This is a genomic window from Variovorax sp. J22G73 (assembly GCF_030317035.1).
Taxonomy (GTDB): Bacteria; Pseudomonadota; Gammaproteobacteria; order Burkholderiales; family Burkholderiaceae_C; genus Variovorax.
This window is the reverse complement of sequence record NZ_JASZYK010000005.1, coordinates 394,342-451,757: the sequence shown is the minus strand read 5'-3', so window position 1 is coordinate 451,757 and position 57,416 is coordinate 394,342. Positions and strand designations below refer to the sequence as shown.

General features: G+C 69.7%; 48 protein-coding genes (2 of these 48 only partly in view). 26 read left to right on the top strand and 22 right to left on the bottom strand.

Translation table 11 applies throughout. The features are described from left to right. The 17 genes from QTI51_RS21475 to QTI51_RS21395 form a co-directional block, all read right to left on the bottom strand. Positions 1-423 carry the start of a hydantoinase B/oxoprolinase family protein gene (locus tag QTI51_RS21475; protein ID WP_116913596.1) on the bottom strand. Its footprint begins 1,266 nt before the window's first position, so the window shows 423 of its 1,689 coding nt (coding positions 1-423); its start codon is at positions 421-423; its stop codon lies off the left edge, out of view. A 268-nt stretch (positions 424-691) separates the two neighbouring features. Then, positions 692-2,848, bottom strand: a complete 2,157-nt coding sequence (locus tag QTI51_RS21470; RefSeq protein ID WP_286515664.1) for a hydantoinase/oxoprolinase family protein — start codon at positions 2,846-2,848, stop codon at positions 692-694. Between the two features lie 29 nt (positions 2,849-2,877). Beyond that, on the bottom strand, positions 2,878-4,134 hold the full coding sequence (gene metC, locus QTI51_RS21465; protein WP_286515662.1) for a cystathionine beta-lyase: 1,257 nt from the start codon (positions 4,132-4,134) through the stop codon (positions 2,878-2,880). After that, the gene (locus QTI51_RS21460) at positions 4,131-4,781 is read right to left on the bottom strand and encodes a cysteine dioxygenase family protein (RefSeq protein WP_116913598.1); all 651 of its coding nucleotides are present in this window, start codon (positions 4,779-4,781) and stop codon (positions 4,131-4,133) included. Before QTI51_RS21460 ends, metC begins: the two co-directional genes overlap by 4 nt. 25 nt (positions 4,782-4,806) lie before the next feature. Continuing rightward, on the bottom strand, positions 4,807-5,676 hold the full coding sequence (locus tag QTI51_RS21455; protein WP_116913669.1) for an amino acid ABC transporter ATP-binding protein: 870 nt from the start codon (positions 5,674-5,676) through the stop codon (positions 4,807-4,809). Beyond that, the gene (locus QTI51_RS21450) at positions 5,663-6,481 is read right to left on the bottom strand and encodes an amino acid ABC transporter permease (RefSeq protein ID WP_286515658.1); all 819 of its coding nucleotides are present in this window, start codon (positions 6,479-6,481) and stop codon (positions 5,663-5,665) included. Before QTI51_RS21450 ends, QTI51_RS21455 begins: the two co-directional genes overlap by 14 nt. Beyond that, complete coding sequence (locus QTI51_RS21445) at positions 6,471-7,217, bottom strand: amino acid ABC transporter permease (RefSeq protein WP_116913600.1); 747 nt, start codon at positions 7,215-7,217, stop codon at positions 6,471-6,473. Before QTI51_RS21445 ends, QTI51_RS21450 begins: the two co-directional genes overlap by 11 nt. Beyond that, positions 7,214-8,464 carry an aminotransferase class I/II-fold pyridoxal phosphate-dependent enzyme gene (locus QTI51_RS21440; protein ID WP_286515656.1) on the bottom strand — a complete coding sequence of 417 codons (1,251 nt, stop codon included), beginning with the start codon at positions 8,462-8,464 and terminating at the stop codon, positions 7,214-7,216. Before QTI51_RS21440 ends, QTI51_RS21445 begins: the two co-directional genes overlap by 4 nt. A gap of 20 nt (positions 8,465-8,484) precedes the next feature. Further along, positions 8,485-9,318: a transporter substrate-binding domain-containing protein gene (locus tag QTI51_RS21435; protein ID WP_286515654.1), complete on the bottom strand. Its 834-nt coding sequence runs from the start codon at positions 9,316-9,318 to the stop codon at positions 8,485-8,487. Between the two features lie 296 nt (positions 9,319-9,614). Then, positions 9,615-10,475 (bottom strand): transporter substrate-binding domain-containing protein, encoded by an 861-nt coding sequence (locus QTI51_RS21430; protein WP_116913602.1) that lies wholly within the window; start codon positions 10,473-10,475, stop codon positions 9,615-9,617. Between the two features lie 78 nt (positions 10,476-10,553). Then, positions 10,554-12,245: a rhodanese-like domain-containing protein gene (locus QTI51_RS21425; protein ID WP_286515652.1), complete on the bottom strand. Its 1,692-nt coding sequence runs from the start codon at positions 12,243-12,245 to the stop codon at positions 10,554-10,556. 133 nt (positions 12,246-12,378) lie between these two features. After that, on the bottom strand, positions 12,379-13,275 hold the full coding sequence (locus QTI51_RS21420) for an NmrA family NAD(P)-binding protein (RefSeq protein ID WP_286515651.1): 897 nt from the start codon (positions 13,273-13,275) through the stop codon (positions 12,379-12,381). Next, positions 13,272-14,381, bottom strand: coding sequence for an ABC transporter substrate-binding protein (locus QTI51_RS21415; protein WP_286515650.1), 1,110 nt, complete (start codon positions 14,379-14,381; stop codon positions 13,272-13,274). The genes QTI51_RS21420 and QTI51_RS21415 overlap by 4 nt, the downstream gene beginning before the upstream one ends. 169 nt (positions 14,382-14,550) lie before the next feature. Continuing rightward, a complete protein-coding gene (locus tag QTI51_RS21410; protein ID WP_286515649.1) occupies positions 14,551-16,206 on the bottom strand; it encodes an ABC transporter substrate-binding protein in 1,656 nt (551 codons plus the stop codon). Beyond that, complete coding sequence (locus QTI51_RS21405) at positions 16,203-17,870, bottom strand: ABC transporter substrate-binding protein (protein WP_286515647.1); 1,668 nt, start codon at positions 17,868-17,870, stop codon at positions 16,203-16,205. The genes QTI51_RS21410 and QTI51_RS21405 overlap by 4 nt, the downstream gene beginning before the upstream one ends. After that, a complete protein-coding gene (locus tag QTI51_RS21400; protein WP_286515646.1) occupies positions 17,867-19,420 on the bottom strand; it encodes an amidase in 1,554 nt (517 codons plus the stop codon). Before QTI51_RS21400 ends, QTI51_RS21405 begins: the two co-directional genes overlap by 4 nt. Positions 19,421-19,490: 70 nt before the next feature. Further along, complete coding sequence (locus QTI51_RS21395; protein ID WP_286515645.1) at positions 19,491-21,110, bottom strand: ABC transporter substrate-binding protein; 1,620 nt, start codon at positions 21,108-21,110, stop codon at positions 19,491-19,493. Positions 21,111-21,350: 240 nt separating this feature from the next. Between QTI51_RS21395 and QTI51_RS21390 the strand changes: the two genes are divergently transcribed. The 12 genes from QTI51_RS21390 (at position 21,351) to QTI51_RS21335 (ending at position 35,354) form a co-directional block, all read left to right on the top strand. Continuing rightward, the gene (locus QTI51_RS21390) at positions 21,351-22,595 is read left to right on the top strand and encodes an acyl-CoA dehydrogenase family protein (protein WP_286515644.1); all 1,245 of its coding nucleotides are present in this window, start codon (positions 21,351-21,353) and stop codon (positions 22,593-22,595) included. 103 nt (positions 22,596-22,698) lie between these two features. Further along, positions 22,699-23,883 carry an LLM class flavin-dependent oxidoreductase gene (locus QTI51_RS21385; RefSeq protein WP_286515642.1) on the top strand — a complete coding sequence of 395 codons (1,185 nt, stop codon included), beginning with the start codon at positions 22,699-22,701 and terminating at the stop codon, positions 23,881-23,883. 80 nt (positions 23,884-23,963) lie between these two features. Beyond that, positions 23,964-24,989: an aldo/keto reductase gene (locus QTI51_RS21380; RefSeq protein WP_286515745.1), complete on the top strand. Its 1,026-nt coding sequence runs from the start codon at positions 23,964-23,966 to the stop codon at positions 24,987-24,989. Then, positions 24,986-26,251 (top strand): SfnB family sulfur acquisition oxidoreductase, encoded by a 1,266-nt coding sequence (locus QTI51_RS21375; RefSeq protein WP_286515640.1) that lies wholly within the window; start codon positions 24,986-24,988, stop codon positions 26,249-26,251. The genes QTI51_RS21380 and QTI51_RS21375 overlap by 4 nt, the downstream gene beginning before the upstream one ends. A 25-nt stretch (positions 26,252-26,276) precedes the next feature. After that, positions 26,277-27,242 carry an aliphatic sulfonate ABC transporter substrate-binding protein gene (locus QTI51_RS21370; protein WP_286515639.1) on the top strand — a complete coding sequence of 322 codons (966 nt, stop codon included), beginning with the start codon at positions 26,277-26,279 and terminating at the stop codon, positions 27,240-27,242. A gap of 20 nt (positions 27,243-27,262) precedes the next feature. Next, a complete protein-coding gene (locus QTI51_RS21365; protein WP_286547644.1) occupies positions 27,263-28,030 on the top strand; it encodes an ABC transporter permease in 768 nt (255 codons plus the stop codon). Continuing rightward, entirely contained in the window at positions 28,027-28,830 is an 804-nt protein-coding gene (locus QTI51_RS21360) for an ABC transporter ATP-binding protein (protein ID WP_286515637.1), read from the top strand. Before QTI51_RS21365 ends, QTI51_RS21360 begins: the two co-directional genes overlap by 4 nt. Continuing rightward, a complete protein-coding gene (locus tag QTI51_RS21355) occupies positions 28,827-29,864 on the top strand; it encodes an LLM class flavin-dependent oxidoreductase (RefSeq protein ID WP_286515635.1) in 1,038 nt (345 codons plus the stop codon). Before QTI51_RS21360 ends, QTI51_RS21355 begins: the two co-directional genes overlap by 4 nt. Before the next feature lie 36 nt (positions 29,865-29,900). Next, the gene (locus QTI51_RS21350) at positions 29,901-30,962 is read left to right on the top strand and encodes an ABC transporter substrate-binding protein (RefSeq protein WP_286515633.1); all 1,062 of its coding nucleotides are present in this window, start codon (positions 29,901-29,903) and stop codon (positions 30,960-30,962) included. A 140-nt stretch (positions 30,963-31,102) separates the two neighbouring features. Further along, positions 31,103-31,906 carry a MetQ/NlpA family ABC transporter substrate-binding protein gene (locus tag QTI51_RS21345; protein ID WP_286515631.1) on the top strand — a complete coding sequence of 268 codons (804 nt, stop codon included), beginning with the start codon at positions 31,103-31,105 and terminating at the stop codon, positions 31,904-31,906. Between the two features lie 64 nt (positions 31,907-31,970). After that, the gene (locus QTI51_RS21340; protein WP_286515629.1) at positions 31,971-33,566 is read left to right on the top strand and encodes an ABC transporter substrate-binding protein; all 1,596 of its coding nucleotides are present in this window, start codon (positions 31,971-31,973) and stop codon (positions 33,564-33,566) included. 159 nt (positions 33,567-33,725) lie between these two features. Further along, positions 33,726-35,354, top strand: a complete 1,629-nt coding sequence (locus QTI51_RS21335) for a thiamine pyrophosphate-binding protein (protein ID WP_286515627.1) — start codon at positions 33,726-33,728, stop codon at positions 35,352-35,354. A 38-nt stretch (positions 35,355-35,392) separates the two neighbouring features. On the opposite strand, the gene QTI51_RS21330 is transcribed toward QTI51_RS21335, so the two are convergent. From QTI51_RS21330 to QTI51_RS21315, 4 genes are all read right to left on the bottom strand, one after another. Next, on the bottom strand, positions 35,393-36,667 hold the full coding sequence (locus tag QTI51_RS21330) for an acyl-CoA dehydrogenase family protein (protein ID WP_286515625.1): 1,275 nt from the start codon (positions 36,665-36,667) through the stop codon (positions 35,393-35,395). A gap of 29 nt (positions 36,668-36,696) precedes the next feature. Beyond that, positions 36,697-37,041 carry a DUF3088 domain-containing protein gene (locus tag QTI51_RS21325; protein ID WP_286515624.1) on the bottom strand — a complete coding sequence of 115 codons (345 nt, stop codon included), beginning with the start codon at positions 37,039-37,041 and terminating at the stop codon, positions 36,697-36,699. Between the two features lie 33 nt (positions 37,042-37,074). After that, positions 37,075-38,277 (bottom strand): acyl-CoA dehydrogenase family protein, encoded by a 1,203-nt coding sequence (locus tag QTI51_RS21320; RefSeq protein WP_286515623.1) that lies wholly within the window; start codon positions 38,275-38,277, stop codon positions 37,075-37,077. A 125-nt stretch (positions 38,278-38,402) separates the two neighbouring features. After that, complete coding sequence (locus QTI51_RS21315) at positions 38,403-39,446, bottom strand: ABC transporter substrate-binding protein (RefSeq protein WP_286515622.1); 1,044 nt, start codon at positions 39,444-39,446, stop codon at positions 38,403-38,405. 242 nt (positions 39,447-39,688) lie between these two features. On the opposite strand from QTI51_RS21315, the gene QTI51_RS21310 reads away from it, so the two are divergent. The 12 genes from QTI51_RS21310 (at position 39,689) to QTI51_RS21255 (ending at position 53,806) form a co-directional block, all read left to right on the top strand. Then, positions 39,689-40,507, top strand: coding sequence for a MetQ/NlpA family ABC transporter substrate-binding protein (locus QTI51_RS21310; protein WP_503011531.1), 819 nt, complete (start codon positions 39,689-39,691; stop codon positions 40,505-40,507). Then, entirely contained in the window at positions 40,504-41,643 is a 1,140-nt protein-coding gene (locus QTI51_RS21305) for a methionine ABC transporter ATP-binding protein (RefSeq protein ID WP_286515743.1), read from the top strand. The genes QTI51_RS21310 and QTI51_RS21305 overlap by 4 nt, the downstream gene beginning before the upstream one ends. Continuing rightward, positions 41,624-42,280, top strand: a complete 657-nt coding sequence (locus QTI51_RS21300; RefSeq protein WP_286515620.1) for a methionine ABC transporter permease — start codon at positions 41,624-41,626, stop codon at positions 42,278-42,280. The genes QTI51_RS21305 and QTI51_RS21300 overlap by 20 nt, the downstream gene beginning before the upstream one ends. Positions 42,281-42,393: 113 nt before the next feature. Beyond that, on the top strand, positions 42,394-43,797 hold the full coding sequence (locus QTI51_RS21295) for an LLM class flavin-dependent oxidoreductase (protein ID WP_286515619.1): 1,404 nt from the start codon (positions 42,394-42,396) through the stop codon (positions 43,795-43,797). Further along, positions 43,794-45,239, top strand: a complete 1,446-nt coding sequence (locus tag QTI51_RS21290) for an LLM class flavin-dependent oxidoreductase (protein ID WP_286515617.1) — start codon at positions 43,794-43,796, stop codon at positions 45,237-45,239. The genes QTI51_RS21295 and QTI51_RS21290 overlap by 4 nt, the downstream gene beginning before the upstream one ends. Beyond that, on the top strand, positions 45,236-46,480 hold the full coding sequence (locus QTI51_RS21285) for an acyl-CoA dehydrogenase family protein (protein WP_286515615.1): 1,245 nt from the start codon (positions 45,236-45,238) through the stop codon (positions 46,478-46,480). The genes QTI51_RS21290 and QTI51_RS21285 overlap by 4 nt, the downstream gene beginning before the upstream one ends. Before the next feature lie 154 nt (positions 46,481-46,634). Then, complete coding sequence (locus tag QTI51_RS21280; protein ID WP_286515614.1) at positions 46,635-48,203, top strand: ABC transporter substrate-binding protein; 1,569 nt, start codon at positions 46,635-46,637, stop codon at positions 48,201-48,203. A gap of 7 nt (positions 48,204-48,210) precedes the next feature. Continuing rightward, positions 48,211-49,161, top strand: coding sequence for an ABC transporter permease (locus tag QTI51_RS21275; protein WP_286515612.1), 951 nt, complete (start codon positions 48,211-48,213; stop codon positions 49,159-49,161). Between the two features lie 19 nt (positions 49,162-49,180). After that, on the top strand, positions 49,181-50,098 hold the full coding sequence (locus QTI51_RS21270) for an ABC transporter permease (RefSeq protein ID WP_286515610.1): 918 nt from the start codon (positions 49,181-49,183) through the stop codon (positions 50,096-50,098). Between the two features lie 18 nt (positions 50,099-50,116). Continuing rightward, positions 50,117-51,868: a dipeptide ABC transporter ATP-binding protein gene (locus QTI51_RS21265; RefSeq protein WP_286515609.1), complete on the top strand. Its 1,752-nt coding sequence runs from the start codon at positions 50,117-50,119 to the stop codon at positions 51,866-51,868. Between the two features lie 31 nt (positions 51,869-51,899). Continuing rightward, on the top strand, positions 51,900-52,346 hold the full coding sequence (locus QTI51_RS21260; protein ID WP_286515608.1) for a GNAT family N-acetyltransferase: 447 nt from the start codon (positions 51,900-51,902) through the stop codon (positions 52,344-52,346). 113 nt (positions 52,347-52,459) lie between these two features. Further along, positions 52,460-53,806: an LLM class flavin-dependent oxidoreductase gene (locus tag QTI51_RS21255; RefSeq protein ID WP_286515606.1), complete on the top strand. Its 1,347-nt coding sequence runs from the start codon at positions 52,460-52,462 to the stop codon at positions 53,804-53,806. 16 nt (positions 53,807-53,822) lie between these two features. Here the strand turns inward: QTI51_RS21255 and QTI51_RS21250 are convergent, their stop codons facing one another. Next, complete coding sequence (locus tag QTI51_RS21250) at positions 53,823-54,839, bottom strand: DUF2891 domain-containing protein (RefSeq protein ID WP_286515605.1); 1,017 nt, start codon at positions 54,837-54,839, stop codon at positions 53,823-53,825. Positions 54,840-55,068: 229 nt separating this feature from the next. On the opposite strand from QTI51_RS21250, the gene QTI51_RS21245 reads away from it, so the two are divergent. Then, positions 55,069-56,874 (top strand): FAD-dependent oxidoreductase, encoded by a 1,806-nt coding sequence (locus QTI51_RS21245; protein ID WP_286515604.1) that lies wholly within the window; start codon positions 55,069-55,071, stop codon positions 56,872-56,874. A gap of 151 nt (positions 56,875-57,025) precedes the next feature. After that, positions 57,026-57,416 carry the 5' portion of a 2-oxoacid:acceptor oxidoreductase subunit alpha gene (locus QTI51_RS21240; RefSeq protein WP_286515602.1) on the top strand. Its footprint extends 1,457 nt past the window's final position, so only the first 391 of its 1,848 coding nucleotides appear in the window; the start codon lies at positions 57,026-57,028; the stop codon falls past the right edge of the window.

Here is a 57,416-nt window from a genome sequence, read left to right as displayed (position 1 = left end):
ATCGGGCCCGGCGTTGACGCCGCCGATGTCGACCACGTGCACGGTCGAGGCGAACAGCGCCACCGGCTGGCCGCCGTGGAACACGGGCGTGACCATGACCACGTCGAACAGGTGGCCCGTGCCCTTCCATGGGTCGTTGGTGACGAACACGTCGCCGTCGCGCATGGTGTCGATGGGAAAGGCGCGCAGAAAGTGCAGCACCGAATCGGCCATCGAGTTGACGTGGCCCGGCGTGCCGGTGACGGCCTGCGCGACCATGCGGCCGTCGGGCAGGAACACGCCGGCCGACAGGTCGCCGGCCTCGCGCGTGGGGGTGCCGAAGGCGGTGCGGATGAGCGCCTGCGCCTGCTCTTCGACGACGGCGAGCAGGCGGCTCCAGACGAGCTGCTGGCGCAGTTGCTGGCGTGCGGGTGCGGCGGTCATAGGTATTTCTCCCTTCCCCTCTGGGGGAGGGCAGGGGTGGGGGTAGGCGGCGATCGATGAGGCGCCGCGTGGGAGCCAGCGCCGTCGTGCCCCCATCCCAGCCTTCCCCCAAAGGGGGAAGGAGCAATGCGGAATTCCTCCCTCCCCTTCCGGGGGAGGGCAGGGGTGGGGGCAAGCGGCGGTCGATGAGGCGCCGCGTGGGGGCCAGCGCCGTCGTGCCCCCATCCCAGCCTTCCCCCAAAGGGGGAAGGGGCAAGACGGGTCTTGCTCATGCCGCGGCCTCTTCGGCGATTTCTGCATCGGCGTGCCGCACCGAAGCCTTGTCGTCCAGCACCAGCGCCCCGAGCCGCGTCGCACGCGCCTCGAAGCCCGCGATCACATGCGTGGTCGTCTCGTCTTCCACGATCAGCGCCGGCCCTGCGATCCACTTGCCCGCGGCCAGCGACTGGCGCTCGTACACCGGCACCTCGGCCCACTGGCCCGTGTCGGCGTCGTACAGGCGGCGCGTGCCCGAAGGCGCCGCGCGCCCGGTATCGGCCACCACCTCGTCGGGCTCTGGCGCATCGCGGCCGCCGGCTTCCACCGCCACTGACCAGCTCACCGCCTCCGCCGCGATGTGCGGCAGGCTGCGGCCGTACAGCGCGGCGTACCGCGCCTCGAAGCGCTCGTGCAACGCTTTGCTCGCCGCTGCATCGAACGGCCCTTCAGGCAGCTCGACCGGAATCTCATGCCCCTGCCCCGCATAGCGCATGAAGGCCTGGCGGTGGCGCACCAGCGCGGCACCGGGCGCGGCGCGCAGCACCACGTCGTCGGCGGTCGCCGTCAGCTCGGCCAGCAGCCTGTCGACGGCGGCATGGTCGATGCGGTCGAGCCGCTGCGCCAGGCTGCGCACGGTCTGGTACGCCACCGGCGCCCACAAAAAGCCGAGCGCCGAGCCGACACCGGCCGAATTCGGAATCACCAACCGCGCCACGCCCAGCTTGCGCGCGAGCAACGCGGCATGCAGCGGCGCCGCGCCGCCGAAGGCGATGAGCGTGCTTTCTTCCGCGACCTTGCCGAGCTCGGACGCGTGCACGCGCGCGGCGTTGGCCATGTTCTCGGTCACGATCTCGACCACGGCCTGCGCGGCCGATTCCACGTCCAGGCCGGTCTGCGCGGTAAGGCCCTGCAGCAGCGCATCTCGCGCACGCTGCGGGTCCAGCTGCACCTTGCCGACCGCGAAGCGCGCCGGGTCGATGGTGCCCAGCGCGGCATGCGCGTCGGTCACGGTGGGCAGCTCGCCGCCCAGGTCGTAGGCGGCCGGGCCGGGCGAGGAGCCCGCGCTGTCGGGGCCCACCTGCACCACGCCCAGGTGGTTCACGCGGGCGATGGAGCCGCCGCCCGCGCCGATTTCCACCATCTCGATGACCGGGATGCGAATCGGCAGGCCCGAGCCCTTCAGGTGCCGGTGCACCCGGCCAAACTCGAAGCTGCGGCTGATCTGCGGCTGGTAGTCGTCGATGAAGCAGATCTTGGCCGTGGTTCCGCCCATGTCGAACGAGAGCGCGCGCGACGCACCGATCTGCTCGGCCACCTGGCGCGCCAGCACGGCGCCGCCCGCGGGGCCCGACTCGACCAGCCGCACCGGCTCGTCGATGCCGGCCTGCAGCGTGGTGATGGCGCCGCCCGAGGTCATGAGGAAGGGCTCGGCGCGCAGGCCGCGCGCGGTGGCGCCTTGCTGCAGGCGGCGCAGGTAGCCCGCCACCTGCGGCTGCACATAGGCATTGGCGCTGATGGTCGACAGCCGCTCGTACTCGCGGATCTCGGGGCACACGTCGGAGGCCAGCGACACCCACAGGCCGGGCGCGTGCTCGCGCAGCAGCTCGCGCACGCGGCGCTCGTGCGCGGGGTTGGCATAGCCGTGCAGGAAGCACACGGCCACGCTCTCGATGCCGTCGGCCAGCAGCTGCCTGGCGAGCACGGCCACCTGCGCCTCGTCCAGCGGCGTGATCACGCGGCCGGCCGCGTCCACGCGCTCGACCACGCCGTGGCGCCAGTGGCGCGGCACCAGCGGTGCGGGCTTGTCGAGGAACACGTCGTACTGCGCGAAGCGGTCTTCCAGTCCGATTTCCACCAGGTCGCGAAAGCCGTGCGTGGTCAGCAGCGCGGTGGGCGCGCCCTTGCGCTCGATGAGCGCGTTGGTGGCCAGCGTGGTGCCGAGGATGAGCAGGTCGACATCGGCCCAGCCGGCGCCAGCCTTCTGCAGCACTTCTTCGACACCGCCAAGCACGGCCTGCTCGGGCGCGGTCGGCGTGGTGAGCACCTTGAGCGTGTGTTTCTCTGCGCCGCGCAACAGCACCACGTCGGTGAAGGTGCCGCCGACGTCGACGGCGACGCGCACGCGCGCATCGAGCGGCGCGGAAGATGAATGAGGGTTCGAGGACATGAGGTGAGGTGTTCTTGTGAGAAAGGAAATCAGCGCGGCGCGGTGGCTCCGCCCAGAGCCGTGGCCAGGGCCGTGTTCAGGGCCTTGTTCAGCGCCTGCGCCAGGTCGGCGATCAGGTCCGCCGGGTCTTCCAGGCCGATGTGCAGGCGCACCACCGGCGCATTGCCGGTCCATTGCCGGTGCTCGCGCAGCCGCTCGGGTTGCGCCACCAGCGCCAGGCTTTCGTAGCCGCCCCACGAGGCGCCGATGCTGAAGAGGGCGAGTGCATCGACGAAGGCGTTGGCCGCCGCCGGCGTGGCATGGCTGAACTCGAAGGACACCAGCCCGCTCGCGCCGCTGAAGTCGCGCTTCCACAGCGCATGGCCGGGGTCGCCCGGCAACGCGGGGTAGAACACGCGCGACACCTGCGGCTGCCGCTGCAGGAACTCCGCCACTTCGGTCGCGTGGCGCTGGTGCTGCGCCAGCCGCACGGGCAGCGTGCGCACGCCGCGCAGCGCTAGGTAGGCGTCGTCGGCGCCCACGGTCAGGCCCAGCGCCTCGTAGGCGGTCGAGATCTTCGCGGCCAGCGCCGGGCTGTCGACCACCACCACGCCCTGCATCAGGTCGGAATGGCCCGAGATGTACTTGGTCGCGGCCTGGATGGAAATGTTCGCGCCCAGTGCCAGCGGCTGGTAGAACCAGCCGCCGCTCCAGGTGTTGTCGGTGGCCACGGTCACGCCGCGGTCGCGCGCGACGGCGGTGAGCGCCGGCAGGTCGAGCACCTCGTACAGCAGCGAGCTCGGCGACTCCAGGTACAGCAGCCGTGTGTTCGGCCGGATGCGGCTGGCCAGGTCGTCGTGCGTGGGCGAGAAATATTCGACCTCCACGCCCAGCCGCTGGAGCAGCGTGCTGTCGACGCGGCGCAGCGGCGCGTACACGCCGTCGGCCACCAGCGCGTGGTCGCCGGGCGACAGCAGCGCCAGCAGCACCAGCGTGATCGCCGACAGGCCCGAGGGCGTGAGGAAGGCGCGGTGCCCGCCCTCCAGCCCCGTCACCGTGTCTTCGAGCGCGCGGTGCGTGTCCAGCCCGTGGCGGCCGTACGCGGCCACGCGCTCGCCGGCGGTGCGGCGGTGGTGGTAGTCCGCGTGCGCGGCGGTGTTCTCGAAGCGCACGGTGCTGGTTCGCACCACGGGCACGTTGACCGGGCCGCTGCCGTCGCGCAGCGCGGGTGCGCCGGCGTGCAGCAGCTTGGTGCGCGCGCGCAAGGTGTCGCCTTCGCTCACGTGCAAGGTGTCGCGTTCGCTCACGCGGCCACCTTGCTCGGCTTGAGCTGCGTGGCGTTGTAGTTGACGACCGCGCCGGTCTCCAGGTTCACGCCGATGCGCTGCGACAGCGTTTCCAGCGGCCGGCCGTACAGGTGGAAGTGCAGCGTGGGCTGCTCGCCGATCACGTGGATGCTGTGCAGGTCGTCGGCCAGGAAGCCGATGGACGTGCCGGGCTGCACCGTCACTTCGCGCTCCAGTTCGAGCCGGGCCACGGCGGGGTCGCTGCCGTCGTCGGTGCGGCGGTAGACGCGGTTTTCTTCCTGGCCCTCGACCGCCACGATGGTGGCCCAGGTCGTGTGGTTGTGCGGAATGGAGGTCTTGCCGGGGTTGATGGAGTTCAGGTACAGCGCCACGCCGTCGTCGCCGTCCGCGGGGTTGAGCCGGTAACGGGTGGAGGCGCCCACGCCCTCTGTCTCGGCAGGCGGGGGAAAGTCGGCGCGCGTGAACAGCGCGGTGTGGGAGGCCAGTTGCTCGAGCCGTGCCGTGACGCGCGCGAGCACGGCGCGGTCGAAGGGCTGCGTGGCGGCGATGGCGCGCACGTCGGCCAGGGCCTGGTCGACGGCGGCGCGGCGTTGCGTCGCAATGTCGGCGGAAGAGAGTGTGGAAGGGGTGGAGGTTTCTGTTGTCATGGTTCTTGGGGAAGCAAGGTGGGGTTCAGAGCGCGAAGCGCAGCCGCTCGAAGGGCAGCGTTTCGGGGAAGGGAGCGGGCAAGGCCGGCGGCAACGCGGAAGCGCGCGGCCCTTCGCCCAGCGCGCGGTGCAGGAAGGCGCGGGTGCGCTCGCTCTCGGGCGCGCCGAAGATGCGCGCCGCCGGCCCGTGCTCGACGATCACGCCGGCCTCGGTGAAGTACACCGTGTCGCTGATCTCCTCGGCAAAGCGCATCTCGTGCGTCACCAGCACGCAGGTCAGGCCGTCGCGCACCAGGTCGCGGATCACGGTGAGCACCTCGCCCACGGTCTCGGGGTCGAGCGCGGAGGTCACTTCGTCGAACAGCATCAGCTCGGGCCGCATCGCCAGCGCGCGCGCAATGGCCACCCGCTGCTGCTGCCCGCCCGACAGCTCGCCGGGGTAGGCCGCTTCCTTGTGCGACAGGCGCACCTTGTCGAGCAGCGCGCGCGCCTCGCGCTCGGCGGTGGCGCGGTCGCGTCCGGCCACGCGCGTGGGCGCGATCACCAGGTTCTGCAGCACCGTGAGGTGGGGGAACAGGTTGTACTGCTGGAACACGAAGCCCACGCGCTTGCGCAGCGCAATCAGCTCGCTCTCGGTGCGCAGCGTGTCCACGCGCGTGTCGCCCACGCGAATCTCGCCGTGCTGCGGGCGCAGCAGCCCGGTGATGCAGCGCAGGACGGTCGACTTGCCCGAGCCCGAGGGCCCGATGATCGACACCGCCTGGCCGCGCTGCACCTCCAGGTCGATGCCGCGCAGCACCGCGTTGTCCCCGAACGAAAGCTGCACGCCGCGCAGGGCGACGAGCGGGGAGGGTGCAGCAGAAGAGACGGGTGAAACAGGTTCAATGGCGGGCATGGCGGCGCTCCAGCGCGCGCGTGGCGCGGGCAATCGGGTAGCAGTAGGCGAAGAACACGCCGAGCAGCGTGAAATAGACGAGCACCGTGAAGTCGGTGCGCGCCACGGTGTTGCTGGCGATCTGCGCGGTGTCGACCACGTCGTGCGCGCCCACCAGCGAGGCAAGCGCGGTGCTCATGGTGATGCTGGCGTACAGGTTCATCCACGGTGGCAGCATGCGGCGCAGGCACTGCGGCAGCACGATGAGCCTGAAGATCTCGGTGCGGCGCAAGGCCAGCGACTGCGCCGCCTCCCACTGCGCGCTGGGAATCGACTGGATCGCGCCGCGAAAAATCTCCGCCACCACCGCGCTGGTGGGCAGCGCCAGCCCGATCACCACCTTGATCCAGTCGGGGAAAGGCACCGTCCACTTCACCAAATGCAGCTCGAACGGAAACACGTAGGTCGTGAAGTAGATGAGCACCAGCACCGGCGCATTGCGAAAGAACTGCACGTACCAGCGCGTGAGCACGCGCAACACGCGCAGTGGCGACAACGACAGCGCCCCCACCACCAGCCCGGCCAGCGTGCCCAGCGCCATGGCGAGCACGCTGATCTCGATGTTGGTGAGCAGCCCCCACAGCAGCGCGGGCGTCCATTGCCACAGGAACACCAGCGCGACCGGCGTGGTGCCCGTGGCCACCCAGGTGCCAATCACCGCGAGCACGGCCGCCAGCGCCGTCCACCACGGATGCCGGCGCGGGTCGAAGCGCGTGCCCGAGGCGGCGCGTGCCGGCAGGAGGTTCGCTACCGCTTCATTGGCCATAGCCGGGCATCCTCAAGCGGCCTTCGAGCCAGTGGCCGGCGCGGCTGACCAGCCAGGTCAGCGCGCCGAAGTACAGCAAGATCAACAGCAGCAGCTCCAGCACGTTGTCGCGCTGCGTCCAGATCATGATCGACTCGTAGGTCACGTCGCCCACCGCAATGGCCGAGGCCACCGCCGTCATCTTCACCAGATCGACCAGGTTGTTGACCAGCGACGGCAGCGCGAAGCGCACCGCCAGCGGAAGCTCCACGCGCCACAGCAGCTGCCGCTGCGAAAAGCCCAGCGAGCGCGCCGCCTCCAGCGTGACCTGCGGCACCGCCTCGATGCCCGCGCGCAGCGCCTCGGCATGGAAGGCGCCCTTGTGGATCGCCACCACGATCACCACCCACACGAAGGGCGTGAGCGGGTTGCCGCCCACGCCTTCGAGCTGACGCGTGATGAGCATGTTCAGCACCAGGAACGCGCAATACAGCTGCACCAGCGTCGGCGTGTTGCGCGTGACCTCGACGAAGGCGCGCGCCGGCAACGCCAGCCACTGGCGGCCCGAGGTGAGCGCGGCCGCCATCGCCACGCCCGCCACCAGGCTCGCCGGAATGGTCAGCAGGCAAAGCTCGAAGGTGACGACCAGCCCGCGCAAGAAGGCCTGCCGCTCGCCCAGGTCGAGCAGGAAGGCGTAGTTGAGCCCCAGCGGCTTGATGGCCGCCACCGCCTGGGCGAGCAGGCCGGGATCGCTCATTCGGGCGCCTTCAGTGCCGCGACCGCGCGCGCGATGCGCTGCACCGCCTGCGCAAGCACCGCGTCGCTGGCCGCGATCGACAGGCGGATGTAGGGCGAGAGCCCGTACGAGGGCCCATCGACCACGGCAACGCCTTCGGCTTCGAGCAGCCAGTCGACGAAGTCGGTGTCGCTGGCAATCGCGCGGCCGTCGGGCCGCACGCGCCCGATCAGCGCGGCGCAGTTCGCGTAGACGAAGAACGCGCCCTGCGGCGGCAGCACGGCCAGGCCCGGCACCGTGGCCAGCGCCTCGGTGACGAGTGCCGCACGGCGTGCGTAGGCCGCGCGCGCTTCACTGACGAAGCGCTGGTCGTCCGACTGCAGCGCGGCCGCCGCCGCGGCCTGCCCGATGGCATTGGCCCCGGACGTGGCCTGCGACTGGATGACCGTCATCGCGCGCGCCAGTGCCTCCGGCCCCGCGCCCCAGCCGATGCGCCAGCCCGTCATGGCATAGGTCTTCGACACGCCGTTGACCAGCAGCGTGCGCTCGCGCAGGTCGGGCGCGGCGTGCAGCAGATGCGGCGGCGGTGCGTCGCCGAACCAGATGTGCTCGTACACCTCGTCCCACAGCACCAGCACGCGCGGATGGCGGCGCAGCACCTCGGCCAGCGCCTGCAGCTCGTCATGGGTGTAGATGGCACCGGTCGGGTTGCCGGGCGAGTTCAGGACGAGCCAGCGCGTGTGCGGCGTGACGGCGCGTTCGAGCGCGCGCGCCGTGAGCTTGAAGCCGCTGGCCTCGTCGCACGGCACGATGACCGGCGTGCCGTCGTTCACGCGCACGATGTCCGGGAACGAGGGCCAGTAGGGCGCGGGAACGATCACCTCGTCGCCCGCGTCCAGCGTGGCGGCAAAGGCCTGGAACACGATCTGCTTCGCGCCGTTGGCCACCACGACCTGCGTGGGTGTGTAGCCAAGGTCGTTCTCGCGCCGGTACTTGGCCACGATGGCCTGCCGCAGCGCGGCGGTGCCCGGCGTGGCCGTGTACTTGGTCTGTCCGCGCGCGAGCGCGTCGGTGGCGGCCTGCTTGATGTGCGCGGGCGTATCGAAGTCGGGCTCGCCCGAGGTCAGCGTGAGCACGTCGCGCCCTTGCGCGACCAGCGCGGCGGCGCGGGCACTGGCGGCGGCGTTGGCGGAGAGCTTCACGCGGGAGGCGCGCTGCGAGAGTGCGAGCGCGGGCGTGGTGGTGTTCACGGTGCTTGCGTTGTCCACGGTGTTCGTTGGCGTATTGCTCACAGCGGCGCCTTCGCGAACTTCGCCTTCAGCTCGTGCAGCAGCGGCGTGGGCGTCATGCCGTTCTTCTTCTCCACCTCGATGAGCCAGCCCGTGCGGTGCCAGCCCTGCACGATGCGGTCGATGGCGGCCTGCGTGTCGGTCTCGCCTTTGCGCACCCAGATGACGGAGGGCGAGGGAATCAGGTCCGACGGGGACACGATGGCGTAGTCTTTCCAGTCGGCGTTGCCCGCGGCCAGCTCGCGCAGCGTGGGGCTCACGTGCACCGCGGCCACGCAGTTGCCGCCCTTGAGCGCCAGCAGCGATTCGGGTTGTCCGCGAAAAGCCTTGATCTGCGCGCCGTACTGTTCGGCCAGCGGCTTGGTGAAGTTGCTGCCTTGCGACACGCACACCGGCTTGCCCCGCAGGTCTTCCCACTTCGAAAGCCCGCTGTCCTTGCGGGCGATGGCCGCGCCACCCACCTCTTCGAACGGCGTGGGAACGAACGAAAGAATCTCGCTGCGTTCCTGCGTCCACTGCATGTTGGCGATGAGGATGTCCACCTTGCCCTGCTGCAGGAGCTGCACCCGGTTCGACGGCTGTACCTGCACCGTGTCCAGCCCCACGCCCAGGCCCTTGGCAACGCCTTCGGCCAGCTCGACGTTGTAGCCCACCGGTTTCTGCGTCGCCGGATCGATGGTGCCGAAGGGCGGCCCCGAGAGGATGACCCCCACGGTCAGCTTGCCGCGCTGCTTGATCTTGTCGAGCGTCGCATCGGCGTGGACGGCGCCTGCGGTTGCTGCCAGGTACAGGGCGGTCAGCAGGGGGAGTAGGCGGCGTAGCTTCGGCGTCATATCGGGTAAAGAAAGGGTGAGGGCGGGGGGTGCGATCGCGCCGACGGGGTATCCCTTTTCTCGAATGTCCCCCGGGGCTTCGCCCCTCCTCCTTTATTTCTCGAAAAGGGACACCCCGCCGTCGTGATCGCTGGGCAGTGCGGTCGTTGGTCAGCGCTTCACAAGCAGCGTGTCCAGGTGAACAGGGCGTCGGGTGCTTCCCGCAGCGAAATAAAGGAGGAGCCGAAGGCGGGGGACATTCGCGGAGGGAAGTACCCGATGGCCTGTTCACCTGCCCCGAACCAACGTAAAAAAACTCAGGAAGCAGCACCCCGGAACTTCGCCTGCAGCTCAGGCAACAGGGGCTGGGCAGGCTCGATGTGGTTGCGCTTCTCCGTCTCGATCAGCCAGCCGGTGCGGTGCCACTGCTTCACCACCTTGTCCACCGCCGCGATCGTGTCCGCCTCGCCCTTGCGGGCCCAGACGACCGAAGGCGCCGGCAGGATTTCTTCAGTGATGGGCGCCGCATAGCCGGCCCACTCCGCACTGCTGCGCAGCAACGGCTGGATCAAGGTCGAGTCGTGCACCGCGGCCACGCAGTTTCCGCCGCGCAACGCCAGCAGCGATTCCGAAGACGTCTTGAAACCCCGCACCTGCGCGCCGTATTGCTCCTGCAGCGGCTTCACGAAACTGCTGCCCTGGGAGGCGCAGACGATCTTGCCGCGCAGGTCTTCCCACTTCGCGATGCCGCTGGTCTTCAACACCGCCGCCGTGCCGCCCACGCGGTAGAACGGCGTCGGCGCGTAGCCCAGGATCTCGCCGCGGTCGGGGTTGTATTCCATCGACGCGATCAGCAGGTCGACCTTGCCCGACTGCAGGAACTGCACCCGGTTCGCCGGTTGCACCTGCACCAGCTCCACTTCCGCGCCCAACTGCTTGGCCAGGTCGCGCGCCAGGTCGGGGTTCCAGCCGATGAGCTGCTGCGTGGCCGGGTCGATGGAGCCGAAGGGCCCGCCATTGACCATCACGCCGATGGCGACCTTGCCGCGCTGCTTGATGCGGTCGAGGGTGGCGTCGGCATGGGCCGCGCCCGCGCCGATGCTCAGCAGCGTGGCCAGGGCCACGGCGGTGCGGGAAGAAGAGAAGAGGGAAAAGACGGAGTGCGAGCGGGAGTTCATCGTTGGGGCGCCCGAAAAAGGCGAAGCAAGGCAGGCGGCGATCTTCCGAGCCCGCGCCTGCCCCCGCAACGAACGCCTTCAACTATCGATATGCGTTTTTTCGTGCGAACCGGTGTTCGCATCCGCCGGAACGCGGAAGCTGGCCAGCTCCTCGGGCGCGCACTGCGCGATCAGGCCCAGCTCCCAGTCGAGGTAGCGCCGCGCCGCGTCCAGGTTGCCGTCGTGCCGGTCGTGCACGAACAGCAGGTAGTCGATGGCCTCTGCATCCGGCGGCGATGCCGGCGTGGCCTGCTGGGCCCAGCCTGCCGACGCAATCGCTTCCGCGCGCGCCCACCACAGGTGCTGCCAGCCGGCCTCGCGCAGGTCTTGCGCGGCCAGCCGCGCGGCGGTTTCGTCGGGCGCGACCAGCAGCACCGGGTGCTGCTGGTCGCCGCCGGTGGCCTCGCGCGCATCGGCCACCACGCGCGGGCGAATCGACCAGAGCGCGCCGTGTGCGTGCTGCGCCCGGTACGCCTGCGAAGGCCGCAGGTCGAGCACCGCGGGCGCGGTGTCCGCGTCGTCGCGCCAGGCGGAGAGCACCTCGGCGTCGGCGGCGGTCAATGCCGGGGGCAACTGCACAGGGGCGCGCACCGGCACGCGCAGGTCGCTGGCCAGGCCGTCTTCGACCAGCGCCGCGTCCAGGCCGAGCCGGCGCAGCCACAGGGCCACCACGGGCGCGCGCGTGCCGTCGTCGTCCAGCACCAGCACGCGGGCATGGCGCACGCCGATTTGCAGGTCGGTGGCTTGCAGCAGCTGGCCGCCGGGCGCATGGCGCGCGCCCTGCAGGCCGCCGGCCGCGAATTCTTCGGACGTGCGCACGTCGAACACGAAGGTGGTGCGCGTGCCGTCGTCGAGCCAGCCTTGCGCCTCGGCCGCGGTCAGCACGGGCACGTTGGCGCGGCGGGCCGCTGCGGCGGCGTCTTCGCGCGCGGCCTGGCGCTGCGCGGCGTCGGGCGGCGCCGGCAGCGTGCGGGCGCTGCCGCGCTCCAGCTGCAGGCCCGCCAGCGCCCAGCCCTGCGTGCCGTTTTCGAGCGCGAGCACGGGGTTGGGCACGCCCAGGTCGCGCAAGATCTGCGCGCCCACGATGCTGCGCGTGCGCCCCGCGCAGTGCACCACGATGGGCGTGGTCGCGTCGGGCACCAGCGCGCGCCAGCGCAGCGCCAGTTCGCCGTTGGGCACGGGAATGGCGCCGGGCAGCGTCATCTTGCGGTGCTCTTCGAGCGTGCGGCCGTCCAGCAGCACCAGCGGCTCGCCCTTGCGCTGGCGCTCGGCCAGTTCGAGCGCGCCGATGTGCGGCACGCCGAACGCGTGCTCGGCGATTTCGCCGAAGGTCTTCGACGGCAGGTTCACGCCCTTGAACAGCGTGTGGCCGGCACGCGCCCAGGCCGGCGCGCCACCGGCAAGCACCGACACGTCGTCGTAGCCCAGCGCGGCGAGGCGGCGCGCGGCCAGGTGGGCGAGGGCGTCGCCCTGCTCGCCGTCGTCGAACAGCACGGTGCGGGTGGCGCGGCGCGGCACCAGCCGCGCCACTTCGGTTTCGAGGCGGCTGTAGCCGGCATGCACCGCGAAGAAGGGGTGGCCTTCGCCGTACTGGCCGTGCTCGCGGATGTCGAGCAGCGCCAGCTCGCGGCCGTCCTGCAGCCATTGGTGCAGGCTGGCGGCCGAGAGGGTGGGCGTGGGGTTGGTGGAGGCCGTGGCGGCTGGCTTGGAGATTTCAGCAGTAAGGGACATGAGGTGCGCGGGGTGAGAGGTCGGCGGCACCATAGCCCCGGCAGCACGCGTGTGGCTACGAAGACTTCCGCATAAGCAAACTCAGCCTTTGTCGCACGCGCGCGGCCACGTCATGCCGCGGGCACGGCCTGCCTCACGCATCGGCGCGACGCGCCAGCACCTCGGCCAGAAAGGCTTCCACCGTGCGCGGCGCGCGCCCGAGCACCTCGGCGACCGTGCCCGTCACCGGCTGTGCCTCGCCCGCGGCGATCAGCTCGGCGAACTGCGCATGCACGCGCGCGATGAAGGGCGAAGGCGCGTTCGCCGCCTGGCGCTCGCGCAGCGCCTGCGCGGACAGCGGCGTGGCGACGATGTCGCGGCCCGTGAGGCGCGCCGCGATGCGAGCGATGTCGCCGTAGCCCACCGCCTCGCCGCCCGTGAGCACCCAGGGCGCTGTCGATGCGCCGGGCGCTGCGGGTTGCTCGAAGAGCGCCTCCACCGCCACGTCCGCGATGTCCCGCGCATCGATGAAGGCGACGCGCGCATCGCCCGGCGGCGCGTGCAGCACGTCGCCGGCGGCCAGGTCGGCGGCCACGCGCGTGAGCATCACCTGCAGCCATGCGTTCGGGCGCAGCACGCGGTGCGCGATGCCGGTGCGCACGAGCGCGGCCTCGATCTCGCCGTGAGCGTCGCCCGACAGTGAGCGGCCCGGCGGCACGATGGTCCAGTGCGAGCCCGACAGCTTCACGATGCGCCGCACGCCGGCCGCCGCAGCCGCGTCGATCACCGCGATCTGCTGCTGCGCGAGCGTGGGCGTGATCGGCGACAGCAGGAACAGGTGCGACACGCCCTGCAACGCGCGGCGCAAGGCATCGGCATCGTCGAAGTCGCCGATGGCTGTTTCGGCGCCTTGCGCGCGCAGGCCGCCGGCCCGCGCCGCATCGCGCGTCAGCGCACGCACCGTGGCGCCGCGCGCGAGCAGCCGCGGCACCAGCAGTTGGCCCAGGCGCCCGGTGGCGCCCGTCACCAGGATGCGGGACGGGGTGCTCATGCGGCGGCGTCCAATGCGATGGCCGCGGCGGGTTCGGCGGTGGCCTGGTTCGCCTTCGCATGCAGCGCGCGCAGCGGGGCCTGGTCGACCCAGGCATCGAGGTCGAAGTCGCCCGGCAGGAAGCCCCATTCGAGCAGGAAGTCCTTGAAGTGGCCGATGGCCGCGACCAGCGGCGCGTCGAGCCCGATGCCCAGGTGCTTGTGCACGTCGGGCCCGTTCGATGCCAGCACGGCCTCTTCGTTGGTGGCGATTTCGCGCGCGACGAAGCGCAGCGTTTCGTCGGGGTGCGCCTCGGCCCATCGGCCGGCGCGCGCCACCACGTCGAGCAGCCGCACCACCAGGTCGGGGCGCTGTTGCGACAGCGCTTCGTCCACCGTGAGCACGCGCGGCGTGCCGTTGTTGATGCGCACCTTCGGGTCGGGGTGGTTGCCGAACTCGGCCACCACCTGCGCGCCGATCAGGTTGGCCACCACGATGCCTTCCGCGCCCTTCAGGAAGATGGCGTCCACCTCGCCGCTGGCCAGCGCCTCGACCTCGCGGAAGTACGGGTGGCGGCGGCGCAGCCCGAACAGGCTGGCCTCGCCCTGCGCAATGATCACGGACTCCTCCATGGGCAGCTCCACTAGCGTGACGTCCTTGGTGGTGAGCCCGCCCAGCGACAGGCCCGACACCAGGCCCTTCAACGCCGTGGCGCGGTGAAAGTCGATCAGGTCGTTCACACGGCGCGGCACCGCGAAGCGCCGGCCGGCCAGCTGTTCGATGGACGCGATGCCGCGCCCCGGCAGCGTGACGATGGCCTGGAACTCGTCTGTCCAGGTGATGGCCACCAGCCGCGTGGCACGCCCGTTGGCACGCGCCCAGATCGGCGGAATGTTGCCGCCCTGGCGGAAGGACCACGCGAGGTGATGGTCGAAATGGCTCTCGCGGATGCTGCGGTCTTTCGAGTCGATGATCGATTCGATGGCGATGCCTTCCGCGGCGAAGGTCTCGGCGAGCCAGCCCTGGCGCGCGGCGATGCCGAGCGGGGAGGGGACGGGGCAGCGGGTGTACCAGAGGGTGTCTGGGGTGGTGGAGGTGGTGGGGGTGGTGGAGGTGGATGAAGTCATGGGTTGATCTCCTGTCTGAAAAAAGAGCACGGCTCGGCTGTTGCTCCCTCTCCCCTCGGGGAGAGGGCTGGGGTGAGGGCCGGCGGCGATGGCAAGGGCATTGCGCGTGCAAAGGCCGCACCCTCACCCCAACCCTCTCCCCAAGGGGAGAGGGAGTAAGAGGGCGCGTTCACGCAGCTATCCACGCACCCGCCAGATTCCCCGCAATCCCATCGGCGCTCACCGTATGCCCCCGCACGCGGCGGTCGGCAATCGTGTAGTTGTCCAGCGCCAGCAGCGTGATGTCCGGCAAGTCCCGCACGATGTGCCGCTGAAACTCCGCGAAGGCCGCGCTGCGCCGCCCCTCGTCGACCTCCACCGCGGCCGCTTCGAGCAGCCGGTCGACCTCGGGGTTGCTGTAGCCCGAGCCGTTCGAAAACGGCAGCCCCTTCTTGAAGTTCTTCGACCAGTACAGCCGCTGGATGCCCACCGTCGGGTCGAAGGTGTTGCTCATCACGCTCACGTGCAGGTCGAACGCGCGATCGGCGTACACGCGGCGCACGTAGGTCGCGAAGTCCTGCGCGCCGATGGTCACCTCGATGCCGATGCGCCCCAGGCTCTGCTTCAGGTACTCGGCCGTGCGCTGGCCGCCCTCGTTGGGGATGGGCACCAGCGCCAGCTTCAGCCGCAGGTTGCCGCCAGCCTTGCCGCGCGTGAAACCCGCCGCGTCGAGCAGCGCCTCGGCCTGCTTCACGTCGTGCGGCAGCACGGGCAGGCCGGGCACGTAGAACTTCTTCAGCGCCGGGTGCACCGGCCCCGGAATGAGCCTGCCCTGCCCGTACCACACCGTCTTCTGCACCACCTGCCGGTTGATGGCATGCGCAATGGCCTGGCGCACGCGCAGGTCCTGCAGCGCGGGGTTCTCCAGGTTGAACTCCACGCGCGAGACGTTGTTGATGTACTGGTAGCCGTTGGGCTCGAACACCAGGTTCGGCCTGGCGCGCAGCCGCTCCACATCGCCCAGCGGCACCGGCGTGCCGGGGCTCAGGTGCACCTCGCCTTTTTCGATGGCGGCGGCGCGCGCGGCCGCATCGGGAATGAAGCGCACGATGAGCCGGTCGACGTAGGGCTTGGGGTTGTCCCAGTATTCGGGGTTGCGCTCGTAGGTCACGTGGCTGCCGCGCACCCATTCCTTGAAGACGAAGGGGCCGGTGCCGATGGGCGCGTTGTTGTTCGGGTTGGCGTCGGCCTTGCCGCTTTCGTACAGGTGCTTGGGCACGATGGGCGACTCGGCCGCCGACAGCGCCGTGAGCAGGTAGGGCACCGGCTTGCTCAGCACCAGCACGGCGGTGTACGCGTCGGGCGTGCGCACCTCGGCCACGCTCGAAAAGGTGGCGCGCCCGCGCGGGTGGTACTGCTTGAGCAGGCCGATGGAATGCGCCACGTCGGCGGAAGTGAAGGGCTTGCCGTCGTGCCACTTCACACCGCGGCGCAATGCGAAGGTGTACTGCAGCCCGTCGCTGCTCACGCTCCACGCCGTGGCCAGTTGCGGCTGCGGCGACAGGTCGAAGTCGTAGGTCAGCAGGCCTTCGGTGGTCTTGGCCGAGATGAGCACCGACGCGCCCGCCGAATGCGCGATGGTGGTGAGCGTGGGCGGCTCGGGGTCGATCAGCACGGTGAGCGTACCGCCCCGCACCGGGGTGCCGAGGGTTGCACCAGCAGCTGGCGCCTGCGCCCACGAGGGCACGAGGCTTGTCAGGCCCGTCAGGCCCGTCAGGCCCGTCAGGCCGAGGCTGGCGCCGCCCTGCAGTAACAGGCGGCGGGGAAAGGCAGTGGGTGTCGTCATGCGCGGGCCTTGATGTGGATGTCGGCGAAGTTGCCCGAGAGCCCTTCGGCGCCGATCGTGTGGCCGCCGATGCGCCGGTTGGCGACCGTGACCTGCGCCACCGCCACCAGGCCGATGGTCGGCAGCTCGGTGGCGATCACGCGCTGGAACTCGCTGAACAGCGCGCGCCGCTTCGCGGGGTCGTTCTCCACCGCCGCGGCTTCCAGCAGGCGGTCGACCTCGGGGTTGTCGTAGTGCGCGCCGTTCGAAAAGGGCACGCCGGGGCGAAAGTTCTTCGACCAGTAGAAACGCTGGATGCCCACCGTGGGGTCGAACATCTGGCTCATGCCCTGGTTGTTGAAGTCGAAGTCGCGCTCGGTGTACACGCGCCTGATGTAGCTGCCGAACTCCTGCGTGCGCACCGTCACCTCGATGCCCACGCGCGCCAGCGCCTGGCGGATGTACTGGCCCACGCGGTTGCCGCCGCCGTCGAACACGTCGTGGCTCACGCGAAAGCGAATGCCGTCGGCGCCGCGGGCAAAGCCCGCCTCGTCGAGCAGCGCCTCGGCGCGCTTGCGGTCGAAGCGCGGCACCGCCACCTTCGGGTCGTGAAAGTTCTTCAGCACGGGCGAGATGGGCCCCGGCGCGGCCACGCCGTAGCCGTACCACACGGTCTTCAGGATCACGTCGCGGTCGATGGCGTGCGCCACGGCCTGGCGCACCTTCGCGTGCCTGAAGTAGCGGTTTTCCAGGTCGAACTCGATGCGCGTGGTCGAGTTGTTGAAGTACTCGTTGCCGCGCGTGTCCAGCGCCAGGTGCGGCAGGTCTTTCAGGCGGTCCAGGTCGGGAATGGGCACGGGCGTGGCGCCCGCGAGGTCGACCGTGCCGCTTTCCAGCGCGGCCGCGGCGGCGGCCTGGTCGGGAATAAAGCGCACCACCAGCCGGTCGATGTAGGGCTTGCCCGCGTCCCAGTAGGTCGGGTTGCGCTCGTAGATCACGTGGCTGCCGCGCACCCACTCCTTGAACACGAAGGGGCCGGTGCCGACGGGCGCGTTGTTGGCCGGGTGGCTGGCCAGGTCCTTCCCCTCGTACACGTGCCTGGGCACGATGGGCGACTCGGCCGCCGCCAGCGCGGTCAGCAGGAAGGGCGCGGGCTTGCTCAGCACCAGCACGGCGGTGTGCGCGTCGGGCGTGCGCACCTCGGCCACGCTGGCGAAGGTGGCGCGCCCGCGCGGGTGCGAGGCCTTCAGCGACAGGATGGAGAAGGCCACGTCGGCCGACGTGAAGTCGCGCCCGTCGTGCCACTTCACGCCCTGGCGCAGGCGGAAGGTGTATTGCAAGCCGTCAGGCTGCACGTCCCACGCCACCGCGAGCTGCGGGCGTGGGCGCAGGTCGAAGTCGTAGCTCAGCAGCCCTTCCACCGCCTTGGGCGACACCAGGAAGGTGCCCGCGGCGGAGTTGACCAGGCCGACCAGCGTGGGCGGCTCCAGCGCGGTGAGCAGGGTGACGACGCTGCCGGGGGTGTACCGGGCCGGCGCTGCGGACGCTGCGGACTCTGTGGGTGGGGCCGTCGCTGCAGTCGCCGCCATGGCGGATGTCGCCACAGGCGCAACCAGCGGCAGCCCGAGGCCGCCGAGCAGGCGCCGGTGAAAGCGCCTTCGGCTGATGGGGAGCGTGGGCTTCATGCGGCCGGGGCAGACGCGTTCGCGGCGCCTGAAGCATCCGCCGCATCCGCCGCGTAGCCCGGCGGCGCGATGAAGCCGCCGTACACCTGCTCCAGTAGGTGCGCGAACGCGATGGTCGTGCGGTCTTCCAGGTACGGCCCCACGGCCTGGGCGCTCACCGGCAGGCCTTGCGCGTCGAGGCCGAGCGGGAAGCTGGTGGCCGGCAGGCCCGGCAGCACCGGCAGCCCGGCCCAATGGAACAGGTCCAGAAAGCGCACCTCGCGCGTGCCGCCTTCGAACTCGACCGGGTACGTGCGCGCGTCCTTCGGCTCGCTGTGGTTGTGGCGAAAGGCGGGCAGCGGCGCGACCGGCGTCACCACCACGTCGTAGGCCTCGAAGAGCCGCTCCCACTGGTGGCGCAGCACATGGCGCGCCTCGTTGTCGCGCAGCCATTCGGCGTGGCGCAGCGTGGGCGCGCGCAGCCAGGCGGCGTCGGCGCTGTTGTCCTCGGGCGAGAGCGCGTCGAGCCGCTTCTGCGCGGCCTCGGTCAGCGCGGGCGGCGTGGCCAGCGACGAGCCCAGCAGGCTGCGGTACACGCGGTGCTGCAGCGCCAGGTCGGGCAGCAGGCCGGCCGGCACGTCGGCCACGCGGCTCACCTGCACGCCCTGCGTACGCAGCCGCTCCACCACGCGCTCGACCACCTGTTGCTCGTGCAGGCTGCGTTCGGTGCCGGGCCATTGGTCGATCACCAGCACCCGAAACGCCTGCAGCGTCGCGTGGCGCGCGGGCGGCAGCGTGGCCTTCCAGGCCTTGGCGGCCAGCGGCTCGCGGTTCAGCAGCAGGTCGAGCGCCAGTTCCAGGTCGGCCGCGGTGCGCGCCAGCGGGCCGGCCACCGTCAGGTCGCGGTCGGCCACGCGGCCCGAAGGCACGCCGGTGCCGCCGAGCGCGACCAGCCCGGCGGTCGGCTTGTGGCCGTACACGCCGTTGAAGTGCGCCGGAATGCGAATGGAGCCGCCGATGTCGCTGCCCAGCTCCAGCGCCACGTAGCCGGCCGCCAGCGCGGCGGCCGAGCCGCCCGACGAGCCGCCCGGCGTGCGCGCCAGGTCCCAGGGGTTGTTGCTCGTGCCGTAGATCGCGTTGTAGCTCTGCAGGTCGGCCAGCGCCAGCGGCACGTTGCTCTTGCCGACGATCACCGCGCCGGCCTCGCGCAGCGCGGCCACGGCGCGTGCGTCGGTGGCGGCCACGTTGTCGGCATAGGCGGGGTTGCCGCTGCTGGTGACGAAGCCCGCCACGTCGAACGATTCCTTCACCGTGATCGGCACACCCAGCAGCGGCCGGCGCTCACCGCGCGCCAGGGCGGCATCGACCTCGCGCGCCGCGGCGCGGGCGGCCTCGTCGTTGCGCACGACGACCGCGTTGAGTTCGTTGTCGAACCGGTCGATGCGCGCCAGCACGTGTTCGAGCAGGGCGACGGCCGACACGCGGCCATCGGCCAGCGCCTGGGCCTGCGCGCGGGCGCTGGCGAAGGTCAGCGAATCGAGATCGGAGTGTTGGATGTCTTGCGTGGTCATGTCGATGTCCTTCGGGTGTGTTCTTCTGGGTTGTTCTTCAAGCGTGTTCCGCCGGCCCTGGCCCTGGCCTTCACTTGCGCGGCTCGACCCATGTGTCGGCCAGGTCGCCGGCCATCAGGTCGATGCTGTTGTTCAGGTTGTGCACGCGCGCGCTGTACACCTGGATGAGCGGCACGCTCACCAGCGGCAGCACGGGAAGCTCGCGCCCGACGATCTGCTGCACCTGCTTGAACTGCGCGGCGCGCTTGCCGGCGTCGACCTCCACCGCGGCCTGGCGGAACAGCTCGTCGACCTGCGGGTTGTCGTAGTGCGCGCCGTTGATCCAGATGAGCGGGTTGCGCACGCCGTCGCCCCAGTAGATGCGCTGCACGCCCACCGTCGGGTCGAACAGGCGGCCCAGGCCGTTGATGTTGATGTCGAAGTCGCGCGTGGTGTACACGCGTTTCAGAAAAGTGGGCAGGTCGCCATCGACCACCTCGACCTTGATGCCCACGCGGCCCAGCGCCGAGCGCAGGTAGTCGGTGGTGCGCTTGAACTCCGCGCCGGGGATGTAGCTCACCCGCAGCGAAAAGCGCTGGCCGTTGGCCTGTTTGGGCTGGCCCGCCTCGTCGAGCAGGCGGTTGGCCGCGGCCACGTCGAAGGGGTAGCGGAAGGTGCTGTCGTCGTAGTAGTCGGCCAGCACGCGCGGCACCGGCGAGTTCACCACCTCCACGCGCTTGTAGTAGATGGTGTTGCGAATGAAGTTGCGGTCGATGGCCTGCGCAATGGCGTGGCGCACCTTCACGTTGGCCAGCACCGGGTTCTCCAGGTTGAACTCCAGGAACGAGGCGTTGTTCAGGAAGCCGTCGTAGGTATCGTCGATCTTCAGCTTGGGGTTGGCGCCCAGGCGGTCGAGGTCGGCCAGGCCCACGCCCTGCGCCACATCGACTTCGCCGGTTTCCACCGCGGTGGAAATGGCGGCCGGGTCGCGCACGAACTTGACGATCACGCGGTCGAGGTGCGGGTAGCCCTTGCGCCAGTAGTTCGGGTTCTTGCGCAGCACCAGGTGGCTGCCGCGCACCCATTGCTCGAACACGAAGGGGCCGGTGCCCACGGGCGCGGTGATGTTCGGGTTGCCCAGCGGCTCGCCGTCGCTGTAGCGGTGCGCCGGCACGATGGGCAGCTCCGCCGACGACAGCGACTTCAGCAGGAAGGGCGCCGGCTTCGACAGCACGATGACGGCGGTGAGCGGATCGGGCGTGTCCACGCGCTCCACGTTGGCCAGCGTGATGCGCCCGCGCGGGCCCTGCTTTTTCTGCGTGAGCACCGAGTAGCGCACGTCTTCCGACGTGAGGTCGTGGCCGTCGTGGAACTTGACGCCGGGGCGCAGCTTGAAGCTGTACTTCAGCCCGTCGGCGCTCACCTGCCATTCGGTGGCCAGCAGCGGCTGCGGCGTGAACTTGGCGTCGTAGCGCAGCAGGCCTTCGGTGACCTTGGCGCTCACGTTGCGGTTGTCGGTCTTGGTGTCGAGGAAGGACACGAGCGAGGTCGGCTCCTGCGACACCGCATAGGTCAGCGTGCCGCCTTCGACGGGTTTTTGCGAAGGGGCTTGTGCCGACGCGGTGAAGGGCAGCGCGGCCAGAGCCAGGTGAACCAGCCGCCGGTCGAAATGGAGTTTCTTGAGCAGTGAGGGCAGGAGAAGGGAGAGCATGAATTGAAGCGCCGTACCGGCAATGGAGTTCGATGAAAGTCCAGCCGATGGTCTTGGAAATTGGCGCGCGCACTTAGCATTTTTTCGATCTTCGAAATTCAGTCTGAAGGCAGCGCGAATACGTTGCGAAGACGGCGCGGCCGCAAATCGGCGAAACGAAAAATCCGAATTTGGTTATGCGAAAACCAAACCGCGCGCGAGCCTATATTCGCGGCCCTCTGCTTCGTTTCAGGAATCGCGATGAACGCCGTCCTCCAGCCCGCAGCGCATACCGCGCAGGCACCGGAACTCCACACGCTGCTGGCCCGCTTGCCCGCGCTGGCGGCATCGATGGCCGAAGGCGCCGCCCAGCGCGAGCGCGACCGCACGCTGCCCTTCGAGGCCTTCGCGCAGTTCAAGGCCTCGGGGCTCGGCACGCTGCGCGTGCCGCCGGCGCGTGGCGGCCCGGGCGGCACCATCGAAGACCTCGTGCAGGTGGTGGCCACACTGGCCGCGGCCGACTCCAACGTGGCGCATGCGCTGCGCACGCACTACAACGCCATCGAGCTCTGGACCACCGCGCCGCCCGATGCGAACAGCGACCGGCAGCTGGCCCGCGTGCTGCAAGGCGCGCTCTTCGGCGGCGCCTTCACCGAGCTGGGCACGCCGCGCTCAGGCACCGTCACCACCGCGCTCGAACGTCGGGGCGACCAGCGCGTGCTCAACGGCAGCAAGTACTACGCCACGGGCACGGCCTTCGCCGATTTCGCGAGCATCGCGGTGCACGACGAAGAAGGGCGCGATGCCACCGTCATCGTGCCCACCGACCGCGAGGGCCTGCACGTGAAAGACGACTGGGACGGTATGGGCCAGCGCCTGACGGCCAGCGGCAGCCTGGTGTTCGACAACCTGCAGGTGCACGACGACGAGGTGGTGCACCCCCGGCAACGCAGCCTGCAGCGCCGGCATGCGTCGTCGTTGCGCCAGCTCTACCTGGTGGCGGTGGCCGGCGGCATCGTGCGCAACGTGTTCAGCGATGCGCTGCACTACGTGCGCCACCACGCGCGCCCCGCGGCGCACAGCCCGGCGGCCTCGGCGCCGCAAGACCATTTCACGCAGTGGGTGGTGGGCGACCTGGCCACGCACACCCATGCGGTGGACGCGCTGATCGCGGACAACGCACGCCGGCTCGACCGCACGGCCGAGGCGCTGCGGCATGCCGGGGATGATGACGACGACGACAGCGCCGCGCAGCTCGTGCTCGACGGCGCGCTCGCCACCGCCAAGACGCAGCTCGCGGTGAGCCGCATCGCGCTGCAGGCGGCCGAGCGGCTGTTCGACGCGGGCGGTGCCTCGGCCACCTCGCGGCAGCACAACTTCGACCGGCACTGGCGCAACCTGCGCACCCTGTTCAACCACAACCCGCTGCAGCAGAAGGCGCGCGTGGTGGGCGACTACCACCTCAACGGCACGACCGCGCACCTGGAAGAAGGCAAGGTGTTCTGAACGGGCCTTGCATTGCACGCCGGTGAATTTCGATATGCGAATTCCGGGCGTGCCAATTGCGCGGCGCTTGTCCAGAATTGTTGAACCCCAGAGGTAATTCCCCATGTCCATTTCCAACCGGCCCGGCGCCATTGCCGGGTGGGAGCGCTTCGTCGCGCCTACCGAATTCAGCGAGAGCCCCATTTCGCAGGCCTTTCGCCAGCCCGTGCTGCTGGGCCTGTTTCTGCCGATACAGGCGGGCGGCTGGAGCGCATCGACCCTGCCGCGCACCACCGACTGGCGCTACGACTACAACAAGAACCTGGTGCTGAAGGCCGAGTCGCTGGGCTTCGACCTGGTGTTCGCGCTGTCGCAGTGGCTGCCCAAGGGCGGCTACGGCGGCGTGTTCGACGGCAACGCGCTCGACTCGTTCATGACCACGGCGGCGCTCACCGCGGTCACGAGCCGCATCATGCTCATCTCGACCATCCATGTGCTGTACGGGCCGCTGCACCCGCTGCACCTGGCCAAGTACGCAGCCACGCTCGACCACATCTCGGGCGGGCGCTGGGGCATCAACGTGGTGACCGGGCACCGTGCGGTGGAGCACGAGATGTTCGGCTCGCACCGCATCGAGCACGACCGGCGCTACGAGCTGGCGGCCGAGTTCCTGGAGGCCGTGCAGCGGCTGTGGGCCGACACCGAGAACTGGTCGTTCCAGGGCGAGTCGCCGTGGAAGCTCGACGGCGCCTTCGTCACGCCCAAGCCGAATTTCGGCCGGCCGGTGCTGGTGAACGCCACGGGCTCCGACGCCGGCATTGCCTTCGCGGGCCGCTACTCGGACATCGTCTTCATCACCAGCCCGAGCGGCTCGGCCTTCGCCAGCGCCATCGAGGCACTGCCGGCGCATACCGCGCGCGTGAAGCAGGCCGCGCGGGACGTGGGGCGCGAGGTGCGCACGCTGCTCAACCCGATGGTCATCAGCCGCGAGACCGAGCGCGAGACCTGGGACTATCACGACGCCATCGTCGCCCATGCCGACGCCGACCCCAAGACCAGCTTCAACCGCTTCGACAGCGACGCCCACGCCTGGCGCGGCCGCGTGGGCAACGACGCGGCCAAGCGACGCGCCATCGGCGGAAACATCGAGGTCATCGGCACGCCCGAGCAGGTGGTGGAGCAGTTCGTGCAGCTCAAGCGCGCGGGCGTCGACGGGCTGCAGCTGAGCTTCTACGACTTCAAGCCCGACCTCGAGTTCTTCGGCGACCGCATCCTGCCGCTCATGAAGCAGGCGGGGCTGCGGCTGTAGCCGCGCTTTCTTCCCTTTTGCGTTCTTCGCGCACACCCGACACCTCAAGCCTTACAGAGAGTTCCTTTTCCATGAGCACCATCGACTACCGTCCCCTCGGCCGCAGCGGCATCCTCGTGTCGCCGCTGACGCTGGGCACCATGATGTTCGGCAACCAGACCGACCGCGCCACCGCGCAGCGCATCACCGAGCGGGCCTTCGAGCAGGGCATCAACTTCATCGACACTGCCAACGCCTACAACAAGGGCGAGTCGGAAACCGTGGTGGGCCAGCTGGTGGCGGCGCAGCGCCACCGCTGGGTGGTGGCCACCAAGTTCGCCAACGCCGACCCCGACATCGCCGGCCCCAACAACAAGAGCACCGGCCGCCACGGCATCGTGCAGTCGGTGGAGGCCAGCCTGCGGCGCCTGGGCACCGACCACATCGACCTGCTGTACCTGCACCGCGAAGACCGCGCCACGCCAGTGGCCGAGACGGTGCGCGCGCTGGGCGACCTGATTCGCGCGGGCAAGCTGCGCAGCTACGGGCTGTCGAACCACACAGCCTGGAAGATCGCCGAGTTCTCCCGCACGGCCGATGCCCTGAACGTCGACCGCCCCGTGGCGAGCCAGCCGCTGTACAACCTGGCCAACCGCCAGATCGAGGCCGAGCACCTGCCCGCCGCCGAGTACTACGGCCTGGGCGTGGTGTCTTACAGCCCGCTGGCGCGCGGCGTGCTCACCGCCAAATACCCGCCCGGCGAGGCACCACCGCCCGGCACGCGCGCCGGCCGGGACGACAAGCGCATCCTGCAGACCGAGTGGCGCCCCGAGTCGCTGGAGATCGCGCAGCGCGTGAAGCAGCATGTGGAAGGCCGCGGCATTACGCCGGGGCAGTTCGCGCTGGCCTGGGTGCTGAACAACAAGCTGGTCACCTCGGCCATCGCCGGGCCGCGCACGCTGGAGCAGTGGGAAGACTACGTGCCCGCGCTGCAATACCGCTTCACCGAGGAAGACGAGGCGCTGGTCGATGGGCTGGTGACCACCGGGCATTCGTCGCGCCCGGGCTTCAACGACCCGAGCCATCCGTTCTTCGGGCGCGTGCCGCGGCATCGCCCGGCGGCATGAGCGCCGTGCTGGCCTCCGTGAGCAAGCGCCACGCGGAACACGGCACCGTGCCCGGTGAGCGCACGGCGCGTGCCGTTGCACCGACGCAGGTTCTGCGCGACGACGCCGAAGTGCTCAACGCAGCGCGACGCATCGCCGGCCTCATCGCCGAGGGCGCGGCGGCGCGCGACCGCGAGCGCATCCTGCCCGCGCGGGAGCTCGACCTGGTCTCCGGCGCCGGCCTCTGGGCCATGAACGTGCCGCGCGCGCACGGCGGCGCGGGCGTGTCGTACGCGACCGTGGCGCAGGTGTTCGCCTTGCTGTCGGCGGCGGATGCATCGATCGGGCAGATCCAGCAGAACCACAACAGCGCGGTGTTCTGGCTGTCGAGCATCGGCACGGCGGCGCAGAAAGACTTCTTCCTGGGCGAGATCCTGCGTGGATGCCGCTTCGGCAATGCCAATGTCGACGCGGCCACCGTGCCCGGGGTTCAAGGCGTGCAGCCCACCGTCATCGCGCGCACGGCCCATGGCTACGTGCTCAGCGGCGAAAAGGTCTACGCGACCGGCGCGCTGTTCGCGCACTACGTGACCGTCATCGGCCAGAACGAGGCGGGCGAGAAAACCGTCGCCATCATTCCCGCGGGCACGCCCGGCTTGACCATCGAGGACGACTGGCAGAGTTTCGGCCAGCGCACCACCGCCAGCGGCCGCGTGCGGCTCGATCGCGTCGAGCTGCCAGCGCTGTGCGTGCTGCCCATCCACCGCGCCTACAGCGAGCAGCCGATGGGCGCGGTGTCGCAGCTGAGCCATGTGGGCATCGACCTGGGCATCGCGCAGGCGGCCCTCGACGACACGGTGCGCTTCCTGCGCGGCCACGCGTCCATCAGCCAGCCCGAAGGCGCGCCGCGCGCGGTGACCGACCCGCTGGTCATCGCGCAGGTCGGCGAGATGCAGACGCGGCTGCACGCCGCCGAGGCCATGACGCTGCGCGCGGGCCTCGCGGTCGACGCGTCCATCGCCGTGCCCGACAAGGCCCGCCGCGCCGCCGCTTCGCTCGCGGTGGCCGAGGCCAAGTGGCTCACATCGGACATTGCGCTGCACGCGTCGAGCAAGCTCTTCGAGCTGTGCGGCACGCGCTCGGCGCAGCACCCGCACGCCTTCGACCGGCACTGGCGCAACGCCCGCGTGCACACGCTGCACGACCCGGTGCGCCACAAGCTCAGCGTGGTGGGCGAGCATTTGCTCAACGGCATCGGGCCCGAGAGCGCAGGCGCGCTCTGACCTTTTCAAAACCCATCGGTTCGCCATGATTTCCAGACGACATTTCGCCATCGCGGCCAGTGTGGCCGGTGCCGCCGCAGGCCTTTCCCCCCACGCGTGGAGCGCCAGCGGCCTGAAGGGCAACACCCTGACGCTGGGCTACCAGAAGACCGGCATCCCGCTGGTGGCGCGGCAGCTGAAGGTGTTCGAGAAGCGCTTCGAGCCGCTGGGCATCCGCATCGAATGGGCCGAGTTCACCTCGGGCCTGAACCTGCTGCAGGCGATGGACACGGGCGACGTGGCCTTCGGCAATGCCGGCAACGTGGGCTGCATTTTTCTGCAGGCTTCGGGCGGGCGCGTGGCCTATGTGGCGGCGCAGCCGTCGACGCCGCGCTCCGAAGGCATCCTGGTGAAAGAGGGCTCGCCCATTCGCACCATCGCCGACCTGCAGGGGCGGCGCGTCGGCTACGCCAAGGGATCGAGCTCGCACAACCTGGTGGCCGCCGCGCTGGAGAGCCAGGGCCTGGACATCAAGGCCGTGACCAGCATCGGGCTGGGCGCGGCCGACGCGGGCTTTGCCTTCGACGCCGGCGAGATCGACGCCTGGGCCATCTGGGACCCTTACTTCACCATGGCCCAGCGGCGCGGCAAGACGCGCGTGGTTGCGTACCAGGGCGATGTGCTGAAAGACAGCGCCAGCTTTCTGCTGGCCAACACCGAGTTCGCCAAGGCCTGGCCCGCGCATGTGCGGGCGCTGGTCGAAGGCTCGGCGGAGGCCGGCGCCTGGGCCCGGCGCAACCTGGGCGAGGTGTCGAAGTCGCTCTCCGCGGCCACCGGCATGCCGCTGGACGTGGTGAGCGAGGTGAACGCCAATGCCGGCTTCGACGTGGTGCCGCTCGCGCCGGCCATCCTCGATTCGCAGCAGCGCACGGCCGACCGGTTGTTCAGGCTGGGCGTGCTGCCCAAGGCGGTGGATGTGCGCGCTGCCGTGTGGTCGGGCGCGGCGGCGTGAACTTTGCCGTGAACCGCACCGTGACCCGCGCCGCAAGCATCGGCCGCCGCCTGCTGGTGCTGGCCCTGCTGGTGGTCGCGTGGCAGTGCGCCTCGTGGTGCGGCTGGGTCAACGTGCAGACGCTGGCGTCACCGCTGGAGGTGTGGAGCGCGGGCGCCAAGCTGTGGCATTCGGGCGAGCTGGTGCCCAGCATCTTCATTTCGCTGCGCCGCGTGAGCATCGGGCTGCTGATTGGCGTGAGCATCGGCGCGGCGCTGGGGCTTGTCGCCGGGCTGTCGCGCATCGGCGAGGAAATCGTGGACGCGCCGCTGCAGATGCTGCGCGCGCTGCCGTTCCTGGGCCTGCTGCCGCTGCTCATCGTGTGGCTGGGCATCGGCGAGGGCATCAAGGTGGGGCTGGTGGTGATCGGGGTGATCTTTCCGATCTACCTCAACCTGCACAAGGGCATTCGCGCGGTCGATCCGCGCTTTGCCGAGCTGACGCAGGCCTGCGGCGTGGGGCGCTGGGGGCTCATTCGCTGGGTGGTGCTGCCGGGCGCGTGGCCTTCGTTTTTGGTGGGCCTGCGCTTTGCGCTGGGCATCGCGTGGCTGTCGCTGGTGGTCACCGAGGCGGTGAACGCCGACGCGGGCATCGGCTACCTCATCCAGCAGGGCCAGCAGTTTCTGCAGACCGACGTGATCCTGCTCGGGCTGGTGATCTACGGCCTGCTCGGGCTGCTGCTCGAGGGACTGGTGCGGGCCATCGAGTGGCGCACGCTGGACTGGCGCAAGGACTTCGCTTCCGCATGAACGCACGCATTCCCTTCATTCACCCCGTGCCTGCCGGTGTCGGCGCGCCGGCGCCCGCCGTCGAGGTGCACGGCCTGGGCCGCGCCTTCGACGGCCGCGCGGTGCTGCGCGGCATCGACTTGGCCATCGCGCCCGGCGAGTTCCTGGCCATCGTGGGCAAGAGCGGCTGCGGCAAGAGCACGCTGCTGCGCGCCATCGGCGGGCTGGACCGCGGCTTCACCGGCACGCTGCGGGTCGACGGCGTGGTGGCCTTCGGCTTCCAGGATGCGCGGCTGCTGCCGTGGGCGCGCGTGTGGCAGAACGTGGTGTTCGGCCTGCGCGGCCCGCGCGACGTGCTGCGCGCCAAGGCGCTGGAGGCGCTGGCCGCGGTCGATCTCGCGGCGCGTGCCGACGCCTGGCCGCGCACGCTGTCGGGCGGCGAGGCGCAGCGCGCGGCGCTGGCGCGCTCGCTCATCCGCGCGCCTTCGGTGCTGCTGCTCGACGAACCCTTCGGCGCGCTCGACGCGCTCACCCGGCTTCGCATGCACGCGCTGGTCAACGGGCTGTGGCGCGACAAGGGCTTTGCGGTGGTGCTGGTCACGCACGACGTGGAAGAGGCCGTGCTGCTGGCCGACCGCGTCGCGGTGCTGGAAGACGGCCGGGTGGCCGACCTGTTTCGCGTCGAGCTGCCGCGCCCGCGCTCGCGCACCGACGAACGCTTCGAGGCCGCGCGGCTTCGCATCCTGGACGGCCTGGGCGTGCTCGCACTCGACGCGAGCCTCAGCGCCCACGAGGAACCCCATTCGGAACTCTATTCATGACCCACCCCCTTCGATTCGGTGTCTGGGCGCCCGTGTACGGCGCCTGGGGCAGCTTTCAGCACCCCGGCGATCCGCCCGATGCCGGCTACCGCCGCAGCCGAGACCTGGTGGTGCGCGCCGAGGCGCTGGGCTTCGACTCGGTGCTGCTGGCGCAGCACATCGTCAACCCCTCGTTCAAGGACGAGGCCGTGCTCGAGACGTGGACCGCTGCGGCCGGCATCGCGGAGGCCACCGAGCGCATCGAGATCATCGCGGCCATCAAGCCGCTGCTGTTCCACCCGGGCGTGCTGGCCAAGATGTCGCTGGGCATCGACGACATCAGCGGCGGCCGGCTGGCCATCAACCTGGTGAGCGCGTGGTTCCGCCCGGAGATGGGCCGGCTGGGCATCGACATGCCGGCACACGACGCGCGCTACGCCTATTCGGCCGAGTGGCTGGACGTGGTCACGCGGCTGTGGTCGGGCGAGGTGGTGAGCCACCGGGGCGCGCACTTCAGCATCGACGAACTGCGGCTGGCGCCGCGCCCGCGCAAGGGCACCCGCCCGACGGTGTACCTGGGCGGCGAGTCGGAGGCGGCGAGGCAGTTGGCGGCCGATGCGGCCGACGTGCTCTTCATCAACGGCCGGCCGCTGGCGGACACCGCCGCGTTCATCGACGACATGCGCGCGCGCCCGCGCCAGGGCGCCGCGCTGCGCTTCGGGCTTTCGGCCTTCGTGATCGCGCGAGACACCGAGGCGGAGGCGCTGGCAGCGTACGAGCGGCTGCAGGCGCTGTCCGACCTGGACGACCGCTCGGCCATCCTGCGCGGGGTCGATCCCGAGGTCGCGATGTTCAAGGTGGGCGCGGGCCAGAAGAAGGTCGGCACCAACGGCGGCACCCTGGCCGGGCTCATCGGCAGCTACGCGCAGGTGGCCCGAAAGATCGAGGCCTTTGCCGAGGCCGGGGTCGAGCTTTTCATGCTGCAGTTCCAGCCGCTCGAAGCGGAGCTGGAGCGCTTCGCGCGGCACGTGCGGCCACTGGTCGCGCGCCGCTGATTTCCCGATTTCTTTCAAACCGCTGGAGCCACCCTGATGACCTCGTTCGACACGCCGCTGCGCCGCGGCGCGTACCTGCTTCTTTCGCTCGTCTTCGCCTGCGGGCTTGCCGCCTGCGGCAAGGAGACTGCCGCGCCTGCTGCTGCTGCTGCTGCCGGTGCCGGTGCCGGTGCCGGTGCCCCGGCCGGCAAGCTCGATCCGGCCAACCCCGTCACGCTGGTGGTCGGCGTGCCGCGCAACTTCGGGTACCTCAGCACGCTGTGGGCGCGCGATGCGCAAACGCCGGGCGTGAAGATCGAATACAAGTACTTTCCCAACTTCGTCGACATGCTCACCGCCTTCAACGCCGGGCAGGTCGACATCACCGAGATCGGCGACGTGGGTGCGGCCCAGTCGTTCGCGGCCAGCAAGGGCAACGTGCGCGTCATCGCGGTCACGCAGCCCAACGCGGGCAACACCGGCCTGCTGGTCGCTAAAGACAGTCCGTACCAGAAGTTCGAAGACCTGAAGGGCAAGCAGCTGCTGTTCCTCAAGTCGACCAACACCTACCTGGGCGTGAAGCACAAGATCGCGGATGCGGGTCTGCAGGAGCCGGACTTCAAGTTCGTCGAGCTGGCCGGCCCCGCGGCCGTGAAGGCGTTCCAGACCGGCCAGGTCGAGGGCTACCTCACCATCGACCCCAACATGGCGGACGTGGTCGAGAAGACCGGCGCGCGACTGATTTCCGACGGGCGCGACCAGCGCATCCAGAACCTGTACCCCTACGTGACGCAGAAGAAGGTGGTCGAGCAGAAGAGCGCCGCGCTCGCCGCCTTCGTGCACGTGCTGGCCGACACCATCGCGTGGGCGCAGGCCAACCCCGACGAGCAGGCGCGCATCGTGGCGCCCAAGATCCAGTTCAGCGAGTCGGCCATCAAGACCACCTTCGGGCGTGGTGCCAAGGCGCTGCAGCCCATCGACGCGCGCTTTCTTGCCGAGCAGCAGGCCAACTTCGACGAGCTGCTGGCCGCGGGCGTGCTGAAGGAGGCGGTGCAGGCGAAGGATCTGTACCTGGCCGATTTCAACGGCAGCATCAAGCCGTCGACGGACCCGCGCTGAAGCCCTGAGGCGCGAGGGGCGTGCGGTAGCACACGCCCTTGCTCCGTAAACGAATAAGCAACCGCCGATTCATTGCTTGGGCGCGGCGCCCCGCGCCACTAACCTGCGCGGTGTCAAACAACACCGAGGGAACCCAAGCCATGTCGATCTCGTTTCAACGCGCACTGTCCGTGATGGTGCTCTCTGTTGCCGGCCTCGCCGCGTCTGCCCACGCACAGGAGGCCCTGCGCGTGGCCGCCTCGCCCGTGCCGCACGCGGAGATCCTGGAGTTCATTCGCCCGCAGCTCAAGGCGCAGGGCGTGGACCTGGAAGTGAAGGTCTTCAACGACTACGTGCAGCCCAACCTCGCCGTGAGCGACAAGCAGCTGGACGCCAACTTCTTCCAGAACCGCCCGTACCTCGACTCCTTCAACAAGGACCGCAAGACCGACATCGTCGAGGTGCCGCACAGCGACGTGCACATCGAGCCCTTCGGCGCCTACTCGCAGAAGATCAGGAAGACATCCGAGCTGCGCGACGGCGCCGTCATCGCGATTCCGAGCGACCCGTCGAACTCGGGCCGCGCGCTGTCGCTGCTGGCCAGGCAGGGGCTCATCAAGCTGAAGGACGCGTCGAACATCAAGTCGACCGCGCGCGACATCGTTTCCAACCCGAAGAAGCTGGTGATCCGCGAGCTTGAATCGGCCCAGCTGCCGCGCGCGCTGCCCGACGTGGACCTGGCGCTCATCAACACCAACTACGCGCTCGAAGCCAAGCTCGACCCGGCCAAGGACGCGCTGTTCATCGAAAGCGGCCAGAACTCGCCCTACGCCAACTTCATCGCCGCGCGCAAGGACAACGTGAACTCGCCGGCGGTGAAGAAGCTGGTGGCGGCCCTGCACACGCCGGAGGTGCGCAAGTTCATCGAGGGCAAATACAAGGGCGCGGTGATTCCGGCGTTCTGAGTGCACGGAATCGACTGACAGAAGACAACGGTCACAACGTCAACAACGACAGACAAGAACTGAAATGAAGCAATGGACAGCGGCGCGCACCTTCGCGCGCCAGGCGGCGATTGCCGCCATCGCGGTGTTCGCCGCATGGAGCGTGGCCGCGCAGCCGCGCGCGGGCGGCACGCTGACCTGGCTGGTCAACCCGGTGCCGGCGTCGATCGTGCCGCTGACCACCACGGCCGGCGGCAACGCCGAGATCGGCCCGAAGATCGTCGAGGGGCTGCTCACCTACGACTACGACCTGAAGCCCAGGCCGCTGCTGGCCACCGCGTGGTCGCAGAGCAAGGACGGCCTGCAATACACCTTCGAGTTGCGCAAGGGCGTGAAGTGGCACGACGGACGCGACTTCACCTCGGCCGACGTCGCCTTCTCCATCCTCACGCTCAAGCAGGTGCACCCGCGCGGGCGCGGCACCTTCGCCAACGTGGTGGACGTGAAGACGCCCGACGCGAACACGGCCGTCATCGTGCTGAGCAAGCCATCGCCCTTTCTTCTGACGGCGCTGGCTTCGACCGAATCGCCCATCGTGCCCAGGCACCTGTACGAGGGCACCGACATCGCGTCGAACAAGTACAACAGCGCGCCCGTGGGCACGGGCCCGTTCGTGTTCAAGGAGTGGGTGCAGGGCAGCCACATCATCCTGGAGCGCAACCCGAACTACTGGGACAAGCCCAAGCCCTACCTCGACCGGGTGGTGGTGCGCTTCGTGCTCGACTCGGCCGCGCGCGCCGCCGCACTGGAGTCGGGCGCGGCCGACCTGGCCAACGGCACGGGCGGCATTCCGCTGTCGGACGTGGAGCGCTTCGGCAAGCTGCCGGGCGTGCAGATCGACGCGCGCATCTCGCCGTACCTGGGCAGCCACCAGCAGATCTACTTCAACCTGGACACGCCGGCGCTGCAGAAGATCGAGGTGCGCCGCGCCATTGCGCAGGCCATCGACGTGAACGCCTTCGCCAAGACCGTGTGGTACGGCTACGGCACGCTGTCGGCGTCGCCCATCGGCAAGGGCATCAGTCGCTATCACGACGCGAGCATCCAGCCGTACCCGTTCAACCCGAAGGAGGCCGAGGCCGCGCTGGACGCCGCGGGCTTCAAGCGCCCCGCCGCGGGCGCCACGCGGCTGAAGCTGCGCGTGCTCTACAACCCGTTCCAGGAACGGCGCGCGGCCGACTTCGTGCGGCAGTCGCTCGGGCGCATCGGCATCGACGCGGTGGTGGAAAGCTACGACTTCGCCACCTACGTGACCAAGGCCTACACCGACCGCGCCTTCGACATCACGCTGGAGAGCCTGACCAACCTGTTCGACCCCACGGTGGGCGTGCAGCGGGTGTTCTGGTCGAAGAACTTCAAGGTGGGGCTGCCGTTTTCGAACGCGGCGCACTACGTGAACCCCGAGGTCGACCGCCTGCTGGAAGCCGCTGCGGTGGAGGTGGACGAGGGCAAGCGCAGGCAGCTGTTCGTCGACTTCCAGAACATCGTGCACCGCGACATTCCGTCCATCGAGCTGGGGGCCAACCCGGCGATCACGGTGGCGGCGAAGAAGGTGCGCGACTACGCGCCGACGGGCGAGCACATTCGCGGGAGTTTCGCGGACCTGTACTTCGCGCCTTGAAGGCGGCGTGCGGTCGAGGGGCCGCGCTGGTCGAACCGGGGGGCGAGAGTCGCGGGACCGCGGAGCGGTGTGACGCACGCACATGCCGAAGTGCTGCATGATCGCCGGCGAGCTTTTCTCCCTCCAGATTCTTCGTCCTGCGCCAGGACCCGCGAACCCATGACCCATCCTTCGAGCCAACGAGGCGCCGACGCGCTCATCCAGTCCCTGCAGGCGGCCGGCGTGCGGCGCATCTTCACGCTGTCGGGCAACCACATCATGCCGGTGTTCGATGCCGCTTACGGCAGCGGCATCGAGCTGGTCCACACCCGCCACGAGGCCAGCGCGGTGCACATGGCCGATGCGTGGTCGCGCATCACCGGGCAGGTCGGCATCGCGCTGGTGACCGGCGGGCCGGGCCATGCGAACGCGGTGGCGGCGCTGTACACCGCGCAGATGGCGGAGGCGCCCATCGTGCTGCTGTCGGGGCACGCGCCCAACGACCAGATCGGGCAGGGCGCTTTCCAGGAGATGCGCCAGGCTGAGATGGCCGCGCCGGTCTGCAAGGCCGCCTGGGTGTGTGCGCATGCGGACGACGTGGCCGCCGATGTGGCCAAGGCCATTCGCCTTGCCCTGTCCGGCCGGCCCGGGCCGGTGCACCTGAGCTTGCCGACCGATGTGCTCGAGGCCGCGACCTCGGCGGGCGTGCCGGAAGCCGGCGCATTTTCTGCGGAGCCCGTGCCGCTCGACGCGGCCGTTGCGGCAGAACTGGTGCAGTGCCTAATGCAAGCGAAGCACCCCATGGTGCTGGTCGGCCCGGCCTGCATGACCCGCGCCGCCCGCGCCCTGACCGACGCGCTCGAACAGGCGACCGGCGTGCCGGTGATCGGCATGGAAAGCCCGCGCGGCGTCGGCGATGCGAGCCTGGGCGCGTTCGCGCAGTTGCTCGCGCGCGTCGACTGTCTCGTGCTGGTGGGCAAGCGGCTGGACTTCACGCTGAAGTTCGGCACTGCCTTTCCCGCGGCAGTGCAGGTGCACCAGGTCGATGCGGAGGCCGCGGAAATCGAACGCAGCCGCCGCGCGCTTGGTGAGCTGCAGGTCACGGCGCAGGCCGATGCATGGTCGGCGCTGCGGGCGCTGACACAACAGGCGCAGGCAGCGCACGAACCTTCAACTTCCGCTTGGTTGACTGAAGCGCGCAGCGCCATCGACTACCGCCCCGCGGCATGGGACCACGCCACGTCCCGACTGCCAGGCCGCCTGCACCCCGTGCAGATGCTGCGCCCGCTGCAGGCCGTGCTCGACAGCCACCCCGAATCCGTGCTGGTCTGCGATGGCGGCGAGATCGGCCAGTGGGCCATGGCTTGCCTGCGCGCGCCGCACCGCGTGAACAACGGCGTGGCCGGCGCCATCGGCGCGGGCCTGCCCTATGCGCTGGCGGCGCGCTTCGCCCGGCCCGAGGCACCCGTGGTCGCGGTGATGGGCGACGGCACGGTGGGCTTTCACATCGCAGAGTTCGACACGGCCGTGCGCCACGGCCTGCACTTCGTGGTGGTGGTGGGCAACGACGCACGCTGGAATGCCGAGTACCAGATCCAGCTGCGCGACTACGGCGCCGAGCGCCTCGTCGGCTGCGAGCTGCGGCCCCTGCGCTACGACACCGTCGCGCAGGCCTTCGGCGCGCACGGCGAAGGCGTGACCGACGCCGCCGCGCTGCCGCAGGCGGTGCAGCGCGCACTGGCCAGCAGGCTGCCGGCCTGCGTGAACGTGATGATCGAAGGCGTGCCCGCGCCCCTGATCAAGCACTGATCAAGCACTGATCACGCGCTGATCGGCACCCCCGCTCGTCACTGGAAGGTGCCGGGCTCGGGCACGGTGTCGCTCACGAACCAGCGCCCGACGTTGCGCGTCTTGTACTCGGCCGGGTTGTGCAGCGTGTGGATGCGCGCGTTGCGCCAGAAGCGGTCGAGGCCTTCGGGCCGCACGGCAGAGCGGGCGCCCATCACCTCGAAGATTTCGCTGGTCACTTCGAGCGCGACCTGGCCGGCCAGCACGTTCGCCGCCGCGATGGCCACCGCGGCCTCGCCGCGCTGCGCGTGGGTCAGCGCCTCGCCCTGCGCCGCCACATGGTCGAGCGCCGCGAGCGCGCGGTCGGCCAGCGCGGTGGCGGCCCGGGTCTTCACGTAGAGCTCGCCGTACTGGCGCTGCACCCACGGGTCGTCGGTGTGGCGCGCCACGCCCGAATGCACCCAGGGGCGCGACTTGTGCAGCGTGTACGCGCGCGCGGCGCGCAGCGCGCCCTGCGCGGTGCCGACGAACACGTTGAGCAGCACGCTTTGCTGCTGCAGCGGCGTCACGGTGCGCCAGGCTTCCGCTGGCGCGCCGGTCGGGTTGAGCGGCGCGGGCGCGCCCAGCACTTCGCTTCGATGCACGCGCACGCCGTGGTAGCTGACGCGGCCGCTGCCGGTCTGGCGCTGGCCGATGCCGTTCCAGTCGTCTTCCACCACGATGCCTTCGCGGTCTGAAGGAAGAGCGGCGAAGCGGCGCTCGCCGGTCTGCGGGTCTTCCCACGCCACCGACAGGAAGTCGGCCACGTGCGAGCCCGAGGTGAAGGGCCGGTAGCCGTCGAGCACGAACCACTCGCCCTCCTGCCGGCCGAACAGGCTCCTGGAGAAGCTGTTGGCGGTATTGCCCCAGAACCAGTTGCCTTGCACCGAGCGGCGCCAGAGCTCGGCGGCTTTCTCGGGCTCCTTGCGCAGGCGCGGGCTCAGCAGGCTGCTGTGGTGGTAGCCGAACAGGTGGCCCAGCGAGCCGTCGACCTGCGAGAAGGTGCGCGTGATGCGCAGGGCCGTGGACCAGGGCTCGCCCTGGCCGCCGTGCTCGCGCGGCAGCAGCAGGTGGAGCAGGTCGTTTTCTTTCAGCAGCTGGATCTGCGCCAGCGGCTTGCCGCCCGCGCGGTCGCGCTCGACGGCGTCGCGCTCGAAGATGTCGCGCAGCGCCACCGCGCGGGCCAGGTAGGGGTTGGCGGTGTCGGGCTCGAACAGGGCGGGCGCGTCGGCGGCGGCAGGGTGCAGGTAAGCGACGGCGGTGTTCGAGGTGCTGGGGGCAAGGGATGCGGACATGGGCGGCAGGTGGGGTGTCCGTCGGGGCGTCAGTGGACCTTGGGGAAGCCGTGGCGCTCCGCCAGCAGTTCCAGGATGCGGCGCGTGTCGGTCACGAAGCGCTTGTCGCCCAGCACGAGCGCATCCGCAGGCGCGGGCTGCTCGTCGCCGAGGATCAGCGCGGGCAGGCCCTGGTGCGCCTCGTCGAGCGCGGCGATCACCTCGGCGCGCGGGCGCGTGAAGGGCTGGTGCGACACATCGAGCCGCGCGCGCAGTTCGGGTGCCGCGGCCAGCAGCCCTTCGATGGGCAGGCAGTGCGGGCAGACGAAGTGCTCGCCCGGCTGTTTCGGGTCTTCGAAACCGGGGGCAAGCAGAAGGAGGCGGTCGCGGCTCATGACAGGTCTTTCAGATGCAAAAAATGAGGAGGCTCAGCGGTAGATCGCCGGCTCGGGGTGCGCGCCTGTCAGCAGCCAGGTGCCGACCAGGCGCTTCTTGTATTCGGCGGGGTTGTGCAGCGTGTGCGTGCGCGTGTTGCGCCAGAAGCGGTCGAAGCCGTTGGCCGTGGTGGCCGATCGCGCGCCCATCACCTCGAAGATGTCGCTGGACACCGCCAGCCCGGTCTCGCCGGCATAGAGATTGGCCGTGGCGACGGCGATGGCGGCCTTGCCGCGCTCGGCCTCGCCCAGCGCGCGGCCGTGGGCATAGGCCGCATCCAGCGCCGTTGCCGCGTCTTCGGCCAACTCGGTGGCGGCCAGCGTCTTGATGGCGAGCTCGCCGTACTTGCGCTGCACCCACGGGTCGTCGGTGTGCTTGTCCACGCCCGAATGCACCCAGGGGCGCGACGTGGTGTTGGTGTAGTCGCGCGCCTCTTCGAGCGCGCCCTGGGCGCTGCCCAGGAACACGTTGAGCAGCACGCTCTGCTGCAGCAGGGTGGTGAGCGAGGCGAAGGGCGTCAGCGGCTCGCCGGGCTGGCCGAGCAACTCGTCGTCGCGCACGCGCACGCCCTGGAAGCGCACGGTGCCGCTGCCCGTCTGGCGCTGGCCGATGCCGTCCCAGTCGTCTTCGATCACGATGCCTTCGCGGTCTTGCGGCACCACGGCGGACAGGCGCTGGCCCAGCAGGTTTTCCCACGAGACCAGCAGCCGGTCGGCCACGTGCGAGCCCGAGGAGAAGGGGCGGAAGCCGTCGATGACCCAGGCTTCGCCACCAACTGCGCCGTCATCGCTCTCGCGTCGGGCACTGGAGGTCGGCGACATCGCATTGCCCGAGTTGCCCCACAGCCACTGGCCTTCGGCCGAGGCGCGCAGCAGGCTGTCGCGCTGGGCCGGCGTGGCTCGCGCGTTGACTGCGTGCAGCGGCAGGTGGTGGTAGCCGAACAGATGGGCCAGCGAGCCGTCGGTCTTCGCGAATTCACGCACCACGCGCAGCACCGTGCGCCACGACGCGCCTGCGCCGCCGAACTCGGTGGGGATGGCCGCCGCGAGCAGGCCGCTTTCGCGCAGCAGGCGCACCTGTTCCAGCGGACGGCCACCGGCCTCATCGCGCGCCACTGCATCGGTGTGGAAGAGCTTGCGCAGCGCCGCCGCGCGTTCGACCCAGGGGTCGGAGGAGTCGTGTTCGAAGACGGGCATCGGTGCTTTCCGGGTGCTTTCAGGAAGATGAATTCATCGTAGGCCGCGGCCGATGCACACGCCAACGCGAAATTCGCGCATCGATATTCGGCCGCGGCCTGCCGCGAGTTCGCTTCGCCGGTGCGTCAGGCCAGCACGTCGACCGTCAGGAATTTCGCGAAGCGCGCCGGGTCGGTGGTCTTCTTCAGCACGCCCACCTGCTTGAGGTCGACCGCGTAGCTTTCGATCTCTTTCGTGAGGTCGAAGCGCTTCGTGTGGTGCTGGTAGCCGATGGTCGCCAGGATGGCGCCCAGGTCGTCCTGCGCCACCTTGGGAAACAGCTTGCTCACCGCGCGGCCGGCCTCGTTCGGGTTGTCGGAGATGAAGAGCGCGGCCTGGTGCAGCGCACGCACCACGCCCGCCACCAGCTTCGGGTTGCGCTTCACCAGCTCGCCGCGGGCCGCGACGATGCAGCACAAGCGGTCCTTGAAGTCGCCCTTCAGGATGTTGGCGATCTCGGTGTACGCGCCGGGGCTGCGCTTTTCCACCAGGTAGAGGTTGGGGTCGGAGTCGGCGATGACATCGATCTCGCCCTTCTTCACCGCCACGTCGAGCTGGTCGGCGGGGTACACGCGCCATTGCACGTCCTGCTCAGGGTTGACGCCGCGCCGCGCCAGCGCGGTCGAGAAGAACTGGCGCCCGTAGCCCGCGGGGCTGGCCACGCCGATGGTCTTGCCCTTCACGGCCTCGATGCTCGCGATGCCCGAGCCCTTCGGCGCGAGCACGCGAATGCAGCCCGCGTGCGCCGTGCCGACCACCTTCACGTCGAAGCCGGCCTCCAGCGGCTTGAGCCATGCGTGGATCAGCCCCAGCGAGATGTCGGCCTTGCCGGTGGCGATCGATTCGAGCACCTGGTCGGTGGCGCCCGCGAAGTTGATGATGTTCACCTTCACGTTGTTCTTCTCGAAGTAGCCCAGCTCGTTGGCCACCACAATGGGGCTCAGGCACAGGCCGGTGCCGGTCCACGAGAGCGTGAGCGGCTTGTCGTCGCCGTCCGCGCTCCAGGCGCGCTGGCCGAGCAGGCCGAGGCCGGCGGCGCCCAGCGTGGCGGCGGCGCCGCGCACGAGGGTGCGGCGGGTCGGCAGACGTGAAGAGGGGGAGGGCAATGCGGGGTGCGGTGAACGGCTCATCGAAAAGGCTCCTTGTGAAGACGTGGACGAAACGGTGGGAACGGCGGGGACGGGTGGGAACGCGGGAGCTGCGAACGTATCGGCGCTCGCCTCGCGCGGTCAACGAATAAAAGCGCATGACCAAACGCGCCGTCGTGCTTCGTCGCCGAGCGAGATTGCTTGTGCGAAAAATTTCTTTCTCTCCCGCGCGCCGGCCTCTGAAGATCGGCCGCTCCATCCGGAGAGCAACGAAAGAAGAAGCAATGAAGAAACGCAATGTGTTCCGCGCGCTGGGCGCCGTGGTGCTGGCATCGATGACGCTGTGGGCGCAGACCGCCGCCATCGCGCAACCCTCCACGCTGCGCGTGGGTGTGCGCGGCGGGGTCGACGAGGAAATCTGGGAGGTGGTGACCAAGGTGGCCGCGCAGAACGGCCTCACCGTGAAGACGGTGGTGCTCACGGGCTCGGCCAGCCCGAACGAGGCGCTGAACAACGGCGACCTGGAGGCCAACTCGTTCCAGCACATTCCCTTCCTGAACGACCAGATCAAGCAGCGCGGCTACAAGCTGGCTAACGTGGGCACGACCTACATCTCCCCCATCGCCTTCTATTCGAAGAAGTTCAAGGCCTTCAAGGACCTGCCCGACAACGCGAAGCTGGGCATTCCCGACGACCCGAGCAACCAGACGCGCGCGCTCGTGGTGCTGCGCGACCAGGGCGTGCTCACGCTGCGCGACGGCTTCGACCCCGCGCTGGGCACGGCCACGCTGAAAGACGTGACCGGCTACAAGAAGAAGGTGCAGCTGGTGGAGGCCGCCTCGGTGGTGCTCGCGCGTTCGCTGGAAGACGTGGACGCGTCGGCCATCGTCAACACCTTCGCCTACCAGGCCGGCCTGATCGCCACGCGCGACGGCCTCGCGGTGGAGAAGAAGGAGAACAACCCCTACGTCAACATCATCGTCGTGCGCGAGAAGGACAGGGACGCCGCGTGGGTCAAGCCGCTGGTGAAGGCCTACCAGTCGGAAGAGGTGCGCAAGTTCATCCAGACCAAGTACCAGGGCTCCGTCCTGCCCGTGTTCTGAAAACCGAGGCGCAATCCGGAGAGCACGGCCTCCAGGCAGCGACAACGTCAGCGTCCGCGTCCGCGTCCGCGCACAGCCCTCACATCGTCTTCGACCAGGTCCGCAAGGACTACGAGGGCTCCGCCGGCCCGGTGCGGGCGCTGGAGGCGGTGTCGTTCTCGGTGGCGCGCGGCGAGGTGTTCGGCATCATCGGGCGCAGCGGCGCGGGCAAGTCGACCTTGCTGCGCACCATCAACGCGCTGGAACAAGCCAGCGGCGGCAGCGTGCACGTCGACGGCGTCGACGTGGGCAGCCTCGACGAAGACGCGCTGGTGCGGCTGCGCCGGCGCATCGGCATGATCTTTCAGCACTTCAACCTGCTGTCGGCCAAGACCGTGCGCGAGAACGTGGCGCTGCCGCTGAAGGTGGCGGGCGTGGCGCCGGCCGCCGTGCGCGAGCGCGTCGATGCGTTGCTGGAGCTGGTGGGCCTGCGCGACAAGGCCGAGGTGTACCCGGCGCAACTCTCGGGCGGCCAGAAGCAGCGCGTGGGCATCGCGCGTGCGCTGGTGCACCGGCCGCAAATTCTGCTGTGCGACGAGGCCACGTCGGCGCTGGACCCGGAAACGACGCAGTCGATCCTGGCGCTGCTGCGCGACATCAACCGCCGCTTCGGCCTCACGGTGGTGCTCATCACGCACGACATGGCGGTGATCCGTGAGGTGTGCGACCGCGTGCTGGTGCTCGACGGCGGGCGGCTGGTGGAGCTGGGCGAGGTGTGGCGCGTGTTCGGCAAGCCGCAGGCCGAGGCCACGCGCGCGCTGTTGCAGCCGCTGCTGCACGACCTGCCGGCCGACCTGGCCGCTTCGCTGCTGCCCGACATCGCGGCGTTGCAGGGCCGCCCGGGCAAGGCGGTGCTGAGCGTGGGCTTCGACGGCGCGTCGCGCCCGCAGGGCCTGAGCTTCGAGGCGCTGGCGGCGCTCGGGCCCGGCGCCACCTGGCTGCATGGCGGGCTGGACCGCATCCGGGGCCATGCGCAAGGCCGCCTGCTGGTGGCCGTGCCGGCAGGGGAGGGCAAGCCGTTCGACAACGAAGCCGCGCGGCTCGCGCTCGCGGCCGATCGCATCGAGGTACTGGGCTATGTCCACGCCGGAGATTGACAAGTACGTGCAGGCCTTCCTGCAGACGCTGGCCATGGTGAGCGTGTCGGCCGTGATCGCCATCGGCCTGGGCCTGCTGCTGGCCGTGGTGCTCACGGTGACGGCGCCGCGCAACCTGTACCCCAGGCCGCACCTGCACCGGGCGTTGTCCGTCGCGGTGAACGTGTGCCGGGCGATTCCTTTCATCATCCTGCTGATCGCGTTGCTGCCGGTTACGCGCTTCCTGGTCGGCACCACGCTGGGCACCTGGGCCGCGGTGGTGCCGCTGGCGGCCAACCTGATTCCGTTCTACGCGCGCATTGCGCAGGTGAGCCTGAACGACGTGGACGGCGGGCTGGTCGAGGCGGCGCGCGCCATGGGCTGCAAGCGCTGGCACATCGTGCGCCACGTGCTGCTGCCCGAGGCGCTGCCCGGCATCATCGGCGGCATGACGGTGAGCGTGATCGCCATGGTCAACGCCTCGGCCATGGCCGGCGCGGTGGGTGCGGGCGGGCTGGGCGACCTGGCGATCCGCTACGGCTACGAGCGCTACGAGACGCGTGTGATGTTCGAGGTGATCGTGATCCTGATCGCGCTGGTGTCGGTGATACAGCTCGCGGGGGAGTGGCTGGCGCGCAGGGTGGATCACCGGCGCTGAACCACGGGCAACGCGTGGCCGGCAATGAAGGGCGCGCGTTGCCCGCTTAGCGCATATGCATGTGCGTTTTCCTTCGCTGGGCGCGCCGGCGTCGAAACTAATAATTTCCGCTCATGTCCGAGCACCGCCCCCTGATCCTCAACGCGTTCGCCATGAGCGCGGTTTCCCACCTCAACTACGGCCTGTGGCGCCACCCGGACGACCAGAGCTGGCGCTACAACGAACTCGCGCACTGGACCGGGCTGGCCCGCACGCTGGAAGAAGGCGGCTTCGACAGCCTCTTCATTGCCGATGCGCTCGGCCAGCTCGACACGCACGGCGGCAGCGCCGATGCGTCGTTGCGCACCGGCACGCAGTCGCCGTTGTCCGACCCGCTGCTGCTGGTGTCGGCCATGGCGGCGGTCACGCAGCGGCTGGGCATCGGCGTGACGGTGTCGACGACCTACGAGCACCCGTACCTGCTGGCGCGCAAGTTCACCACGCTCGACCACCTGAGCAACGGCCGCATCGGCTGGAACATCGTGACCTCGCAGCTCGACAGCGCCGCGCGCAACCTCGGCCTGGCCGAGCAGCTGCCGCACGACGAGCGCTACGAGCGCGCGGACGAATTCCTCGACGTGGTCTACAAGTTGTGGGAGCGCTCGTGGGACGACGACGCCGTGCTGCGCGACCGCGAGCGCGGCGTGTACACCGAGCCTTCGCGCGTGCACCCCATCGGCCACGCCGGGCGCTGGTACACGGTGCCCGGCGCGCACCTGAGCGAGCCCAGCCCGCAGCGCACGCCGGTGCTGTTCCAGGCCGGCGGCTCGCCGCGCGGCCAGCGCTTTGCGGGGCAGCATGCGGAGCTGGTGTTCGTGGCCGGCGCCAACGCGGCGGGCATCCGCCGCAGCGTCGATGCCATCAAGGCCTTTGCGGCGCAGGCCGGGCGCGCGCCCGACGCCATTCGCTTCGTGGCCCCGGTCGCGGTGGTGACCGGGCCCGACGACGCGGCCGCGGCCCACAAGCTCGCCGAGTACCGGCGTTACTACGACGCCGAAGGCGCCATCGTGCATTACTCGGCCAGCACGGGCATCGACTTTTCCACGCACGACCTGGACGCGCCCATTCGCCACCAGGAAACCAATGCGAACCGCTCGCTGCTGAGCAACCTGACCCACGACCCGACGCGCGCCACGCCGTGGACCTTGCGCGAGGCACTGGCGCCGGCGCAGGGGTTCGGCCGCCACAAGACACTGGTCGGCGGGCCCGTCACCGTAGCCGATGCATTGCAGGCATGGCTGCGCGACACGGGCACCGACGGCATCAACCTGGCCGCCATCGTCAACCCCGGCAGCTTCAGCGACTTCTCGCAGTTCGTGGTGCCCGAGCTGCGCCGCCGCGGCTTGCTGGCACCGCCCGCAGCCAATCCGAAAATCCCACAAACACTGCGCGAGCGCCTGTTCGGCCACGCGGGCCTGCCGCCCGACCACCCCGGGCACCGCCGCGCGGCGGCCCGCTCCTTCGCACCGCAACCATGAGCCTCGCAGACAAACCCCGCGCCCCGCTGATCCTCAACGGCTTCGGCATGAACGTGGTCGGCCATGTGTCGGCCGGCCTGTGGCGCCACCCGCGCGACCAGGCGCACCGCTACACCACGCTGGCCTACTGGGTGAAGCTGGCGAAGCTGCTCGAACGCGGCGGCTTCGACGGCATGTTCCTGGCCGACGCGGTGGGCCACCTCGACGTGTACGGCGGCAATGCCGATGCCTCGCTGCGCACGGCGGCCCAGTCGCCGGTGAACGACCCGCTGCTACTGGTGTCGGCCATGGCCGCGGCCACCGAGCACCTGGGCTTCGGCATCACGGTGTCGACCACCTACGAGCAGCCCTACCTGCTGGCGCGCAAGTTCAGCACGCTCGACCACCTGACCCGGGGGCGCATCGCGTGGAACGTGGTCACCTCGATGCTGGAGAGCGCGGCGCGCAACCTAGGGCTGGGCCAGCAGATCGACCACGACGAGCGCTACGACCGCGCGCAGGAATTCCTCGAGGTCACGTACAAGCTGTGGGAAGGCTCGTGGGAAGAAGGCGCCGTGGTGCGCGACCGCGAACGCGGCGTGTACACCGACCCGTCGAAGGTGCACCCCATTCGCCACAAGGGCCGCTGGTACGACGTGCCCGGCGCGCACCTGAGCGAGCCCAGCCCGCAGCGCACCCCGGTGATCTACCAGGCCGGCACTTCGCCGCGCGGCAAGCTGTTCGCGGCGCTGAACGCCGAGGTGATCTTTCTGGGCGGCACCAACCCGGCCGCGATCCGGCGCTCGGTGGACGCCATTCGCGCGCAGGCCGTGGCGCTGGGCCGCGCGCCCGACGCCATCAAGTTCATCACCGCGGTGAGCGTGGTGGCCGCGGCCACCGACGCGCAGGCCGAGGAAAAGTACCGCGACTACCTGTCGTACACCAGCACCGAAGCCGCGCTGGCGCTGTTCTCGGCGTGGACCGGGGTGGACTGGTCGGCCTACCCGGCGGACCACCCGCTCGAATACATCGAGACGAACGCGAGCCGATCCATTCTGGCGGCGCTGTCGCAGGTCGATGCCGGTCGCCGCTGGACGGTGGGCGGCATCGCCGAATACATCGGCATCGGCGGCATCCATCCGACGCTGGTCGGCGGGCCGGCCAAGGTGGCCGACGAGCTGGAAGCGCTGGCCGAAGCCGCCGGTGTCGACGGCTTCAACCTGGCCTATGCCATCAGCCCCGGTTCGTTCGAGGAGTTCGTCGAGTTCGTGGTGCCCGAGCTGCGCGCGCGCGGCCGCATCAAGCCGCGTGCCGAACGGCCGTTGACGCTGCGCGAGCGGCTGCATGGCGAAGGGCACGCGCGGCTGCGCGACGACCACCCGGGGGCGGTGTTCAGGTCGCTCTCGCAACTTGCGCCAACACCTTCTTCAACATTTTTTTCCGAGCCGGCCTCCGCTTCATGACCCTCGCTTTCAACACGCACGCCGTCGTGCCTTACCGCGGCCTCGACGCCACGCAGCTCGCCCATTGGGAATCGGTGGCGCGCGACGTGGCGTCGCAGCTGGCCGCCACCGCGCTGGCACGCGACCGCGCCAACCTTGAACCCCGGGCCGAGATCGCCCTGCTGCGCGACAGCGGCCTGCTGCGCCTGGCCACACCCGTCGAATTCGGCGGCGCGGGCGCCAACCTGCTGCAGGCTTTGCGCATCGGGCAGCGCGTGTCGGCGGCCGACGGCTCCATCGGGCAACTGCTGCTGTACCACTACTCGAACGGCGTGTGGAGCCACATTCTCGGCACGCCCGCGCAGTGGGAGCAGGTGGCGCGCGGCGTGGGCGACCGGGGCTGGTTCCAGGGGGGAGTGAGCAACCCGCGAGACCCGAAGACCGACATCGCCGAGCGCGACGGCAAGCTCTACCTGAGCGGCACGCGCACCTTCGCTACGGGCGCGTCGATTGCCGATGTGCTCACCGTGTCGGTGTGGCGCGGCGAGCGGCTCGTGCACCTGCAGGTGCCTGCCCACCGCAAGGGCCTGCGCTACGAAGGCGACTGGGACAACCTGGGGCAGCGGCTCACGGCCAGCGGCAGCGTGGTGTTCAGCGAGGTCGAGGTCGACCCGTCGGAGCGGCTCGCGGGGCTGGACGAATGGCCCGGCGGCGCGGAAGGCGCCGCGCGGCGCGACGGCCTGCGCTCGCAGTTCAGCCAGCTCATCTTCGTGTACCTGTACCTGGGCATCGCCGAGGGCGCGTTGGAAGCGGCGGGCCGCTATGTGCGCACAGCCGGCCGGCCCTGGCCTGAGTCGGGCCTGGCCGATGCGGGGCAGGACCCGTATCACCTGCAGCTGCTGGGGCGGCTCTCGGCGGGCGTGGCGGCGGGGGTCGCACTGGCCGACTCGGCCGCCGTGCAATACCAGGCCGCGCTGGAAAAAGGCCCCGCGCTCACGGCGCAGGAATGGGGCGAGCTGGCGCTGCGCATCTCGCAGGCCAAGTCGGTCGCCAGCGAAATATCCGTGGAGACCACTTCGCAGATCTTCCAGGCCACGGGCGCACGGTCCACCGCCAACAGCCACGGCCTGGACATCTTCTGGCGCAACGTGCGCACCCACAGCGTGCACGACCCGTTGCCGTATCGGCAGCGCGAGGTCGGGCAGTTCGTGATCAACGGCGTGTTGCCCAAGCCGCGCGTGTTCGTGCCGCCCAAGGCGTGAACACATCGACGCACACCGCCTCGCACCGCATCGATTTCTTTCTTATCTGGAGTGGCCCTTTGCCTGGGCCTTAGCCGAAGCCATGTCTGATTCCAACCTTCCCCCCGTTCCCCCGGTTCAATCTCGTGCCGCACGGCAAGACCGCCGCCGCTTCATGGCCTCGATGGCCGCCATGGCCGGCGTGGTGTCGCTCAACCTGCAGGAGGCGTCCGCGCAGGAGGCCAAGGGCACGCCGCGCCGTGGCGGCACGCTCATCGTGGGCCTGAGCGGCGAGCCTTCGGTGTTCGACCCGAACCGCCAGTTCAGCTACGAAACCTACCGCATCGACCTGCACATCTACGAGTCGCTGGTGGCCGAGGACCTGAGCCGCCCCTTCAAGGAAGGCCCGCCCGACATCGTGCCCGCGCTGGCCGAGAGCTGGCAGGTGAGCCCCGACGCGAAGACCTTCACCTTCAAGCTGCGCAAGGGCGTGAAGTTTCACGACGGCACCGACTTCGACGCCGAGGCCGTGCGCTTCAACGTGCGCCGCTTCACCGACTCGGCCTTCGAGTTCTACGACGTGCGCTCCAACGCCAGCATGAAGCCGGTGTACGGCGGGCTGAAGGAAATCAAGGTGATCGACGCGTACACCGTGCAGTACGTGTTCGAGCATCCGTTCATCGACTTCCTGCGCCTGCTGCCGCAGGGCAACTTCGTCTCGGGCGTGTTCAGCCCCGCGGCGCTGAAGAAGCACGGGCAAGACGGCCTGGCCGAGCACCCCACGGGCACCGGCCCCTACCGCTTCGTTTCGCGCGTGCGCAACGAGAAGACCGAGCTGGTGCGTAACGACACCTACTGGGGCGCGCAGCCGCACCTGGACAAGCTCATTTTCCGCCCCATCAACGACGACGCCACGCGGCTGTCGGCGCTGCGCTCGGGGCAGCTCGACATCCTGAGCAAGATTCCGGCGGACGGCGTGGAGGGGCTGCGCAAGTCGGGCTTCACCATCCACGACAGCCCGGGCGCCAACCAGCTCTTCCTGAGCTGGTACTTCGGCAACAAGTTCGCCAAGGACAAGGCGGTGCGCCAGGCCTTCGTGAAGGCCATCGACCGCGAGGGCCTGGTGAAGTCGCTCTACAAGGGGCTGGCCTTTCCGTCGTACAGCATCTTCAACTGGGGCAGCACCGCCTACGACCCGAAGCAGAAAGACTTCGCCTACGACCCGCAGGGCGCGCGGAAGCTGCTGGCCGACGCGGGCTACAAGGAAGGGGAGATCGAGTTCTCGATCATCACGTACACCCTGCAGCAGCCCGTGATCGAGTGGATACAGCGCGACCTGGCCAAGGTGGGCATCAAGATCAACATCATCTCGCTCGAATGGCTCACCTACGCCAGCAAGCTGGCCACGCCGGCACCGGAAACGGCGCTGTTCACGATGGAGTGGGGCTTCATCACCCCGTACTGGCTCAAGCTGGCCTACCAGACCTACATCGTCGCGCGCGGCAACGGCGAGAAGGTGGTCGACCCGGCGCTGGGGCCGGCGGTGGCCGAGGCCGCCGCGCAGGTGAGCGAGGCGCGCGCCATCGAGGCCTGGAAAAAAGCAAATGCCATCGCGCAGCGCGACGCCGCCTTCGTGCCGCTGCTGTCGCCCACGGTGAACTTCGTCAGCGGCAAGAAGGTGAAGGGCTTCAACGTGCCGCTGCAGAACTTCTACGACCTGAGCAAGGTCTGGCTCGAGAAGTAGGCCCGCCATGATCCTGCGCGCCATCGCCAGCCGGCTGCTCCAGGCGATACCGGTCTTTCTCGCCATCTCGGTGCTGGTGTTCTTCATCTCGCACCTGGGCGGCGGTGACGCCGTCACCAACGCGCTGGCCGGCATTCTTCCGCAGGATGCGATCGACGCCATCCGGCGCGAGTACGGGCTCGACCGGCCGGTGCACGTGCAGTACCTGCTGTGGCTGCAGCACCTGTTCGCCGGCGACTGGGGCCTGTCGCTCACGCTGCGCGTGCCGGTGTTCGAGGTGCTGGGCAAGGCCTTCGTCAACACGCTGGTGCTGACGGCGGCGGCGGTGGCCATCTGCCTGGTCACGGGCGTGTCGGTCGGCGTGCTGGCCGGGCTGAAGCGCGGCTCGCTGGTCGACGGGCTCACCATGCTGGTCATTCAGCTGGGCCACAACCTGCCGGTGTTCTGGTCGGGGCTGGTGCTGATCTGGCTCTTCGCGGTCAAGCTCGAGTGGCTGCCCGCCTCGGGCATGTACGACATGCGCGGCGACCAGGAGTTCAGCGACCTGCTCGCGCACCTGGTGCTGCCGGCGTTCTCGGCGGCCATCGTTTCGATACTGATCCTGGCGCAGCTGGTGCGCGCGTCGGTCATCGAGATCGTGGGCTCGGACTACATCCGCACCTTTCGCTCGCAGGGCTTCTCGCGCGGCACGCTGCTGCGCCGGCACCTGGGGCGCAACCTGCTGAGCCCGGTGGTGAACATCACCGGGCTGCAGATCGGCTACTTGCTCAGCGGCGTGATCTTCGTGGAGAACGTGTTCGCGTGGCCGGGCATCGGCACCCACCTGTACAACGCGGCCGCGGGCAAGGACTACCCGATGACGCAGGCCGGCGTGATGCTCATCACAGGCTGCTACCTGGTGGTGAACCTGGCGACCGACGTGATCCTGGACCTGCTCAATCCGCGCCTGCGGGCGTGACTGTCTCCTTCATAGCCCTATGTCGCCTCCCACCCCTGTCATCGACGCGCTGCCGGTCGGGCTTCCTGCGGCGGAGCCCGTGCCCACCGCGCTTCAGCGCCATGGCAACACCCGCTGGCAACGCCTGAAGGCCAACAGGCTGGCGCTCGCGAGCCTGGGCTTCATCGCCTTCGCGCTGCTGGTGTCGCTGTTCGCGCCGTGGATCGCGCCCTACGACCCCAACGCCGCCACCGACCCCTCGCTGCGGCTCGCGCCGCCCGGCACGCCCGGCCATTGGCTGGGGCTGGACGGGCAGGGGCGCGACCTGCTGAGCCGGCTGGTCTGGGGCGGGCGCGAATCGCTGCTGTCCACCATTGCGCCGGTGTTCGTCGCGGTGCTGCTGAGCCTGGCGCTCGGGCTGTATGCGGGCTACACGCGGGGGCGCGGGTCGGCGCTGGTCATGCGGGTGGTCGACATCCTGTTCGCGTTCCCGATGGTGCTGCTGGCCATCGGGCTGGCCACGGCGCTGGGGCCGGGCTTCAAGACCGTTGCGCTCACCATCGTGTTCTCGGCCACGCCGTACCTCACGCGCGTGGTGTATGCCGGCGTGCGCGCCGAGCGCGACAAGGAGTACGTGGAGGCAGCGCGCGCGCTGGGTGCGCGAACGCCCACGGTGCTGTTCGCCGAGATACTGCCCAACGTGGCGACCGCCGCCGTGGTGTACGGCACCACGCTGGTGGGCAGCATGATCGTTTTTCTGTCGGGCCTGAGCTTTCTCGGGCTGGGCACGCAGCCGCCCACGGCCGACTGGGGCCGCATGGTGAGCGAGGGCGCGCAGGTGCTGGTGCTCGACGCGGCCCATGTGGCGACGGTGCCCGCGCTGGCCATCGTGAGCGTGGCGCTGGCTTTCAACTGGCTGGGCAACGGGTTGCGCGATGTGCTCGACCCCAGGGATTGACAGGAACATAGGCACCGCATGAGCTTGCTTTCCATCGAGAACCTCGACATCGAGTTCACCACCGGCGGGCGCACCGAGCCCGCCGTGAAGGGCGTGAGCCTGTCGATTGCGCCGGGCGACATCGTGGCGCTGGTCGGCGAGTCGGGCTCGGGCAAGAGCGTGACCGCCGCCGCGGTGCTGGGCCTGTTGCCGTCGCGCATCGCACGAGCCCGCGGACGCATCGTGTTCGACGGGCGCGACCTGCTCGGGCTGTCGGAGCCGCAGCTGAACGCGGTGCGCGGGCAGGGCATCGGCATCGTGTTCCAGAACTCGCTGACCTCGCTGGACCCGTCGTTCCGCGTGGGCGACCAGCTGCTGGAATGCGCGAGGCACCGCCGCAAGCTCAAGCCCGTGCAGGCGCGTGAACTGGTGGCGACCTGGCTGGAGCGCGTGGGCATTGGCGATGCGGCGCGCGTGATGCGCTCGTACCCGCACGAGCTCAGCGGTGGCATGCGCCAGCGCGTGATGATCGCCATCGCGGCCATGGCCAACCCCCGCCTGCTGATTGCCGACGAGCCCACCACCGCGCTGGACGCGACCATCCAGAAGCAGATACTTGCGCTGCTCAAGGACATCAACCAGCGCTACGGCACGGCCATTCTTCTCATCACGCACGACTTCGGCGTGGTGTCGTACCTGAGCCATCGCGTGGCCGTGATGCGCGCCGGCCAGATCGTGGAGCAGGGCGCCACGCAGCAGGTGTTGCGCGCGCCGGCGCATGCGTACACGCGGCAGCTGATTCACGCGGTGCCCGAAATCGGCGAGCGGCTGGCCAACCCGTCGCCTTCGCGTCGGCTGGGCGTGGAGGCGAAGGCGGGAACCACGGCAACGGGAGCCGTGCCGCCAGCAAACGACAAGGAGATTGCGCCGGTGCTGCTCGAAGTGAGCGACCTGTCGAAGACCTTCGTGATCGACCAGAGCCTGTTCGACCGGCGCGGCAAGGCCGTGCATGCGGTGCAGGACGTGAGCATGCAGGTGCGGCGCGGCGAAATCTTCGGGCTCATCGGCGAATCGGGCTCGGGCAAGTCCACGCTCGCGCGGCTGGTGGCGCAGCTGCTGCCCGCCACGTCGGGCACGGTGCGCTTCGGCGGGCTGGACACGCAGGGGCTCGAAGGCGAGGCGCTGACTGCTTTCAGGCGCCGGCTGCAGTTCGTGTTCCAGGACAGCAGCGCGTCGCTGAACCCACGCCGCAGCATCGCAAGCCAGCTGATGGACCCGGCGCTGCGCCTTGGCGTGGCGCAAGACCGGGGCGAGGCGCGGCAACTGGCCGTCGAAGCGCTGGAGCGCGTGGGGCTGCCGGCGCGCTACCTCGAGCGCTATCCGCACGAGTTCTCGGGCGGGCAGCGCCAGCGCATCGGCATTGCGCGCGCGCTGATCGTGAAGCCCGAGTTCGTGATCCTCGACGAGCCCACCTCGGCGCTGGACGTCTCGATACAGGCGCAGATACTGAACCTGCTGCTCGACCTGCGCCAACAGCTCGACCTGACCTACCTGTTCATCGGCCACAACCTGCCCGTGATCGAGTTCCTGTGCGACCGCGTGGCCGTGATGGCGCAGGGCCGCGTGGTCGAGACCTTCGACGCGGGCGACCTGTACACCAACGCCGCGCACCCGGTGACGCGCAAGCTGCTGGACTCGGTGCTGCCGGTGCATTCGGCGCGGTCCCCATCCTCGGGACATTCAGGACATCCGGGACAAGATGCCGCGCTGTACGAAGCCCTGGCCGCATGAAAATGCGCGCATGCAAAACGACACGCCCCCCATGACGCCCCCCGCCCATTCGACCGTGCTCACCGACACGCCCGAAGACGCCGCGCGCGCGGCCATCGTTCGCGGCCTGCTCGCATACAACCACGGCAAGACCGGCATCTCGGACCAACGGCCGCTGGCCGTGCTGGTCCACGACGAAGGCGGCGCCGTCGTCGGCGGCCTGTGGGGCCGCACGGCCTACGGCTGGCTCTTCACCGAACTGCTCTTCGTGCCCGACAGCCTGCGCGGCAGCGGCCTGGGCCGCTCGCTGCTGCTGCAGGCCGAAGCCGAGGCGGCGGCGCGCGGCTGCCACGGGGCATGGCTGGACACCTTCGCCTTCCAGGCGCGGCCGTTCTACGAACGCCTGGGCTACGAGTGCTTCGGTGAGATCGGCGACTACCCGCGCGGCTCGTCGCGCTTCTTCATGAAGAAGGCGCTCTCGCCGGCCAGCGTCGGCTGAACCGCTGGCGGGGTCGTCGTGCATGCCGGCTTCAACGATTTCCGCATCAGCAAATGCGGGAACCGTCTAAGGCCGGAGCCCAGAATGGACCGATCAAGATCCCTTCTGACACCATGACCGCTTCCCCACGGCAAATGCACCTCGGCGCCTTCTTCTTCGGCGTCGGCCACCACCTGGCCGCGTGGCGGCACCCCGACGTGGACGCGGGCGCGGCCAGCAGCATCGACGCGCTGAAAGAGTGGACGCGCATTGCCGAGGCCGCCAAGTTCGACGCCGTGTTCTTCGCCGACAACGTCGGCCTGCCCGGCCCGCCCGACGAGGTGGTCGCGAAGAACGCGCTGTGGTATCCGCTCGATCCGCTCATCACGCTGGCGGCGCTGTCGCAATCGACCACGCACATCGGGCTGGTGGCCACGGTGTCGTCCACCTACCTGCCGCCTTACCACCTGGCGCGCAAGTACGCCTCGCTCGACCAGGTGAGCGGCGGGCGCAGCGGCTGGAACCTGGTGACCTCGGGCAGCGACTTCGAGGCGCGCAGCTTCGGCCTGCCGCAGCAGCTCGCGCATGCGCACCGCTATGCGCGCGCCCACGAGTACGTGAAGATCGTCAAGGGCCTGTGGGACACCTGGGAGGACGATGCCTTCGTGCACGACAAGGCGGCCAACCGCTTCTTCGACCCGCGCAAGCTGCACCGCGTGGCGCACGAGGGCGAGCACTTCACCGTGCACGGCGGCCTGCAGACGCCGCGCGCGCCGCAGGGCTACCCGGTGCTGGTGCAGGCCGGCTCCTCGGGCGACGGGCAAGACCTGGCCGCCGCCACCGCCGAGGTGGTGTTCACCGCGCAGCAGACGCCCGAAGATGCGCGCGCTTTCTACAACGCGCTGAAGGGCCGCCTGGCCGCCTACGGCCGCACGCCCGACCAGGTGAAGGTGTTGCCCGGCATCTCGCCCTTCGTCGGGCGCAGCCAGCAGGAGGCGCAGGAAAAGTTCGAGCAGCTGCAAGGGCTGATCGACCCGGTGCTGGGCGTGGGGCTGCTGTCGACCTTCCTGGGCAACGTCGACCTGTCGGGCTATTCGGTGGACGACCCGTTCCCGCAGGACCTGCCCGTGACCGAAGGCTGGAAAAGCCGGCAGGTGCTGTTCAGCGAGATGGCGCGGCGCGACAACCTGTCGATTCGCCAGCTCTATGAAAAGGTGGCGGGCGCGCGCGGCCACTGGACGCTGGTCGGCACGCCGGAGACCATCGCCGACCAGCTGGAGCACTGGTTCACCACCGGCGCGGCCGACGGCTTCAACGTGCTGGCGCCGACACTGCCGCACGGCCTGAAAGACTTCGCGCAGCTGGTCATTCCCGAGCTGCAGCGCCGCGGGCTGTTTCGCACCGAGTACACCGGCCGCACGCTGCGCGAGCACCTGGGGCTGGCGCGGCCGGCGCACCCGTCGGCGGCCCGCCAGGGCTGACGTTCGAGTCTGAAGCTCAGGCCTCCAGCGCCAGCACCGCGAAGCTGGCCAGCCAGTGTTCGCCCATGTAGGCGCCCGCCACGTGGGGCAGCCCTTGCACGAGGTGCTCGTCGGCCGCCTGCCGCGCGACCGCGTGTCGTGCGTCGCCTTCGGGCAGTGCCGAGGAAATGCCGCGCCAGCACCAGGCGCGGCTGAGGTTCAGGCCGTCGAGGTGCGCGATCTTGCCGTCGGTGCGATCGGACACCGTCGCCGGGCGGAACAAGGTGGCGGGCTCGTGCGCGGCGATGCGGGGCAGGAAGCGGTCGAGCCAGGGCGCGTACTCGGCGGCCGGCAGCAGGCGGCGCATGCACTCGGCCTCGATGAGCGCGGACGACAGAAAATCGTCGCCGCTTGGCTCGCCCCAGGCCGGGCAATCGGTGTCGGCGCCGTACCAGCGGCGGGCGGTGCTGGTGAGCAGCTCCGACAGCGCGTCGTCCGAGCTCGCTTGCGCATAGTCGGCGGCCATGCGCAGGCCGAAGGCGGTGTTGAAGTGCGTTCCCACGCGCACGGGGTAGACCGACAACGGCAGGAACTCGCGGTAGCGCTGCGCGAAGACCTCGGCCAGCGGCGCCAGCGTGTCGGCCCAGCGCGCGTCGGGGTGCTGCGCCAGTTCGGAAGCCAGCTTCAGCAGCCAGCCCCAGCCGTAGGGGCGCTTGAAGCCACGCGCCGTGGGCTGTGCCAGGTACGTGCATTCGGCCGCGACCTTGTCGTGCACGAAGTGCGTGTCGAACAGGCGCTCGATGCGCGCGGCGGGTGCCATGCCCGGAAAGCGCCGCAGCAGGTACGCCAGCATCCAGTAGCCGTGCACGCACGAGTGCCAGTCGTAGCTGCCGTAGAACACAGGGTGCAGCTCGCTGGGCGTGCGCGCGTCGGCGGGGCCGGCCAGCACGTGGTCGGGCTTGTTGGGGTACTCGCGGGTGACGTGGCCGAGCGCGATGTCGGCGAAGCGGGCGCCAAGGTCGGGGGTGAGGTCGGGGGTGAGGGTGTGTCGCATGAGGGCTTTCAGTCGATGCGGTGAAGCGTGCGAGCCATGGTTGTCGCGGCTCGCCATGCTGCACGAAGTCGCGCGAACGCACTGGCTCGGGGGCTCTTTTGCGCTGCAGCGCAGCATGCGAAAGCTGCGGGATTCCACCAAGCCCGCACGCCCGGCAGCGCCGCATACTGGCCCGACAGCCACTCGCCGCGCCCCTTTCGGGTTCCAGGCGACAGCCAGGAGACACGCGTTGCAGCGAACCAATATCGCCAACCCGACCTATTTCCACAAGGTCGTCGATTGTCAGTACGCCTGCCCGGCGCACACCCCCGTTCCCGAGTACATCCGCATGATCGCGCAGCGCCGCTACAGCGACGCCTACATGATCAACTGGGCCTCCAACGTGTTCCCCGGCATCCTCGGGCGCACCTGCGACCGCCCCTGCGAGCCGGCCTGCCGGCGCGGGCGGGTGGAAGAGGGCAACACCGGCGTGCCCGAGCCGGTGGCCATCTGCAGGCTCAAGCGCGTGGCCGCCGACATGAAGGACGACGTGCATGCCCGCATGCCCAGGCCCGAGGCGCGCAATGGCAAGCGCGTGGCCTGCGTGGGCGCGGGCCCCGCGTCGCTCACGGTCGCGCGCGACCTGGCGCCGCTGGGCTACGAGATGACGGTGTTCGACGCCGAGGCCAAGGCCGGCGGCTTCATTCGCACGCAGATCCCGCGCTTCAGGTTGCCCGAATCGGTGATCGACGAGGAGACCGGCTACGTGCTCGACCTGGGTGTGGAGTTTCGCGGTGGCGAGCGCATCGACTCCATGAAGGCGCTGATGGCGCAGGACTGGGACGCGATCTTCGTCGGCTGCGGCGCGCCGCGCGGGCGCGACCTGGACATCGAGGGGCGGCATGAAGCGGCGGCGCAGATCCACATCGGCATCGACTGGCTCAACTCGGTCTCCTTCGGCCACGTGAGCAGCATCGGCCGGCGCGTGATCGTGCTGGGCGGCGGCAACACGGCCATGGACTGCTGCCGCTCCGCGCGCCGCCTTGGCGGCACCGACGTGAAGGTCATCGTGCGCAGCGGCTTCGCCGAAATGAAGGCCTCGCCCTGGGAGAAGGAAGACGCGCAGCACGAGGGCATTCCGATCATCGATTTCCACGTGCCCAAGGCCTTCGTGCACGAAGACGGCAAGCTCGTGGGCATGCGCTTCGAGCGCGTGCGCGCCGAGTTCGACGACCGCGGCCGCCGCACGCTGGTGCCCACCGGCGAGCCCGAGGCGTACTTCGAATGCGACGAGGTGCTGGTGGCCGTGGGCCAGGAAAACGCGTTTCCGTGGATCGAGCGCGACTGCGGCATCGGCTTCGACAAGTCGGGCCTGCCGACGGTGGACGCGAGCACCTTCCAGTCGACGGTGCCGCGCGTGTTCTTCGGCGGCGACGCGGCTTTCGGCCCGAAGAACATCATCACGGCGGTGGCGCACGGCCACGAGGCCGCGGTGTCCATCGACAAGCTGCTGCGCGACGAGCCGGTGGCCGTTCGCCCGCCGCCCATGACCAACCTGGTGTCGCAGAAGATGGGCATCCACGAGTGGAGCTACGACAACGACACCTCGAACGACCTGCGCTACAAGGTGCCGTGGGCCAAGGCCGAGACGGCGCTGGCGAGCATTCGCGTGGAGGTGGAGCTGGGCTTCGACGCCGCCACCGCCTTCAAGGAGGCCGAGCGCTGCCTGAACTGCGACGTGCAGACGGTGTTCGTCGAGACCGCCTGCATCGAATGCGACGCCTGCGTGGACATCTGCCCGATGGACTGCATCAACTTCATCGAGAACGCCGACGAGGCCGAGTTGCGGCCGCGCCTGAAGGCGCCGGCCTTGAACCTGACGCAGGAGCTGTACGTGTCGGGCGGGCTCAAGATGGGCCGCGTGATGGTGAAGGACGAAGACGTGTGCCTGCACTGCGGCCTGTGCGCCGAGCGTTGCCCGACGGGGGCGTGGGACATGCAGAAGTTCCTGCTGAAGATGACGCCCGCGGGCGCGGAGCAGGGAGTGGCGGCATGAGGTCCCCGTCTTGCTCCCTCTCCCCTCGGGGAGAGGGTTGGGGTGAGGGCAGGGGCCTGTGCAAGCGCGCCGCCTCTGCCACCGCCGTCGGCCCTCACCCCCGCCCTCTCCCCAAGGGGAGAGGGAGCCATACAAGCACGGAGATGGCCGCATGAACGTCCCGCAGATCGAAGCCGTCAACGATTTCGTCATCAAGTTCGCCAACGTCAACGGCTCGGGCTCTGCCTCGGCCAACGAGCTGTTCGCCAAGGCCATCCTGCGCATGGGCGTGCCGGTGAGCCCGCGCAACATCTTCCCGAGCAACATCCAGGGCCTGCCGACCTGGTACGAGGTGCGCGTGACCGAAGAAGGCCACCTGGGCCGGCGCGGCGGCACCGACATGATGGTGGCGATGAACCCGCAGACCTGGGACGCCGACGTGGCCGAGCTGGAGCCCGGCGGCTACCTGTTCTACGACAGCACGCGGCCGCTGCCACCGTCGAAGTTTCGCGACGACATCCGCGTGATCGGCATGCCGCTCACCGAGATCTGCAACGCCGTCT

Excerpts from the sequence above, each read along its gene's own strand:
- QTI51_RS21285 (WP_286515615.1), top strand. The coding sequence starts at position 45,236 with ATGACCCTCGCTTTCAACACGCACGCCGTCGTGCCTTACCGCGGCCTC.
- QTI51_RS21370 (WP_286515639.1), top strand. The coding sequence starts at position 26,277 with ATGATTTCCAGACGACATTTCGCCATCGCGGCCAGTGTGGCCGGTGCC.
- QTI51_RS21430 (WP_116913602.1), bottom strand. The coding sequence starts at position 10,475 with ATGAACTCCCGCTCGCACTCCGTCTTTTCCCTCTTCTCTTCTTCCCGC.
- QTI51_RS21270 (WP_286515610.1), top strand. The coding sequence starts at position 49,181 with ATGTCGCCTCCCACCCCTGTCATCGACGCGCTGCCGGTCGGGCTTCCT.
- QTI51_RS21290 (WP_286515617.1), top strand. The coding sequence starts at position 43,794 with ATGAGCCTCGCAGACAAACCCCGCGCCCCGCTGATCCTCAACGGCTTC.
- QTI51_RS21470 (WP_286515664.1), bottom strand. The coding sequence starts at position 2,848 with ATGTCCTCGAACCCTCATTCATCTTCCGCGCCGCTCGATGCGCGCGTG.
- QTI51_RS21335 (WP_286515627.1), top strand. The coding sequence starts at position 33,726 with ATGACCCATCCTTCGAGCCAACGAGGCGCCGACGCGCTCATCCAGTCC.
- QTI51_RS21375 (WP_286515640.1), top strand. The coding sequence starts at position 24,986 with ATGAGCGCCGTGCTGGCCTCCGTGAGCAAGCGCCACGCGGAACACGGC.
- QTI51_RS21320 (WP_286515623.1), bottom strand. The coding sequence starts at position 38,277 with ATGCCCGTCTTCGAACACGACTCCTCCGACCCCTGGGTCGAACGCGCG.
- QTI51_RS21415 (WP_286515650.1), bottom strand. The coding sequence starts at position 14,381 with ATGACTTCATCCACCTCCACCACCCCCACCACCTCCACCACCCCAGAC.
- QTI51_RS21435 (WP_286515654.1), bottom strand. The coding sequence starts at position 9,318 with ATGACGCCGAAGCTACGCCGCCTACTCCCCCTGCTGACCGCCCTGTAC.
- QTI51_RS21340 (WP_286515629.1), top strand. The coding sequence starts at position 31,971 with ATGAAGCAATGGACAGCGGCGCGCACCTTCGCGCGCCAGGCGGCGATT.
- QTI51_RS21345 (WP_286515631.1), top strand. The coding sequence starts at position 31,103 with ATGTCGATCTCGTTTCAACGCGCACTGTCCGTGATGGTGCTCTCTGTT.
- QTI51_RS21275 (WP_286515612.1), top strand. The coding sequence starts at position 48,211 with ATGATCCTGCGCGCCATCGCCAGCCGGCTGCTCCAGGCGATACCGGTC.
- QTI51_RS21260 (WP_286515608.1), top strand. The coding sequence starts at position 51,900 with ATGACGCCCCCCGCCCATTCGACCGTGCTCACCGACACGCCCGAAGAC.
- QTI51_RS21355 (WP_286515635.1), top strand. The coding sequence starts at position 28,827 with ATGACCCACCCCCTTCGATTCGGTGTCTGGGCGCCCGTGTACGGCGCC.
- QTI51_RS21420 (WP_286515651.1), bottom strand. The coding sequence starts at position 13,275 with ATGAGCACCCCGTCCCGCATCCTGGTGACGGGCGCCACCGGGCGCCTG.
- QTI51_RS21360 (WP_286515637.1), top strand. The coding sequence starts at position 28,027 with ATGAACGCACGCATTCCCTTCATTCACCCCGTGCCTGCCGGTGTCGGC.
- QTI51_RS21400 (WP_286515646.1), bottom strand. The coding sequence starts at position 19,420 with ATGACCACGCAAGACATCCAACACTCCGATCTCGATTCGCTGACCTTC.
- QTI51_RS21425 (WP_286515652.1), bottom strand. The coding sequence starts at position 12,245 with ATGTCCCTTACTGCTGAAATCTCCAAGCCAGCCGCCACGGCCTCCACC.
- QTI51_RS21390 (WP_286515644.1), top strand. The coding sequence starts at position 21,351 with ATGAACGCCGTCCTCCAGCCCGCAGCGCATACCGCGCAGGCACCGGAA.
- QTI51_RS21385 (WP_286515642.1), top strand. The coding sequence starts at position 22,699 with ATGTCCATTTCCAACCGGCCCGGCGCCATTGCCGGGTGGGAGCGCTTC.
- QTI51_RS21250 (WP_286515605.1), bottom strand. The coding sequence starts at position 54,839 with ATGCGACACACCCTCACCCCCGACCTCACCCCCGACCTTGGCGCCCGC.
- QTI51_RS21460 (WP_116913598.1), bottom strand. The coding sequence starts at position 4,781 with ATGACAACAGAAACCTCCACCCCTTCCACACTCTCTTCCGCCGACATT.
- QTI51_RS21325 (WP_286515624.1), bottom strand. The coding sequence starts at position 37,041 with ATGAGCCGCGACCGCCTCCTTCTGCTTGCCCCCGGTTTCGAAGACCCG.
- QTI51_RS21350 (WP_286515633.1), top strand. The coding sequence starts at position 29,901 with ATGACCTCGTTCGACACGCCGCTGCGCCGCGGCGCGTACCTGCTTCTT.
- QTI51_RS21455 (WP_116913669.1), bottom strand. The coding sequence starts at position 5,676 with ATGCCCGCCATTGAACCTGTTTCACCCGTCTCTTCTGCTGCACCCTCC.
- QTI51_RS21405 (WP_286515647.1), bottom strand. The coding sequence starts at position 17,870 with ATGAAGCCCACGCTCCCCATCAGCCGAAGGCGCTTTCACCGGCGCCTG.
- QTI51_RS21300 (WP_286515620.1), top strand. The coding sequence starts at position 41,624 with ATGTCCACGCCGGAGATTGACAAGTACGTGCAGGCCTTCCTGCAGACG.
- QTI51_RS21330 (WP_286515625.1), bottom strand. The coding sequence starts at position 36,667 with ATGTCCGCATCCCTTGCCCCCAGCACCTCGAACACCGCCGTCGCTTAC.
- QTI51_RS21395 (WP_286515645.1), bottom strand. The coding sequence starts at position 21,110 with ATGCTCTCCCTTCTCCTGCCCTCACTGCTCAAGAAACTCCATTTCGAC.
- QTI51_RS21295 (WP_286515619.1), top strand. The coding sequence starts at position 42,394 with ATGTCCGAGCACCGCCCCCTGATCCTCAACGCGTTCGCCATGAGCGCG.
- QTI51_RS21410 (WP_286515649.1), bottom strand. The coding sequence starts at position 16,206 with ATGACGACACCCACTGCCTTTCCCCGCCGCCTGTTACTGCAGGGCGGC.
- QTI51_RS21315 (WP_286515622.1), bottom strand. The coding sequence starts at position 39,446 with ATGAGCCGTTCACCGCACCCCGCATTGCCCTCCCCCTCTTCACGTCTG.
- QTI51_RS21310 (WP_503011531.1), top strand. The coding sequence starts at position 39,689 with ATGAAGAAACGCAATGTGTTCCGCGCGCTGGGCGCCGTGGTGCTGGCA.
- QTI51_RS21445 (WP_116913600.1), bottom strand. The coding sequence starts at position 7,217 with ATGAGCGATCCCGGCCTGCTCGCCCAGGCGGTGGCGGCCATCAAGCCG.
- QTI51_RS21255 (WP_286515606.1), top strand. The coding sequence starts at position 52,460 with ATGACCGCTTCCCCACGGCAAATGCACCTCGGCGCCTTCTTCTTCGGC.
- QTI51_RS21450 (WP_286515658.1), bottom strand. The coding sequence starts at position 6,481 with ATGGCCAATGAAGCGGTAGCGAACCTCCTGCCGGCACGCGCCGCCTCG.
- QTI51_RS21280 (WP_286515614.1), top strand. The coding sequence starts at position 46,635 with ATGGCCTCGATGGCCGCCATGGCCGGCGTGGTGTCGCTCAACCTGCAG.
- QTI51_RS21265 (WP_286515609.1), top strand. The coding sequence starts at position 50,117 with ATGAGCTTGCTTTCCATCGAGAACCTCGACATCGAGTTCACCACCGGC.